Source organism: uncultured Tateyamaria sp. (assembly GCF_947503385.1).
In the GTDB taxonomy this organism is placed as follows: Bacteria; Pseudomonadota; Alphaproteobacteria; order Rhodobacterales; family Rhodobacteraceae; genus Tateyamaria.
In genome coordinates this window covers 171,634-225,855 of sequence record NZ_CANNDO010000006.1, presented here as the reverse complement: position 1 = coordinate 225,855, position 54,222 = coordinate 171,634, and the positions used below count along the sequence as shown (strand labels likewise).

Genomic DNA, 54,222 nt, shown 5'->3' with positions numbered 1-54,222 from the left:
ATACTGTCATCACAACGCTTTTGGGATCCTGTGTGGCGTGCTGCATGTGGGATGATGCAACGGGTATTGGCGGGATGAACCACATGCTCTTGGCGGCGGGGCGCGCGCAGTCCACGGTCGATGCGCTCGCCGATATCAACGAAATTGAAACATTGATCAATGCGTTGACACGGCTGGGGGCAGACCGATCCCGGCTAAAGGCCAAGGCCTTTGGCGGCGCGCGGATGGTGTCGGGGTTGTCAGACATCGGTCAGCAAAACTCGGATTTCACATTGCGCTATCTGGCCCGCGAAGGGATCGAGGTTGTGACCCAGTCGCTGGGCGGTTCACATGCGCGCAATATCCGGTTTTGGCCTGGCTCGGGACGAGTGATGCAACGGGTGAGCAGCACCAAGGTGCGCGAAGTGGAAACGCGTGTGCCGCGCAGGGAAGGCAACGATTTGGAGTTGTTCTAGGGCGCGTGACTTTTTGAAACAGGCGCGAACGAATACCTGGTCTGAGTGCGCGTGCCGGGTTTGGTGAAGCCGTTGATGACCGGGTCGACTGCGCAGTCAATCAGCGCGTTAACCCAAGAGGGGTCGGTGACCCGTACACATGATCGCGCGCGTACCGCGTCCTCGGGTGCGTCTTGCCATCGCTGCGCTGATTAAAACAGGTCCAAATCGCCAGCTTCAATCTGCGGCTTGGTCGCAACCCCATTCAACAGCCCACGCGTCTCAGCCAAGGTGATCCGGTCGATCACTGTGGTCTCGCACACATCATCTTGGCCGACGGATTCAAACAACGTCGCAAGATCGGCAATGCGCTGACGGATATGGTCGATCTTTTGCAATGTGACGAGTGTCTCATGCGCGAGACCCGTATCTGCCTCCGGACTTAACGTCGCGATCAGACGCTCAATTTCGGCAACGTCCGACGAAATCGCGCCCAGATGGCGGGCGAGACTGGCGTAGAATGCCCGTCCACCTGGGTCGAATTGCGAGGTCATCAGAGGGGTCCGACAACCGATTCGATGCACTTGCGCAGCTGCGCGGGTTCAAAGGGTTTTTTTAGATAGTTGTTCATGCCCAGTTTGCGACCGTAGTCGATGATCTGCTGTTCGGCCCGCCCCGTGATCAGGATAAACCCGACGCCTCTGGTTTTTTCCCCGCTTCGCAAGTGATGCAGCAGTTTCAGCCCGTCCATATTGGGCATGTTGTAATCCGATATCACAAGGTGAACTGGCGCTCTGGACAAAGTCGTCAGAGCGTCGGCCCCATCCTCTGCTGTCGACACATGCTGCACGCCGAGGGCATCCAGCGCCTGTGTAATCAGTCCGCGGCTGGTGGACATGTCATCCACCACCATAATCCTGATCTGATCCCTGAGGGCCATTCGAGCGCTCCTAGCTGTGATTGCTGCGGGTCATGCAGCCGGTTTCAAGTGCGTAAGTGGTGGTGCCGATGTTCTTCAATCCAAACTGCGCCGCTTCGCCAATGCGTTCAGAGTGGCCGAGAAACAGAAGGCCTTCGGGCTGCAAGGCACTCGCAAATCGGGGCCACAGCACGTCTTGCGTTTCACTTTTGAAGTAGATCACCACATTTCTGCAAAAGATGGCGTCGAAACGACCGCGCATTGGCCATGGGTGCATCAGGTTCAGTTCCTTGAACGTGATGTGGCGCTTGACCAAGTCGTCCATTTCAAACTGATCGGAATCGGCGACGGGCCGCAGAAACGCGTCGGCCAAAACCTTGGGGACGGCCGAAACTTCTTTTGCATCATATTGCCCCGTCCGGGCAAAACTGACGACGCGCGGATCAATGTCGGTGGCGAGAATGCGGAAATCTGTGTCCGCCAGCGCGGGCAGGGCGTTCAGCAAATGCATCGCAATCGAATAGGGTTCTTGCCCGCGCGAACATCCCGCGGACCAGATGCGCACGCGTTCCCCTTGGGCGACCTTGCGTTCAAGGATTGGCAGCAGCCGGTCGGTCAGCAGGTCAAAGTGGTGTTTTTCGCGAAAGAACTGCGTCACATTCGTCGTCAAGGCAGATATCATATGCCGCAATTCCGGTTGCCCAGTCTCTGAACGGACATGTGAGACATACGACTCGAAACTGGGCAGTCGCAGTGCGCGCAGCCGCGGTTTGAGACGCGATTGCACCATCAGTCGCTTTTCCGGGACCAGTTGCAGCCCGCTTTCATCCTGCGCGATTGCAGCAAGTGCGTCGAACGTGTCTGACGCCAAGGTCGAAGGATCTGACAGCATGGCCATCAGGCAGCATCACTTTGCAGCGATGTGACCAGATGCGACAGATCCAGCACGCGGATCATGCGTTCGTCGATCAAGGTCAGGGATTTGATCACGCCCGGATGCGCCCCGGAGGAGACGTCGGGAGGCGGCTGCATATCCTCGTCGGTCAATGCAATGATGTCCGACACGGCATCCACCAAAAGACCCGCAAGCGTCTCGCCATGCTTGACGACGATGATCACGTTCCGGTCGGTATGTTCCGTCACCGGCAAGCCCAGCCGTTGTCCAAGATCCATCACGGGTAGCACGGTGCCGCGCAGATTTATCACGCCCTTCATGTAGCTCGGCGTGTGGGGCAGGGGGGTGGCCTGCGTCCATCCGCGGATTTCCCGCACGGACATGATGTCGAGCGAATATTCCTGATCGCTCAACTTGAACGTCAGCAATTCAACGGGTTTTGACGCTTCGGCGGTTTCGGTCATTTCAAGCCTCCATACGCAGGGGTGCGGCATGAGAGCCGCTGTGTTTTGGCGTGTGAGCGATGATGTCAGATGGGTCGATGATCAATGCGATCTGACCATCCCCGAGGATGGTTGCGGCTGCAATTCCGGGCGCGCTGCAAAACGCGTCGTCGAGCCCCTTGATCACGACCTGACGTTGATCCTGTATTTCGTCGACGATCAGGGCCGCGCGACTGCCGTCTTCCTGAACGATCAGCAAGGCAACGGAGCCTGCCAAATTGCTGGGTTCGGCGCGGTATCCAAGAGCGCTGCCAAGATCAAACAGTGGCACGAAACCGCCGCGCACCCGCACAACACGGGTGCCGGGCTCGACCTCGTCGACGGTGTCGTCGCGGATGGTCAACGTCTCCGACACAACATTAAGCGGCACGACCAACGTCTCCTGTGCCACATCGACCACCATACCATCGAGTACGGCCAAGGTCAGCGGCAGCGAAATCGAGAACGTGGTTCCCTCGCCGGCTGCAGAGGTGATCGTGATGCGCCCGCCAAGCGACTGTATCGCGGTTTTGACCACATCCATGCCAACGCCGCGACCTGACAGATCGGAAACACAGCTGGCCGTCGAAAAGCCCGGCAGGAACAACAGGTTGTCGATTTCGGTGTCGCTTAACACAGCGTCTTCGGCGACCAACCCCTTGTCGATCGCGATCTGGTGCACTTTGGGGCGGTTGATCCCGGACCCATCATCAGACACTTCGATCACCACACGGCCAGACCGGTGCGCGGCGCTCAACTTTACGGATCCTTCCGGGGACTTGCCTGCCTTGACCCGGTCTTCGGTTGATTCAAGACCGTGATCGACGGCATTTCGGATCATGTGGGTCAGCGGATCAGCCAGCCGTTCAATCACCGTCTTGTCAACTTCGGTGGTTTCGCCATCGGTGATCAGATGAACGTCCTTGTCCACAGCGGCCGAGGCTTCTCTGACGATGCGGGACATACGTTGAAACAGTGGTTTGACCGGCTGTGCGCGGATCATCATCACACTGTCCTGAATGTCGCGCGTCAATCGCTGAAATTCCTCAAGACCATTCATGGCGTCGGAATGGGGCGACAAGCCTTCACTTTCGAGGCTTTGTGCCAGCATGGCTTGGTTGATCACCAATTCGCCCACGAGATTGACCAGCCGTTCGATCCGGTCGAGATCAACGCGGACGACGGTTTTTGCCGCGTTTGCCTGCGCGGGTTGCGATGCAGGTTTCGCGGCTGGCTTGGACACCTCCGTTGGCGCAACCGCTTCTCTTTCGGGCGGCGCGCCTGGGGGGTCGGACACCAGAGGCGGCAGATCCGGCAATGATGTTTGCGGGGCGGTATCCGCGCGCGCGACGGTTATATCACACAGACCTTCCACAAACTCAAAAACGGAGCGGATCTCAGCCTCTTCCACCGTGGTATTCAGGTCAATGCTCCAAGACAAATAGGCACTTTCCGGGGCAAGTTCGGTCAATCCGGGCACTTTGGACGTGTCACAACGGATGTCTGCCTGACCGAGATCCGCCAGCGCCGAAAGGATCGGGAAAACCTCGTTCCCGCTTTCGTACATGTCCGCTTCGGGAGTGAAGGTGATGCGCCAGCGCGGGGGCTCAGGCGGTGTATCCAGAGACGGCAGATCGAGATCAAGGCTGAGCGCCATGGGTTGGAACTCAATCTCGTCCTCAGCAGTGTCTGCCGCGTCGCGCGAAATGTAGCTGTCCAGATCGGACAGGATCGCGTCACTTTGACTGGGCGGGAAATCAACGTCGTCCCGGCAGGCGCGCACAATGTCTGACAGGTGATCGCCCGCGCGGAAGAACAGCTTGGTCAGGTCTGGCGTGACCGGCTGCGCGCCTGCGCGCACACCATCCAGCACGGTTTCAAACCGGTGGGCGAAACGGACCATCGGCTCCAGACCAAAGGCCCCTGCGCCACCTTTGATCGAATGCACGGCACGGAACACCACATTGATCGTCTCTGGATCATCATCGCCATCGTCCAGTCGTTGCAAGCCATCTTGCATCGCTTCGAGCAACTCTTCGCATTCGATGAAGAACGACGCCTTGATCTCTGCCATCGGATCGGGAGATGTCATTGTATTGCTCCCTAACCGGCGACCATGCGCAGGGCTTTGATCAACTTGGCAGGATCAAACGGCTTCACGATCCAGCCGGTGGCACCGGCCTTGCGGGCGCGTTGTTTCAGGTCATTTCCGGATTCCGTTGTCAGCACGAGGATCGGGGTGGTCCGGTGCGGCGCCTGTCCGCGCACGACATCGATAAATGCCAGCCCATCCATTCGTGGCATGTTGATATCCGTGATGATGACGTCCGGGGCGATGCCATCCAGCACTTCGGTCCCATGCACGCCGTCATCGGCAGTGTGTACCGTAAACCCCTCCGGTTCGAGGGCCAGCTTGATCATGTTGCGCATGGTGCGGCTGTCATCGACAGCCAGTACTTCAAGCGTCATTGCGACACCTCCGTCAATTCGGCGAACGTGAGACCCATGGCGGCAAGATGTGTGGCAGCGCGCGCACTGATGTCGGTGCATTCAAGCGTGCCGCCGCTTGCCGACCACGTTTTGGCCGCGCTCACAATGACCTGCACGGCCTGCGCGCCGAAATGTGTCACCGCACCACCGTCGAGGGTTACGTGCCCGTCCGCGGGCTTCTGCATCAATTCGGACGCAAGCGCCGCCGCCGCGGCTGTATCCAGACGGTCAACCAACACAACCCGCTCAGCCATCGCAGCGTCCGCTCACGGTGTGAAATCGTCTGTGCATCTCCATGCCTCCGCATCTTGCTCGAACGTCATGAGCACTAGCGGACGGTGCGTTAAGACCGGGTTACTCCCCATCAATCTCCGGTCAGAATTCCGGATCGGCACGGACCTTCCGTACCGGCCACAAAGAAAAAGCCGCCGCTAGATGTCCAGCGACGGCTTGCTCATACAGGACTGGCTGACACTCAGGCGCGGCGACGGCGGCCTCCGGCACGTCCACCGCGCCCCCGTGCTTCGGTGCCGGGCGCGGCAGGCACACGGTTAAACTTGATCCATGCCGCACCACCATCATCGTTGTTCGTCAGGAAATTCGCCGCGCGAATGGCCTCCATCTCCTTGCCGGCCCGCGGCAGGGTAGACCCCAAGCCAAACAGCTGGACAAAGGTCTCATCATCCATGCCTTCGGGCAGGATCACACCGCTGGCTTCGACCTCGGCGCGCTTTTCCGCGATCTTGGTCGGTCCGACGGGCAGGGCAACCGGGTTCATAATCGCGGAGGTCATCCCGGCACCCATCGCCATGGGCAGGAACGCATTGTTGATGCCGTGCCGGTTGGGCAGACCAAACGAGATGTTCGAAGCACCGCAGGTCGTGTTCACGCCCAGTTCTTCACGCAGACGCCGCACCAGGGTAAACACCTGATGCCCCGCTGTCGCCATCGCACCGATTGGCATGACCAGAGGGTCAACAACAATGTCATGGGCGGGGATGCCAAAATCGGCTGCACGTTCAACGATCTTCTTGGCGACGGCAAAACGCACGTCGGGGTCTTCGGAAATGCCTGTGTCGTCGTTGGAAATCGCAACCACGGGTACGTTGTATTTCTTGACCAGCGGCAGCACCATCTCCAGCCGCTCTTCCTCTCCGGTGACGGAGTTGAGCAGCGGGCGGCCTTCGGCAGCGGCCAGCCCGTTTTCCAGCGCGCCGGGCACCGAACTGTCGATGCAGAGCGGGCAATCGGTCACGGCCTGCACGCGTTCCACCAGTTCTTTCATCAGCGTCGGCTCGACAAAATTGTTGTCCGCATAGCGCGGGTCTTCGGCCATTTTGTTGGAAAACACAGCGCCCGAGTTGATGTCGAGCACATTGGCACCAGCGGCCACTTGCGCGATGGCATCGGCCTCCACGCGCGAGAAATCGCCGCGCTCCAGCTCTTCGTTCAGGACCTTGCGGCCTGTGGGGTTGATGCGCTCGCCAATGACGCAAAAGGGCTGGTCAAAGCCGATGATCGCGGTCTTGGTCTTGGATTCGATGACGGTGCGGGTCATGGGGCGGGCACTCCTCTGGGCCTGTTTCGCCGGACCCTACGCACAGGCAGCGGGGCAGGGCGGCGCACTTGCGACATAGGCGGATGCAGGCGCGACGTCACCCGGGATTGTGCTCATGAAGATGATGAGGATAGGGCGTCAAGGGCGGCTTGGATGTTGTTGCGCAGTTGTGTGGCACTGCCGTGGTCGTATGACATGTGTGCGGGGTCGTAGACGCGCAGGGCGTTTTGAACATGCGCCAGCGCCGCCTCCAGATGCGGACGCGGATCGGGGGCTGAGTCATGGGCCGCGCGCGCCTTTTCCACGTTGGCAAGGTTTCCTTGTATCATCGCCCAGTCCACCGGATGGTCCGCGTCGGTGAAGACGCACAGGGCAGCGCGGTAGCTCTCCACCGCTTCGGCCAGCAGGTCCGCCCCCTCCGGCCCGGCAGTGCGGGTGCTTTGTTCTTGCAGCGCAATGGCGAGGTCGTTCTGCGCCATCGCTGTCAGATGAGGTGTTGGTGCAATGCTGGTGCATTTGCGGGCAAGGCCGATGCCCGCCGTCAAGGCGAACGGTGTCCCATGACGCACGCGGTCATAATGCGCCTGTGCGTATCCGTCCGCATCATTGGCGAGGGTGGCTTGCGTGATGAGCAGGTCGAAGATGCGCGTGTCTTCGGCCACTTGCGCCTCGCGAGCAGCGGCGCGATGGGCGCTTCGGCTTGTAGATCCGGATAGGCTTCGTCGATCTGACCATCCTTGTTTAACGCGTTGATACGTTTGATGAGGGTTTCGGCCGCATCCTCAAAGTGTGAGGGCAGGCGGCCCCGTTCCTGTTCCTGTGCGGCCAGTTCCAACGCAGCCTCCAAGCCGTTGAGCGCGGCTTCGATATCGGTTGGGTTCCCGTCCGCGTATTTGTAGGCCATAGCGACGGCCAAAGTTTTAGACAGTTTGAGTTTTTCGCGCAAGGCTTCGGCTTCTTTCGGCATCGCGCTTGCAGTGGCGTCTTGGGCCGTCGCGTCGTCCCTGTCGGGCAAGTAGTGGCCGGTCAGCCGGTCAATGACGCTTGCGGGCAGGTCGAGCACGCGGGCAAAGCTGTGGATGGTCCATTCAGACAGGTTACGCAGCCCGTTTTTCCAACTAAGAGCAGTACCCTTTGCGGTCTGGGTTCCGGGGCGCCTTGTCCGCAAGGGTCGTCAGGCTTCAGGACCGCGCGTCGCGTTCTGCTTTGATCGCAGCGCCAAAGGCCATGAGGGTAGGGGAGATGGGCTGTTGAATGGTCATGATCCCGACATACCCCCAGACACTCGCAACGCAGGTTACCTTTGCGATGTAACGCGTGACATCCAAGATGTCGCGCCATGTCGCCGCTTCTTTGCGATGGTCGGATCACGTCCCGCGCAGGTCAACCCAATGCAATGAGGATTGATCTATGAAAGACCTGTTTGACGAATTCTGCACCAAAGCTTCGCCCTTCTGGTGCGACCGTGTTGCTTATGCCGGGCTTGTCGCGCTTTACGGTGCGGAATGTCTTGGGCTGGTGGACAAGGACGTTGTCGTGCAGGGAGCGACGGCGCACTGTATCGCGCTCACGACGCAACAACAATGAGAGGGGCGGGCTGAAGCCCGCCCTACGGTAGGTGTCAGGCGGCGGGGACTGCGGCGCTTCCACCGTTTTCGATGGCCCAGTGGGCGTTGGTCTTGATACCGCCCAAGGGGAAAAAGTGGACCTGTTCAATATTGAACTCCGGATGCGCCGCCTTGTGCGCCGCAAGCTCTGAGATCACTTCGGTCGGCTCAAATGGCATCAACAGCTTGGTCACATCCTTGGCGCGGCGTTGCAGCACGCGCAGGGATGGACCCACGCCGCAGGCGATGGCGAATTTGATCATCGTCTGCAGCTTTGCCGGGCCCGCGATGCCGATATGGATGGGCAGAGTGATGCCAGCCTCGCGCAATGCGTCGGCCCAGGCGATAATCGGACCCGCTTCGAACGCGAACTGCGTGGCGATCGCCATGTCCGCGTCCGTCCGTTCGTCGAATTTCTGTTTCCAAACAACAGCCTCTTCGACGTTCTTCATGCCGCCATCCGGGTCGATATCCTTGTTCCCCTCGGGGTGACCCGCCACGTGCAGCCGTTTGAACCCGGCGCGGTCAAACGCGCCGCTTTCCATCAGTTGCATGGAGCTGTGGAACGCACCGTGGGGCTGGTCCACGCCGCCAGCCAGCAACAAGGCCTGATCCACACCGGCCTCGCCCTGATACATGGCGATCCAGTTTTCCAACGTCGCCTGATCCTTGATGATACGGGCCGGGAAATGGGGCATCACATCGAACCCTTCGCCCGCAATGCGCTTGGCAGTGGCGACCATCTCGTCAATTGGCGTGCCTTCGATGTGGGCGATGTAGACGCGCGTGCCAGCGGGCAGAATGCTGCGGAAATCCTCGACCTTTTGGGCGGTGCGCGGCATCACCTCGATGGAGTAGCCTTGCAGGAATGCCTCCACCTCAGGGGACAGGGTTCCCGCGACGGGTCCTTCGGGTTTTTTGAAGTTCAACAATGCCATAGCGGTCACTCCTCAGGCGCTCACGCGCGACCTTCGTTGTCGATCAGCGCCTTGAGCCGCGCCGTGTCATATTCTGCCTCGAGGCGGACAGCCTCTGCTTCGGCCACCGCGGCGGGATCGCCGTCCACAGGGTAGGGGGCCGCCTTGCGCCACTCTGCCAGATAGGCATCGGCATCTTTTGCGCCAACCTTCATCGCGGCGCGGTCAATGGCCTGCTCGAACCGCTCTTCGAGCTGGCGTTTTGCACCGCGACGACCCTTGCCCACGATCACTTGGGCCGGGATATCGCGCCAGAAGACCACGGTGACGTCAGGCATCTGATTCCTCTCTCTCGGTTGGCCCGTCATACTGCAGGCGTGCGCCCTTGCGCGGGCCATTTTCGACAAAGCGTCTCACTACAGCGACGCATGGCGGGTTCGGTGAGTCGCATCGGCAACATTCGTCGCCAATCACTATGCGTCAGACTTGGCCTGCGCAGGGGCCGTGGTAAACCTCGAAATGTTCATAAAAAACATCGGGTCCGTTTCACATGGTCATCCATATCGACGCATTGAACGTGGCTTACATGGCGGTGCCCAAGGCGGCCTGTTCATCGGTCAAAGCGACGCTGGGTGCGCTGGATCCCGACAACCCGATCAGTGATCCCACCGCGTTTTCCATGGACACGCTCCACGATCAATTTCAGACGCGCCGATTTCGCATCCACCGCTGGCAAGGCTACGATCACTGCTTTCGCTTTACGGTCGTGCGCGACCCGCTCAAGCGGCTGCTGGGCGTCTACACCAACCGCGTTGTTGCGTTGCGCGAATTGTTCACCGCGCGCAATTTCCGTCGTGGTCTTGTTGATCTGCCGCCTGACCCGGACCCGGATTTCTTTTTCCAGAACCTTGGTGCCTACATCAAAGGGGCCTCGACGATAAAACATCATGCCTTACCTACATCCGTGTTCACGGGAGAGGATTTTGGATTGTATTCAAAGGTCTATCGCACGTCGGACCTTGCCGATCTTGCCGCTGACCTAAGCGAGATTTCAGGGCAGGATGTCACCATCCCGCACGTCAATTCCAGCGGCACGCCTTTGCGCATCGACGATCTTGCCCGCAAGACGCGGGCCGCTATTGCCCAAAGGCTGGCGGGCGAATATGCGCACCTGTCAGCCTATTTCGACAATCCGTTTGACCAATAAGCCGCCGCGCAAAGCCCTTGCGCCGGGCGGGTGCGCAGCCTATCCTTTTGGTAACCCGATATGAAAGGCGCGAACTATGGCGCCAAAGCGTCCCCAAGGTGCGGGCGCGCTCGAAAAGAGAGGCCCCAGGCGGGGGCCTAGTCCCGTGCCGCGTGCCCCCGGATCGCCCGAGCTTTATGCCGCGCTGGATCTGGGCACGAACAGTTGTCGAATGCTGATTGCCGAGCCGCGAGGCGCGGGCTTTCACGTTGTCGACAGTTTCTCGAAATCTGTGCAGTTGGGCACCGGGCTGGAAAGCTCTGGCAAGCTGTCGCGCGGGTCCATGTCGCGCACCATTCAGGCGTTGCGCATCTGTCAGCAAAAGCTCAAGCGGAACAAGGTCCGGCGAATGCGGCTGGTCGCGACCGAGGCCTGCCGCCGTGCGGTCAACGCGGGCGAGTTTATCGACCGTGTCCACCGCGAGACGGGCCTGCGGCTGGATATCATCGCACCCGAGGAAGAGGCGCGGCTGGCGGTGATCTCCTGCGCGCCGCTGGTCAGTCCCAAGACGGAAAACCTGCTGGTGGTGGACATCGGTGGTGGATCGACCGAACTGGTGTGGCTGGATCTGGCCAAGGTCCCGCGGGCAGAGCGTCCGCGCGCCATTATGCGCCTGCGCGAAGGGCTGGAGCGCGAGGACGGCACCCACGAAGACGCCCGCGTCGTGGACTGGATCAGTGTCCCCCTTGGTGTCGCCACCCTGCGCGAACAGTTCAGCGATGTCGAAGACGACGCGGCCCGTTTCGCCCTGATGAGTTGGTTTTTCGAGGAAAACCTCGCCGATTTCTCGCCCTATCATGCGACCGAACCGACAGAGCGGTTTCAGATCGTGGGCACGTCCGGCACCGTCACGACCGTGGCGGCCTCGCATCTCGGGCTGAAGCGTTATGACCGGACCAAGGTGGACGGTCTGCGCATGACTTCGGATCAGATCGACAGCGTGATCCGGTCCTATCTCACCATGGGCCCCGGGGGGCGCCGCGCGGACCCGCGCATCGGGGCGGACCGGCACGCGCTGATCATGTCGGGGGCGGCTATCTTGCAGGCGCTCATGCGCTGCTGGCCGACCAATCGGCTCTCCGTGGCGGATCGCGGCCTGCGCGAGGGGTTGCTATATGCACAGATGAGCGCGGATGGCGTGCTCGACACTGGCGCGCTGACGTAAAGGGACAGGGCTATGGCCAAGACACCAACGGGCAAGAACACGTCAGGCCGCGGTCAGCGCGAGCTGAAGGTCAAGGTCAAGACGGCGCGGGGGCGCAAGCTGTCCTCGACACGCTGGCTGCAACGCCAGTTGAACGACCCTTACGTCAAACGCGCCACAGCCGAAGGATACCGCGGGCGCGCCGCCTACAAGATCATGGAGTTGGATGACAAGTATCGCTTTTTGGTGCCGGGCGCACGGGTGGTTGACCTTGGGGCAGCGCCGGGAGGCTGGTGTCAGGTTGCGGTCAAACGCGTGAATGCGCTGGCTGAGAAATCGGGCAAGGCCGTGGGCACCATTCTCGGTATCGACCTGCAAGAGATGGAGCCGATTGCGGGCTGCGAATTGCATCAGTTGGACTTCATGGCAGACGATGCGGATCAACAGGTCAAAGACTGGCTGGGCGGCAAGGCGGACGTTGTGATGTCCGATATGGCTGCCGCGTCCTCGGGGCATAAACAGACGGATCACCTGCGTATCATTTCACTCTGCGAGGCGGCGGCGTATTTTGCCTTTGACGTGCTGGACGAGGGCGGCACCTTTGTCGCCAAGGTGCTGGCCGGCGGGGCGGAGGGTGAGCTGCAAAAGCTGCTCAAACAACGCTTTGATAAGGTTGCCAACGTCAAACCACCAGCATCCCGCGCCGACAGTTCGGAAAAGTTTGTGGTGGCCATGGGCTTTCGCGGTGCCCAAAGCGACTGACCTCGTGATGTCAGGCGCTACGGTGCAATGATTTCAGGGCGACCCGTTGAAAGGCGGCCAGCGCATCCGCTGATACATCCTGTGATGTGGTGTAGGACCGACCCGATATCTGGCGACGCTCCGCTAGGTCCTCTTGGCGGATGAATTCGAACAGGCGGGCGCGGGCCGAAATGTGAGACGATAGAAGTGACATGCCGCTGGCTTAGTCGGCAAAACCGGCATGGTTGAGGCCCGGTCAGGGCGCAACTGTGACGATGTCAGACCGACAGGCGTGCTGCGTGAGTGCCCCGTTCGCGGTAGGGGGTCGTGTCGTAATGCGCCCGGTAGCACTTGGAAAAATGCGATGGCGAGGCAAAGCCGCAGGCCAGCGCCACGTTGATGACACTCATATCCGTTTGCATCAGCAGATTGCGCGCCTTTTGCAGGCGCAATTCCATGTAATAGCGCTTGGGCGAGCGGTTGAGATACCGGCGAAACAGCCGCTCTAATTGCCGCGTGGACATGCCCACATCCTTGGCGAGGATCGACGGGCTGATCGGCTCTTCGATGTTCTGTTCCATGATCTGGATCACGAGGCTCAGCTTGGGGTGCCGCACGCCGATGCGTGTGGGCACCGACAGGCGCTGCGTGTCCTGATCGGTGCGGATTGCAGAATAAATCAACTGATCCGCGACGGAATTGGCCAATTCTTCGCCGTGGTCATCCGCAATCAGCTTAAGCATCAGGTCGATAGACGACGTGCCGCCAGCGGTCGTCATCCGCTTTTCATCCACGACAAACACTGATTTCGTCAGCTCAACTTCTTGAAACTCTTCGGAAAAACTGTCCTGATTTTCCCAATGGATCGTCGCCCGTTTGCCATCGAGCAACCCCGCCTTGGCCAGCGAAAATGCGGCTGTGCACAGGCCCGCCATGGTCACGCCCTTGCGCGCCTCGCGGCGCATCCAGCTGAGCAGGCGTTTGGTTGTGGCGGCTTGAACGTCGATCCCTCCACAGATCATCACAACGTCGTCGCGTGTCAGTTCGTCCAGATCACCATCCAGTTTAAACCCCGTACCGGCAGAGCAATAGGCGACATCGCCCCCTTCACCGACCGTGCGCCATTCATACAACTGACGGCCCGCCATACGATTGGCAATACGCAGGCTTTCCACCGCAGCGGAAAAGCACAAAAGCGTGAAATTGTCCAAAAGAACAAAGACATAGCGCTTGGGCTTGTCGACCTCTTCGCGGGTCGGTTGAACCGGTCGCATCGTGGACATCGCGGCAGTCATCCTGAACTGGTGCGAAGGTGTATTCCTTCGGCATTAAAAAACCCTGACCACGGGCCAATGCCCACGTCAAGAGGCGTCATTTGGCATATGGCACTGCGGCACAGGCTTTTGTATAGAGGGTCCGCGATCCTGAGATCGCTAACACCAGCGGAGTGAAAGAGATGAGCGATTGGAATAAATCTGACTGGCGCGCCAAGCCCCGGATCCAGATGCCCGATTATACCGATGCTGCGGCCCTGAACGCGGTTGAGGCGCAGCTGTCCAAATATCCGCCGCTGGTTTTTGCCGGTGAAGCACGTCGGCTCAAGGCGCATCTGGGCGATGCCGCACGCGGCGAGGCGTTCTTGTTGCAGGGGGGCGATTGCGCCGAGGCATTCGACCAGTTCAGCGCCGACAGCATTCGCGACACGTTCAAGGTGATGCTGCAAATGTCGATGGTGCTGACCTATGGTGCCAAGGTGCCGGTGATCAAGCTGGGCCGCATGGCTGGCCAGTTCGCCAAGCCGCGCTCAGCCCCGACCGAGACGGTGGATGGCGTGGAACTGCCCAGCTACCGTGGCGACATCATCAATGATCTGCCCTTTACCGCAGAGGCGCGTATTCCCGACCCGGCCAAGATGCTGCAAGCCTACACGCAGGCCGCCGCAACACTGAACCTGCTGCGCGCGTTTTCCACCGGCGGTTTTGCCGACATGAACCGTGTGCATTCGTGGACGCTTGGGTTCACCGACGGACCCGAGGCCGAAAAGTACCGCGAGATTGCCAGCCGTATTCAAGACACGATCGACTTTATGTCTGCCGCCGGGATCACCGCCGACACCACGCATGAGTTTTCGTCAGTGGAGTTTTACACCAGCCACGAATCCCTGCTGCTGGAATACGAAGAGGCGCTGACACGGATCGACAGCACCACGGGCAAATGGCTGGCGGGGTCCGGTCACATGATCTGGATCGGCGACCGCACGCGGCAGCCCGACGGCGCACATGTCGAATTTGCGCGCGGTGTACAAAACCCGATTGGCCTGAAGTGCGGGCCGTCCATGACGGCTGATGATCTCAAGGTGCTGATGGCCAAGCTGAACCCCGAAAACGAAGCGGGCCGCTTGTCGCTGATCGCGCGCTTTGGTGCGGGCAGCGTCGCGGAACATCTGCCACGCCTGATCAACACCGTGCGCGAAGAGGGGGCGGAGGTTGTCTGGGTCTGCGACGCGATGCACGGCAACACGATCAAATCCTCGACGGGTTACAAGACGCGCCCGTTCGATTCCGTTCTGCGCGAGGTGCGTGAATTCTTTGGCGTGCATCAGGCCGAGGGCACGATCCCCGGCGGTGTGCATTTCGAGATGACCGGACAGGACGTGACAGAATGCACGGGCGGTGTCCGTGCCGTGACCGAAGAGGATCTGAGCGACCGGTATCACACCGCCTGCGATCCCCGCCTGAACGCGTCTCAGTCGCTGGAACTGGCGTTCCTCGTGGCTGAAGAGTTGTCAGACCTGCGTGCCCGCCGCGCGGGCGCACGCGCAGCCGGGTAATCCAAACGAGAAAAACATGCGCTAAACGGCGCATGTTTTTTCATTATTTCAAATGATTAGTCGTCATTCTTAACAAGGCGCAGGTAAGGCACGTCCGCACGCGGCGTGTTCGCCTCGAACGGTGTTTCGGGCGCTGCGAAGCCTTGGGCTGTTTCGGGGCGGGCCATTGTCTTTGATGCGGCGTCCGCAGGCGTCGGGAGCGGTACCGTTGACGGCGCCGTGATCGGGCGGATCTTTGCGCCCACGACATCGAACCGGCGCGGGCTAAGGCCGATATCGCCATGCGACACCATGCAGCCCAGAATGCGGCTGACATCACCCAAATCGCTTTTGAGGGGCAACAGCAACAGACGCGCGTCCATATGCGGGCGTCCGGCGCCGCCTTCGGTCACGAGGCGCAGTTCGCACACGGCGGGCCGCTGGAACACTTCCTCCAGCGCATCTGAAATCTGGCGTCGGCAGGGCGGCGTGATCAGCGACGTGAGCGGCATCCCGCGCACTTCCATACCCATCAGGTCGCTCAGATGGCTGCCAGCGATACGGATACGCGCCATCCCCGGTGCAATCCGTTCCAGAACGAACGTGTATTCCAGCGCCGACTCGATCCCACGCGGATCAATCTCGGACCGCTTGGGCATCAGGCGCATACCACGCAGCCCTTCCCAATAGGCCTCAACCTGGGAAAGGGCGGTATATCCAACGTCTGCACGGAACTCTGTCATAGCAACGATATTGTGGGCATTTGGGTTTGTTTTGTCCATCGTTCGTGTCACTCACCGTTTCGTGTTGCGCAGCACGGCAACACACTCATCAAATCCACGGTTGTGATAGCAAGGATTTTAGAGACCTTGTTGGGAAATCCTAACGATTGGTTAACCCATATGTCCGCAATGCGGCGCGGCGCTTTGGCTTGTCTGCCCGCGCGTATGCGCCTAAAGCAAGAGGCATGACGACCACCTCCCCAGATCCCCGTTTGCGGTCCATGACCGGGTTTGCGGCCCAATCCGGCGCGTTCGAAGCACATCGTTGGGCATGGGAAATGCGCAGCGTCAACGGAAAGGGGCTCGATATCCGGCTGCGTGTGCCGGATTGGATCGACGGGTTGGAGGCGGCTTTGCGCCCGCTGATCGCCGCCCATGCCAAACGCGGCAACGTCACCGTGTCACTGCGCATCGCGCGCGAGGATGCGGCGGTCTCTACCTCTGTCAATATGGCGCAGGCAAGCGCGGCCATTGCTGCTCTGCGCGAGATCGCAGGCGAAGCTGCCGCCCAAGGGCTTGAACTGGCCCCGACACGCGCCAGCGACATCGCAATGATGCGCGGGGTGATGGAACAGAACGCCACGCAGGACGATCCGGCCCCGCTGCGCGCGGCGTTGCTGTCGGACGTCACCGGATTGCTGGACGCCTTTGACGCCATGCGCCTGACCGAAGGCGCCGCACTCAGTGATATCCTTTCGGCACAACTGGCAAAGGTCGACGGTCTGGTAACCGAAGCCGAAGCGTTGGCCGAGGCGCGCAAGGACGAGGTGGCCGCGACGCTGAAACGCAACCTCGCCCGTGTACTGGACAATGCGGACGGGGCCGACCCGGACCGGGTGGCGCAGGAACTGGCCCTGCTGGCCGTCAAGGCCGACATCACCGAAGAACTGGACCGCCTGCGCACCCACGTGGGCGCGGCCCGTGGGCATCTGGACGAGGGTGGCCCGGTGGGCCGCAAGCTCGACTTTCTGATGCAGGAGTTCAACCGCGAGGCCAATACGCTGTGTTCCAAGGCGCAGAATGCTGACCTGACGCGGGTGGGGCTGGCGCTCAAGGCGCTGATCGACCAGATGCGCGAGCAAGTGCAAAACGTGGAATAACCGATGCCAGACACACGCCGCGGCCTTTTGATCATCCTCAGTTCACCCTCTGGCGCGGGCAAAAGCACGCTGGCGCGTCGAATGCGCGACTGGGACCCCAACTTGCGCTTCTCCGTTTCCGCCACAACCCGCGCCCCGCGTCCGGGTGAGGTTGACGGCGAGCATTACAATTTCATCAGCGAGGCGGATTTCAAAGCACACGTCGCCGATGGTGAGATGCTGGAACACGCCCACGTCTTTGGTCATTTTTACGGCTCGCCCAAAGGCCCGGTGGAGGACGCGATCAACGCTGGCTGCGACGTCCTGTTCGATATCGACTGGCAGGGCGCGCAGCAGATCACCAATTCGTCGCTGGGTCAGCACACGCTGTCGATCTTTATCCTGCCGCCCTCCATCGCCGAACTGCGCCGCAGGCTGGAGGCGCGCGCGCAGGACGATGCCGAAACCATCGCGCGCCGGATGCAGAAAAGCTGGGACGAAATCAGCCACTGGGGGGGCTATGATTATGTACTGGTCAACGATGATCTCGACCAGACCGAGGCCAAGCTGAAAACCATCATCACCGCCACGCGCCTGCGCCGGTTGCAACAGCCGCAACTGACCGATCAGGTCCGCGCGTTGCAAACCGAGTTCGAGGGAATGACATGACACTTTATGCATTGGGTGACACGCGCCCGCAAATCGCCGACGACACATGGATTGCACCGGACGCCAACGTGATTGGCGATGTGGTGGTCGAGACGGGCGCAAGCGTCTGGTTCTGCTGCACGTTGCGCGGCGATAATGAGACGATCACCATCGGTGCAGGCTCAAACGTGCAGGAAAACACCGTGATGCACACCGACCCCGGCTTGCCCCTGACAATCGGCGCAGGCTGTACGATCGGGCACAAGGCTATGCTGCACGGCTGCACCATCGGTGACAACAGCCTGATCGGGATGGGCGCCACTGTGCTGAACGGCGCAAAGATCGGCAAAAACTGTCTGATTGGCGCGGGGGCCCTGATCACAGAGGGGAAGGAGATCCCGGACGGCTCTCTGGTCATGGGGGTCCCGGGCAAGGTGGTGCGTGCGCTGGACGAGGCAGCGATTCAGGGTCTGCGCGCCTCGGCGCTGCACTATCAGGACAACATGCGCCGGTTCCGCACGACGCTTGAGCCGGTGCGTCGCTAATGCCTCATTGCGATCTGCAGTACTCTGACGACCTTGAGATTGACGCAGTCGCCATGCTGGCGCGTGTGGAGGCGGTCATCCTGCGCCACGATCCTGGCGCGGGCGAGACCAAAGGGCGCGCCTATCCGGCATCCGTCTTTCACCACACACATCTGAAGGTCACGGTGTCGTTGTTGTCCAAGCCGCATCGCGGAGCTGCCTTTGTGGCCGCCTTGCAGGACGCCTTGCGCACTGATTTGGGCCGCGACCTGCCACGCCCCTGCTGGCTGAGCATCGACATCACCTTTAGCACGCCGAACTACCACACGGAGCTGCTGACATGAGCCGCAATGACAAGGGCACGCTCATCCGCCCCTTTGGCCTGCCGGACAGCGCCTCGCGCCCGGTGGTCACGCCATTGTCTCCGGCGGTGGTCTATGCCTCCGACACGCCGGACATGCTGGACGCGCAATATGATGGCGCGTTGTCGGGCTACACCTATAGCCGCGAAGGGCACCCAAACGCGGATGTCGTCGCTGCCCGTATTGACGCGCTCGAAGGGGCACCTCATCCGGGCATCATCACGTCATCCGGCATGGGGGCGGTTACGGCGGTTCTGCTTGGGCTGACAAAGGCGGGCGATCATGTGATCGGGGGCAACACGCTTTATGGTCGGTCACTGCGCATGATGACCGAAGATTTGCCGCGCCTTGGGATCGAAACCAGCCTTGTGGACCCCGGCAATGTGGATGCCGTGCGCGCGGCACTCCGGCCCGAGACGCGGCTGATCATGGTCGAGGTCGTATCGAACCCGACCCTGCGCGTGGCCGATATTCTGGGCATCGCGGCGCTGGCGCGGGAAAAGGGCGTGCTTCTGGTCATTGACAACACGTTCACCACGCCGCGCGCCTTCAAGGCCTATGACCACGGTGCGGACATCGTGATCCATTCCGTGACCAAACTGCTTTCGGGGCATTCAGACGTCATGCTGGGCTACGTGTCGGCCAAGGATGAGGCGATCAGCGACAGACTGCGGGTGTTTTCGGTGACCGCAGGCACAACCGGCAGCCCGTTCGATTGCTGGCTGGCGGAACGGGGATTGCTGAGCTTTGATTTGCGCTTTGACCGGGCGCAGGCCACTGCGGCGCAGTTGGCAGATCACCTGTCGACGTTGGATGGCGTGACACGCGTCCTTTATCCCGGTCGGCGCGATCACCCTGACCACCATCTGGCCGAGGCGCTGCTTAAGGGCCGGTATTGCACTATGGTCACCTTCGAACTGGACGGCGGGCGGGCCGAGGCCAATGCTTTTGCGCGCGGGGCCCAAGGCCTCAGCTTTGCGCCGACATTGGGCGACGTGGGCACGACGATCTCGCACCCGTTGTCGTCGTCCCACCGCGCCGTCGCACCGGAGGATCAAGCCGCCCTTGGCATGACCGAAGGGGTGTTCCGCGTGTCCGTTGGCCTTGAGGATGCAGAAGCGCTTTGCGCGGTCTTCAGCCAAGCGGTTGCCGCCGCGCGCACCGGCTGACCCATGGCTGATCCGCTGCTTGATCCCATCCTCGCGGCGATCCCGTTGCCCAGCCTCGCCATCAACAGTACGGAACGGATCGTCGCCGCCAATGCCGACGCGCTGACCCTGATCGGCCATCAGGCACGCGGCATGAACTATGTCACGATGCTGCGCCAGCCCATGCTGCTGGATGTGATCGAGGCGACGCTGTCCGACGGCCAGTCCCGCACCGCACGGTATCTGGGCAATGACGGTGCACAGGACACTACATACAAAGTCAGTTGCCGGGCCGTACCCGGCGCAGGTGCCGTCATCGCCACGTTCGAGGATATCACCCATGTCGAACAGGCCAGCCAGATGCGCCGCGATTTTGTCGCCAATGTCAGCCATGAACTGCGGACGCCGCTGACCGCGCTCATGGGGTTCATCGAAACGCTGCGCGGACCCGCACGCGAAGACAAGGCCGCCGCAGAACGGTTTCTGGATATCATGCAGGTCGAGGCGGAGCGGATGAACCGTTTGGTCGGCGACCTGATGTCCCTCAACCGTGTGGAAAGCGACGAACGCGTACGGCCCACAGAAACGGTGGTCCTCAACGATGTGCTGGATTCGACGCTACGCACGCTCAAACAACTGGCCGACGAGGCAAGCGTCACGCTTGAGCCGCAGTTCGGAGACCAACAGGTGCGGTTGTCTGGCGACGCGGATCAGCTCAAGCAGGTTTTCACCAACTTGGTCGAAAACGCGATCAAATATGGCGGGGCAGGGGGGCGCGTGACCCTGCGCATGACATATACTGATCGCGAGCCTGCGTTGCGCGCGCCGGGCGTGCGGGTGCAGGTGGTGGATTATGGGCCGGGCATTGATCCGGTCCACCTGCCGCGCCTGACGGAACGGTTCTATCGCGGGGATGATCACCGCAGTCGGGCCTTGGGTGGAACGGGCCTTGGGCTGGCCATCGTCAAGCATATCATCAACCGGCACCGTGGCCGTCTGCGGGTGGAAAGTGATCTGGGACAGGGCGCGACATTTACGGTGATCCTGCCCGCGCACAGCCTGTCCGAACGCGCCGATTAAGTCCAAACCGCCCAATTGATTCTTCGATTGTCATGGTTTTGTGGCCTTGGAGCGGGAAGGGGGCCGCGTTTTGCGCACGGACGCCAGCAAGCCCGAATAAGGGGAGCGAATTCATTTCAATGACTTACCGGACAAATCTCTGACCTTTTCCATGATCTGAACCACGCCAGCCCATTGTCATACAGCTGTTACAAACCTGTCACAAAAGCTCAGCGTGCGTCGCCTAGACGGTGCATCAAGATCCTCATGGGGGGGATCACTTAAAAATCGTACAGGAGACATTCATGTCCTTTGTGAAACTCACCACATCGGCGTTGGCACTGACAGCAATGGCTGCCACATCCGCTGTGGCGCGTGACCAGGTTCAGGTCGCAGGTTCGTCCACCGTTCTGCCCTACGCATCGATTGTGGCCGAAGCCTTTGGCGAAAACACCGACTTCCCGACACCGGTTGTGGAATCGGGCGGCTCTTCGGCGGGTCTCAAGCGCTTTTGCCAGGGTGTGGGCACCGAACACACGGACATCGCAAACGCGTCTCGCGCCATCCGCGACAAAGAGATCAAGGCATGTGCCGAAAACGGCGTGACCGACATCATCGAAGTGCGCATCGGGTATGACGGCATCGTGTTTGCCAGCCAGATCGACGGCCCCGCCTATACCGCATTTACGCAATCTGACATTTTCAACGCTCTGGCCCCCAAGGTGATGGTGGACGGCGCGCTGGTGGACAACCCGCACACCAAATGGTCCGACTTCAATGCCGACCTGCCTGACGCGGAAATCCTCGCCTTTATCCCCGGCACCAAGCACGGCACACGTGAAGTGTTCGAGGAAAAAGTCGTTGCCGTCGGCTGCGAAGAAACCGGTGCCATGGCCGCGATGATCGAAGCGGGCATGTCCGAGGACGACGCCGAAGACGCCTGTCTCGAAGTGCGCACGGATGGCCGTTCGGTTGACATCGACGGCGACTATACCGAAACGCTGGCCTCCATCGACGCCAACGCAAACGCCATCGGCGTGTTCGGCCTCGCGTTCTATGAGAACAACACCGACAAGCTCAAAGTGGCGACAATGGCGGGTGTGACACCGTCCACCGAAACCATCTCGACCGGCGAATACCCGGTGTCCCGTCCGCTCTACTTCTATGTGAAGAAGGCGCATATCGGCGTGATCCCGGGCCTCAAGGAATTTGCACAGTTCTTCGTTGCAGATGAACTGGCCGGTCCCGACGGTCCTTTGGCCGCGTATGGTCTGGTGTCCGACCCCGAACTGGCCGTGACACAGGCGGCTGTTGCTGACGAAAAGGTCATGGGCGGCGGCAGCTAAGCCCTTCCCATGAAACGATGATACGAAACTGGGCGGCACATCAAAGGGTCGCCCGGTTTTACGTTCCGACCCGCACGCAGAGGCGCGTCGAGAGACCTTGGGGGAAATATGCCGATCTTATGGCTGTTGCTGATCGTTCTGGCCATTTCGGCCGTGGGATACGTTGTCGGACGCAGGCGGGCGCTGGCGAGTGTGGGCCATGACGGGCGTGCGCTGCATTCCTTGCCGGTCTATTACGGGGCCAACGCGTTTTTGAAAGCGATCGTGCCTGCGGCGGGTGTTGTCCTTGTGTGGTTGCTGGCGCAACCGCTCTTTGTTGACAACCGTGTCTCGCAAATGATCCCCGACAGCGAAATCCGCGAAGGATCATCGCGCGGCCTGCTGATGTCCGAGGTGCGCCGCACGGCGGACGGGATTGGCAACGCCGTGCGGGCCGGTGTGCTCGACGATGATCTGGCGCGCGATCCGGGCGCAAATGCCGAAGACATGACAGCCACGCTCAAAGAGGCGGGGCAGGTCGTCACCAGCAACATCACCCAGCCTGTGTTGAACGCAGCACAGGCCTATCGCAGCATGATTGAACGGTCGAACGTGCTGATGACCATTGCTGCCATCGCTGTTGCGATTGCAGGCGGGGCATGGGGTGTCATGCAAAGCAGCGGAACCTTCCGTGCGCGCAATGTGGTGGAGCAGGGCGTGCTGGCCCTGCTGATCGCTGCGGCCTCGGTCGCGATTCTGACCACTATCGGCATCGTTTTGTCGTTGGTCTTTAATACGGTAGAGTTTTTCCGCCTTTATCCCGCATCCGACTTTTTTACCTTGCTCGAATGGGCGCCGAGCTTTTCGGGGCGTGGCGGCGCATCAAGCCTTGGGATTATTCCGCTGCTGTGGGGCACGTTCTATATCTCGCTCGTGGCGCTGCTGGTTGCTGTCCCCGTGGGGCTGTTCGCAGCGATCTATCTGTCGGAATACGCCACACCGCGCGTGCGTGGCATCGCCAAGCCGCTGCTGGAAATCCTCGCGGGCATCCCCACGATTGTTTACGGCCTCTTTGCCCTGCTCACCATTGGCCCGCTTTTGCTGAGCGTGTTTGGCGACAGCACTGGTCTGGGCTGGATGCAAGGCCAGCGCGCCGTTCTGACAGCGGGCATCGCCATGGGCATTATGTTGATCCCCTTTGTCAGTTCTCTCAGCGACGACATTATCAACGCCGTACCGCAAGCAATGCGCGACGGATCATACGGTCTGGGTGCCACCAAATCCGAAACGATCAAGCAGGTTGTGCTGCCCGCAGCCTTGCCGGGCATCGTAGGGGCCATCCTGCTGGCCGCGTCCCGCGCCATCGGCGAGACCATGATCGTGGTGCTGGGGGCAGGGGCCGCCGCGCGCCTGTCGCTTAACCCGTTCGAGGCGATGACCACCGTTACCGCCAAAATCGTGAGCCAGTTGACCGGTGACAGCGACTTTGCCTCGCCCGAGGCGCTTGTGGCGTTTGCCTTGGGCATGACGCTGTTCCTAATGACACTCTGCCTCAATGTCTTCGCCCTCTACATCGTGCGCAAATACAGGGAGCAATATGACTGATGTCTGATGCAGCCATGGACACCTCCGGCGCCGCGCCGCAGCCCACGAAATCCCTGATGACCGAGGATGCGCGTACCAAGAAACGCAATGCCTCCGAACGGCGGTTCCGCTACTACGGCATTGCCGCAATCGGCACGGGCCTCTTTTTCCTGATTGCCCTGCTGACCGCCATCCTGACGGCTGGCATCCCTGCCTTCCGACAGGCGGTGGTCGAAATTCCGTTTACCATGACGCAAGAGCAATATGACGAGGCCGAGGCGGCCATGCTCAAGACGGGCATATATACCGGCTATTTCATCGACGGTCTGTCTGCGGAAATGAAGGAACGCGGCGTTGACATTGAATTTGACAAGGCCGCTGTCGACCGTCTTTTGGGCAAGGTTGGCGGTCAGCTGCGCGCCTATTACCGCGACAACGAAGACCAGTTGGGCCAGCCCATCGGCTTCGAGGTTGCTGCCTCCAGCCGCGTGGACCGCTACCTCAAAGGCACGTTCACGCGCGGTGATCTGGTCGAGGGCAACCGTTTCTTTATGCCCGAGGATTTTGACCTGATCGACGCTATGCGCGATGCAGGGATCGTGAAACAGGTGTTCAACTGGACCTTTATCACAGGGGTGGACACAGGCGTCGACAACCCCGGCGGGGCCGGGATTGGTGCATCAGTGCTGGGGTCGTTCTTTATGATGCTTGTGGTGCTGGTGCTGGCGCTGCCTATCGGCGTTGCCGCGTCCATCTACCTTGAGGAATTCGCACCCAAAAACCGGTTCACGGACCTGATTGAGGTCAACATCTCGAACCTCGCCGCGGTGCCGTCGATTGTGTTTGGTATTCTGGGCCTTGCCGTCTTCATCCAATTTGCGCACCTGCCGCAATCAGCGCCGCTGGTGGGCGGGCTTGTGCTGACCCTGATGACGCTTCCGACGATCATTATCTCGACCCGCGCGTCATTGAAGGCGGTGCCGCCGTCGATCCGCGATGCGGCCCTTGGTGTCGGGGCCTCGAAAATGCAGGCGGTGTTTCACCACGTGCTGCCGCTCGCCGCGCCCGGCATTCTGACGGGTACAATCATCGGTCTGGCGCAGGCTCTGGGTGAAACCGCGCCGCTCTTGCTGATCGGCATGGTGGGGTTTGTCGCGCGCTATCCGGAGGCGCTGATTGACGGGTTTCTGGAACCAAACTCGGCTGTGCCTGCGCAAATCTACAACTGGGCGGCCCGTTCCGACGCCGTGTTTACCGAAAAGGCGTGGGGTGGCATCATCATCCTGCTGCTGTTCCTGATAACGATGAATACCATTGCCGTGATCCTGCGGCGCCGCTTTGAACGCCGCTGGTAGGGGCAAGCCCATGAACGACATGAGAATTGTGGAGAGAGACGTGGAGTCGAGCGAAACCAAGATCGCTGCGCGCAAGGTGCAGGTCTATTACGGCGACAACCACGCCATCAAGGATGTGGATGTGGACATCGCGGACAAAACCGTGACCGCATTCATTGGCCCGTCAGGCTGTGGTAAGTCAACTTTTCTGCGTTGTCTCAACAGGATGAACGACACAATTGACATTTGCCGGGTCGAGGGGGACATCCTGATCGACGGTGAAGACATCTATGACAAGCGCATTGATCCGGTGCAGCTGCGCGCCAAGGTCGGCATGGTGTTTCAGAAACCCAACCCGTTCCCCAAGTCGATCTACGATAACGTGGCCTACGGCCCCAAGATCCACGGTCTGGCCAGGAACAAGGCCGACCTTGACCAGATCGTTGAAAACGCATTGCGGCGCGGTGCCATCTGGGACGAGGTGAAAGACCGGCTTGATGCCCCCGGCACGGGGCTTTCTGGTGGTCAGCAGCAGCGCCTCTGCATTGCGCGTGCCGTCGCGACCGAACCCGAAGTGTTGTTGATGGACGAACCCTGTTCGGCGCTTGATCCTATTGCCACGGCGCAGGTCGAAGAGTTGATTGACGAGTTGAAACAGAACTACTCGGTTGTGATCGTCACGCATTCCATGCAGCAAGCCGCGCGTGTCAGTCAGAAAACCGCGTTCTTCCACCTCGGTAACCTCGTTGAATATGGCGAGACCGGACAAATCTTTACCAACCCGGTGGACCCGCGCACCGAAAGCTACATCACGGGCCGGATCGGGTAGGGGGCAGAGACATGCAAGACCAACACATCGCCTCGGCCTTTGATCGGGACCTTGAGGCCATTCAGGCACAGATTATGAAAATGGGCGGCCTCGTCGAAAACGCGATCATGGAGGCTGCAATCAGCCTCGAGACCCGTGACGAGGAACGCGCCGAAGCTGTGCGGCGCGCCGACAAGACCATTGACGCGCTCGAAGAGCAGATCAACGAAGAGGCCGCGCGCGTCATTGCGCTGCGTGCCCCCACGGCGATCGACCTGCGTTTGGTGCTGTCCATCATGAAGGTGAGCGCCAACCTCGAACGCATTGGAGACTATGCAAAAAATATGGGCAAGCGGACATCCGTTCTGGCCCAGATGGCACCTGTAAACGACAGTGCCGGTGCGCTGCGCCGCATGGCCCGCGAGGTCGAGCGGATGCTCAAGGACGCGCTGGATGCCTATATCGCTCGTGACGCCGAACTGGCGCAGGACGTGATTGACCGGGACGAAGAGGTCGATCAGATGTACAATGCGCTTTTCCGCGAATTCCTGACCTTTATGATGGAAGACCCGCGCAACATCACCGCCTGTATGCATTTGCATTTCATCGCAAAAAACATCGAACGGATGGGCGATCATGTGACGTCCATCGCAGAACAGGTTGTCTACCTGGTGACCGGGTCCATTCCGGATGAAAGCCGCCAAAAGGCGGACAAAACCTCCGTTACCAACATCACGCCGGAGTAGATGCAATGTCCGCCGATCAGCCCCGTGTTCTGGTTGTCGAAGACGAGCCCGCACAACGCGAAGTGCTGGCCTACAATCTCGAAGCCGAAGGGTTCGCCGTCAGCCGTGCGCAAAACGGTGAAGAAGCGTTGTTGCTGGTGGATGAGGATCTGCCGGACATCATTGTCCTTGATTGGATGATGCCGCATCTGAGCGGGATCGAAGTGTGCCGCAGGCTGAAAATACGGCCCGAGACGCGCAATATCCCCGTCATCATGCTTTCCGCGCGCTCCGAAGAAGTCGACAAAGTGCGCGGGCTGGAAACCGGCGCGGATGATTACGTGGTCAAACCATACTCTGTTATCGAATTGATGGCGCGCGTGCGGTCGCAACTGCGGCGCGTGCGCCCATCGACGGTCGGACAGCGGCTGGAGTTTGACGATATTGTCCTTGATGCCGAAAGCCACAAGGTCACGCGCGGACCGGACATCCTCAAACTGGGCCCGACAGAGTTTCGACTGCTGAGCACATTCATGGAAAAACCGGGCCGGGTCTGGAGCCGCGAACAGCTTTTGGATCGTGTCTGGGGCCGCGATATTTATGTCGATACGCGGACCGTTGACGTGCATATTGGACGGCTGCGCAAGGCGTTGACGCAATTCGGTGGTGGCGATCCGGTGCGGACAGTGCGTGGGGCAGGGTACGCGTTGGGCTGATCACTGTTGCGCTTGAAACGCGGCGTCCAGACCGGCCAGTCCACCTTCCATGAACGGTTCGAAATCGTTGTTCAGGAACCGTCGGATGAATGGCCGGGCAAAGAAGGCATTGGGCGCGATATTGTAGCGCCAGACGATCTCGGCGCCGTCGTTTACTGGCCTGACATGAAACTCGCCGTATATGTGATTGATAAAGCGACCAGAACCGGTCTGTACGTCCCAGATTCGATAGGTGAATTCCGTATCTGTGCTGGTCAGAACACGCTCTAATACCGCGCCACCACCGTCCAGGGACACACGCCGGACGCTGCCGGGTTCCCCCCAAGGCTCCTTGAGCACTTCAACGGATTCAATGGCTGGGATTCGGTCCGTCGGTTCCAGATAGTCTGTGATCGGTTTTGCGCGAAAGAACGCCCATGCGGTCCCGGTATCTGTTGGCAGGAACAGCACTTCTTCGTTGGTGAGATATGTGCTTTGCGTTGCAAGCTCAGGGGGTTGCGGTAGATTGGTGAGCTCATTGGCCCATGTGATCTGTGCCAGTCCCAATGCCAAGGCAATTGCGATCAATCCTGTTGGTCGGTTCATGTTCGGCTCCTTATTGTACGAATATCGTAACAAATGGGAGCGCCAGCCGGAATTGCAATGGGTTTCTACGATGCACCTGCTTTGTGCGGCGCACTGTATAAAATATTACATAATGTGGATTATAAGAAATCTCGATAGATTCTCCGGCCATGTCCGTACAGTGGAATCATTGCCCCCACCGGACACCAGCGCCATGCTGCGTAGACCAGAGGAGCGCGCGCAGCATGGATGTATCAGGCAAGACCGTCGCAATAACCGGCGCGGCACAAGGCATCGGCGCAGCTTTGGCGCGCGCGGCCCATCACCATGGCGCCAAATCCGTCGCCTGCCTTGATGTCGACGACACAAAGGCACAGCAAGTCGCACACCGAATCAACGGCCTAGCCGTTAAAGTTGATGTCGGCGACGAGGCTGATCTGACACGCGCCATCGACACAGTCGAGGCGCAGCTGGGACCCATTGACCTGTTCTGTTCAAACGCGGGCGTTCTGACGTCAGGCGGTGTTGCGTTGCCCGATGACACATGGGACCGCATGTGGCGCATCAATGTCATGTCCCATGTCTGGGCCGCGCGCCGCCTTATCCCCGGCATGATCGAACGTGGCGGCGGTCATCTGCTCAACACGGCGTCCGCTGCGGGGGTGCTGAATCAGATCGGCTCGGCACCCTACGGTGTGACCAAACACGCCGCTGTGGGATTGGCGGAATGGTTGGCGATGACCCATGGCGATGACGGGATCGGCGTGTCCTGCCTGTGCCCCCAAGGCGTGCGCACCCCGATGATCAAAGGTCACGAGGACCACGCAGCTGCCGCTGATGGTATCCTTGAGCCCGAGGAGGTGGCCGAAGCCGCCATCCAAGGCATCAAGGACGGCGTTTTCTTGATTCTGCCGCACGAAAAAGTGCGTGATTACATGGCTCTAAAGGCCAATGATTACGAAAGATGGCTGGGTGGGATGCGCAAACTGAACCGCGGATATCACGACTAGGCACCCTGCCCGCGTGGCTCCGCCGGACGCATCAGACCCTCTTGGGCGACGGACGCAATCAGCCGCCCGTCTCGGTCGTAAATCTTGCCACGATTAAACCCGCGTCCGTTGCCGGCCCATGGGCTGTCCATGGTGTACAGATGCCAGTCGCTGAACGCGGCAGGCGCATGGAACCACATCGCGTGATCAAGGCTGGCCGCCATGACTTTGCCGGTGAACCAGGTCTGCCCATGCGGGCGCAGCGCAGTCCCCAGCAGGTTCAGATCAGACGCATAGGCCAGCAGGCAATGCTGCAATTCAGGGGCGATGCCCTGTGCTGCGGCCATGCGAAACCAAAGATGTGACACATCATCCGCTGGCGGCGGTGTAAAGAAATCGCGGGGCGCCACTTCGCGAATGTCGATGGGGCGCGGACGCAGGAATTCTTCGTGATACTTTTCGGGAATATGCTCCACCACGGCGGCCCGTAGTGTGCCCCGGTCCGCCAACCCATCCGGTCCCTCGACCTCGGGCATGGGATGCTGATGCGCCCAGCCGCTTTCCTGCACGTGGAACGATGCGGACATGTTCAGAATTTGCCGCCCGTGCTGGATCGCCACAACGCGCCGTGTTGTGAAACTGCCCCCGTCACGCGCGCGGTCCACCTGATAGACCACCGGCACTTCGGGATCGCCGGGGCGGATGAAATAGGCGTGCAGCGAATGGCATAGCCGGTCTTCGACCGTGCGATAGGCGGCGGCCAGCGCCTGACCGATCACCTGCCCGCCAAAAATACGGGTCGATGTCTCGCCCCCCTGCCCGGTGCCGCGAAACAGGTCCACCTCGAGCCGTTCAACGGCCAGCAGGTCCAGCAATGTCTGATGTGCGTCTGTCATGGCCCTTGCCTGTCACATCAGCGCGCCATGCACCAGCGCCTTGAGTTCTGCACGCGCCGGAGTGGCCGATGATGGGCTGAGCTGGGTGAACAGGACGGCCGATATGTCGTGTACCGGATCAATCCAGAAGAATGTGGACGCCATGCCACCCCAACTGAAATCGCCCACGGACGACGGCACGCGGCTGCGCGCAGGGTCCAGAACCACCGCGCCACCAATGCCGAACCCGACGCCGTCCATGGGCTGTTCGGCAAAGCTGGACGGTCCGAGGCTGGCGATGTCACCGGGCAGATGGTTCGACAGCATAAAGCGGACGGTCGAGGGTGACACCAGCCCCTGCCCGCCTTGTCGCAGGCATTCGGCAAAGCGCATGTAATCGTCAATTGTACCTGTCAGCCCGCCACCGCCGCTGAAACAGGTCGTGCGGCGAAAGGGCGACGCTGCGGCCTCGTCAACCACGCGCAATGTGCCTGGAACGGGTGCTGCGGCGTTCAGGTCCATCGCGTTGCCTGCAAGCGGTGTATACAGCGTCGCAAAACGGTCGAGCAGCGCATCGCTGACGGCAAATCCAGTCTCCGACATGCCCAGCGGACCTAACACACGGTCCTGAAACACTGTGTCCAACGACTGACCTGTGACACTTTCGATCACCCGCCCGATCACGTCGATGCCGACGGAGTATTCCCAGCGCGCGCCCGGCGCAAAGGCCAACGGAAGCGTGGCCAACAGATCGCACTGTGCCGCCAATGTGCCCGCCTGTGGCTTGAACAGCAGGTCGCGCGCCTCCATCTCCCGGCCTAGCACACCGGGGTTGAACGGGTAGCTCAGGCCCGATTGATGCGTCAGCACCTGATGCAATGTCGGCACCGCACAGGGTTCTGTGTCCTCGACGCTCGTGGCACCGGGTCGCAAGGCGCGCGGGTTGCCAAAGGCGGGCAAGACACGGGACACAGGCGCATCCAGATGCACCCTGCCCTCCTCGACCAGCATCATCAGGATCAAAGACGTGATCGGCTTGGTCATCGAATAGATGCGTGCCACCGTATCACGGGCAAAGTGCGCGCCGCTGTCCAGATCACGCACACCGGCGTCGTCATAATACACTTCGCGACTGTGCTGGTAGATGAGAACCGACAATCCGGCAAAGCGGCGCGTGTCCACGCAGCGCGCTGCCCAATCGGTGATGCGGCCCAGCCGCGCGGGATCAAGTGTATTTGCCATATCCGCCACATTACGCCAGTTGATGCGCGTGCCAAGCCCGGCCTCGCGCGACAAACAGATGCGCCATGCTCTGCCCTGTTCAATAAGCGCGGCAGTGATTAAACCCAGCCTCATGACACGCTCGAAAATAGCCCTCGTTTTCTCCGGCCAGCCGCGATCTGCGCATCTGTCTTATGAGTTTTATGCGCGCAATCTGTTGAACGACCATGATGTGGATGTGCTGGGATGCTTTTGGCGGTCAGACACACCTGTTGATTTCGGCGATTGGACGTTCGACACCTTAGAATGGCTTGATCCGGCCCCGTTTGCTGCAGAACACGCGGGAATTCTGGCATATTATTCAAAAACACATAGCGCACATTTTCCCGCTGAGAACGCGCTGTTCATGCTGCAATGCCTGTCTGCATCCTGGGGGCTGGTGCAAAAGCCGTATGATTTTGTGATCCGGGCGCGAACAGACTTTGCGCTGAACCGGTCCTTTGACTTTGGCACCATGGAGCGTGGCAAGATCTATCAACCAAATTCGGAGAAACGCGCGGGTGCGATTTCCGGGAACGACCAGTTCGCCATCGGCTCACCAAAGGTGATGCAGGTCTACATGTCCGCCATAACGTCAGCCCGCGCCTTCGTGGCAAGCGGGGACCACGTGGCAGGCGAACACCTCATTGATTTTCATCTCAAACACAGCGGGTTTTCAGCGGATGATGTCGTAGCTCTTGATATGAACGACCCGTTTCCACCCTCGGGCATCGACGTCATGCCAAATTCATTGCTCCGCGGGGACTACGCGACATGGCGCGGCATCAGCCACGCACGCCAACGCCGCACCCTGCGCGAAAGGCTCCGCCGGGCCGTGGCCAAGCTGTGGTAGCAGGCGTCAGCCGTCCAATGCGCGCAATCCGCTGGACGCAAACAGCGGCACATATGCCCCAAGCTGCATCGCCCGTTCGGGGTTGGACGCATTGCCGTCCAGCGCACGTTTCAGAACCCCCTGAATGATGGCCCCCATACGGAAAAAGCAGAACGCGACGTAGTAGCCGAAATTGTCGATCCGTTCGATGCCCCTGCGCGCGCAATAGGCTTTGAGGAATGCGCCATCCGACGGCAGCCCCAATGATGCCCGGTCCACACCCGCCAGACCACGCCCTTCACGCCCGGGTGGCAACTGCCATTGCATGATGACGGATGCGAGGTCTGCGTATGGGTGGCCGATCGTGCTCAACTCCCAATCCAGAACCGCCAGACAGCGCGTTCCGGTTGCGGCAAAAATCATGTTGTCGATCCGGTAGTCGCCATGCACCAGCGTGCGTTGCCCATCATCCTCGGGCATCTCTGCATCCAGCCGGTCGATCAGCGCATTCATATCCCCAATGTCCTGGGTTTCCGAGGCGCGGTACTGCTTGGTCCAGCGTCCCACCTGCCGGGCCAGATAGTGACCGGGGGGGCCGTAATCGCTAAGGCCAACCGCGTCGATGTCCACTTCGTGCAAAGCGGCCAGAACCCGGTTCATATCATCGATCACGGCACCGCGGTCCGATGGCTCCAGCCCGTCCAGCGTCGGTTCGTTAAAGTTTCGCCCCACGACGTGATCCATCACGTAAAACGCGGACCCGATGACCGATCTGTCCTCGCAAAGCAAATGCATATGCGCAACGGGCACGTCCGTCCCGGCCAGTGCCTTTTGCACGCGGTATTCCCGCTCGACCGCGTGGGCGGATTTCAAAAGCTGGCCGGGCGGCTTGCGCCGCAGCACATAATCACCCGCAGCGGTGTGCAGCCGGAATGTCGGGTTTGATTGCCCTCCCGCGAACTTGGTCGCCGTCACCGGCCCGTCAAAGCCTGGCAACTGGTCACGGAGGTAAGCGCGCACAGCGTCCGTATCCAACATCTGTGCGTCACTCATGGCGTTTCTCCGAATGTGCGGCACAACGCATCCCCGGCAGCGGCGTATTCCTCCGCAATCCGGTCGACCAGAGCGGCCACCGGTGCGCGCGCTTTGACCACGCCAATGCCCTGCCCTGCGCCCCAGATTGTCTTCCACGCCTTGGGTTTGGAGGACCCCGAAGCGAAATCCATCGACGCTGCATCGGCGGTGGGCAGATTGTCCGGGTCCATGCCCGCAGCCTCTACCGAGCCGCGCAGATAGTTACCCCACACGCCAGTAAAGAGCGAAGAATAAACGATATCCTCGGCACCGCTGTCGACGATCATGTCCTTGTACCCCGCATCAGCATTGGCCTCGTCCGTCGCAATAAAGGGTGAGCCGACATAGCCGAAATCAGCCCCCATCGCGCGTGCGGCAAGCAGGGATTGGCCGGTGGCGATTGCCCCCGACAAGGCCAGCGGGCCGTCGAACCAGCTTCGGATCTCCTGAACCAGGGCAAACGGCGATTGCTGGCCAGCGTGTCCCCCCGCTCCGGCCGCGACGGCCACAAGGCCATCCGCGCCCTTGGCAATGGCCTTGCGGGCAAAGGTGTCGTTGATGACGTCATGCAGGACCACACCGCCGCAACTGTGCGCGGCCTCATTCACCTCGACCCGCGCGCCAAGGCTGGTGATCCACAAAGGCACTTTGTGACGCACGCAAATCTCCAGATCCCGTTTCAGCCGCGCGTTGGACCGGTGCACGATTTGGTTCACCGCAAAGGGCGCGGCAGGCCGGTCCGGGTGCGCCTGATTGTGCCGGTCCAGTTCCTCCGTGATCTGCGTCAGCCACGCATCCAGCAAGGGCGGCGCCCCTTCGGGTTCACGCGCATTCAACGCCGGAAATGACCCGATGATACCGGCCTTGCATTGCGCAATGACCAGTTCGGGCACCGAAATGATGAACAGGGGGGCTGCAATCATGGGCAAGCGCAGCCCGCGCAAGGCCTGCGGCAGATGGCTGTCATCTCTCATACGTGCCGTTCCCCTGCTTCTTCTCTTTTCAAATACTCATCTCTGGACATTTCCACCGGGATCACGCTCACAATACCTCGAACAGCCCCGCAGCCCCCATGCCACCGCCCACGCACATTGTGCAAACAACATATTTCGCGCCCCGCCGTTTCCCTTCGATCAATGCATGGCCAACCATCCGCGCGCCGGACATGCCATAGGGGTGACCGATCGAGATGGCGCCCCCGTTCACATTCAAAAGATCATCCGGGATGCCCAGCCTGTCGCGACAATACAGCACCTGCACCGCAAAGGCCTCGTTCAGTTCCCACAGGTCGATGTCATCCATGGTCAGCCCATGCGCCTTGAGCAGTTTTGGTACGGCAAAGACCGGACCGATCCCCATCTCGTCGGGCTCGCAGCCCACTGCCACAACGCCCTTGCAGCGCCCCAGCGGGCTCAGCCCTTTGCGCGCGGCGGTTGCGGCCTCCATGACAACGCAAGCTGACGCGCCGTCGGACAGCTGGGATGCGTTTCCGGCTGTAATGAACTGGCCCTCCGCGATGTGGATTCCGTCGGCAAAGACCGGCTTCAGCCCGGCGAGGCTTTCCAGCGTGGTGCCGGGCCGGTTGCCTTCATCTTCGGTCAGCATGACCATCTGCTGTTCGACCTCACCGGTGTCGGGGTTTTTGGCCATAACGACGGAGGGCATCGGCTCGATTTCATCTGCGAACTTGCCCGCCTGTTGGGCGGCGGCAGTGCGGTCCTGCGACTGAACCGCATACGCGTCCATCGCCTCGCGGGTGATGCCATAGCGCGCGGCCACGGTCTCGGCCGTTTCAAGCATTGACATATAGATCTCGGGCTTGCGGTCCTTGAGCATGGGATCTGCTGCTGCGCGCATCTCGGGCGTCTGCACAAGCGACACGGATTCCACCCCGCCCGCCACCATGATGTCGACACCATCATGGGCCACCTGTTTGCAGGCGGTGGCAATGGCCATCATCCCGCTGGCGCATTGCCGGTCAACGCTCATCCCTGCCGTGGTCACCGGCATCCCGCCCCGCACCGCCGCCTGCCGCGCAATATTGCTCGCCTGATGCCCTTGCTGGAGCGCCGCGCCCAAGATCACATCCTCAACCTCGGCGGGCTCCAGCCCGGCCCTGTCCACCGCATGGGCAATCACATGCGCGGCCAGCGTTTGCGGTGGCATGGCCTGAAACGCGCCGCGATAGGCTTTGCCGATAGGCGTGCGAACGGTGGAGACGATGACGGCGTCGCGCATGAGATATGTCCTTTTTTGGTGGTGCGGGCAGGACTGGGGCGCTGCCCCAGACCCCGGAGTATTTTACAAAAGAAGAAGGGGGATCGGGGGCGGCGTCAACTCTCGAAAGCGGCACGAAAGAGGTTTGGGCCCGACATCACCTGCACGCCGCCAGAGACGGGCAGGACCGCACCAGTAAGATAGGCACCTCCCATGCCACACAGGAACTGCACGCAGCCTGCGATGTCCTCGTCCCGGCCCACGCGGCCCAAGGGCACATCCGCCCCCACCTTGGCGCGGGTGTCCGCGTCGGCGGTCGCAAAGGCGGTCATCTTGCTGACAAAGGGTCCGGGCGCCAGCGCATTGACGGTGACGTGGTGCGGGGCCAGTTCCTTGGCCATGATTTTCGTCAGATGCAAAACGGCCGCCTTCGATGCCGCGTAGCTGTACGCACCGTCACCCAAAGGCGCTTCACCCATCACGGAGCCCACATTCACAACGCGCGCCGGGTCGTCGGATGTGCTGGAGGCGATCAGGGTCGGCAGCAGCGCCTGGGTCAGGTGAAAGAGCGCCGCGACATTCACGTTCATCACCTTTTCCCACGCTGCGTGCGGAAACTGACCCAAGGGCGCGCCCCAGGTGACGCCGGAATTGTTCATCAGGATGTGCAGCGCGTCCGTGCGGCCCTGCACTTCGGTCACCAGTGTCGCGATGCCGTCTTCGGTGCTGAGATCGGCGGCAAAGCCCTCTGCGCTTCCCTGCGCATCCATGGCGTTCAGCGCATCCGCAGCCTCGCTGCAGGCCGCCCCGTTGCGGCTGGCGATGAGCACGCGCGCGCCCGCCGCCACAAGCCCCGTGGCCGCCATCCGCCCTATTCCAGTGGCGCCACCTGTGACCAATGCCACTTTACCCTCAAGTGAAAACAGTGTGTTGGGGTCCATAGTTCATCCTCCCTGATGTGCCTGCTGCCGTCACGTCGCCAAGCGACCCGCTTTACAGCCCTGCCCGCTGGGGCGCAGGATGCAACCAAAGGTGCGGGACGTACACCCCGTTCCCGTGACGTCATGACAAGGGAGGGACGCAATGCACGCCATGCTGAGCACGGACCCCGGCGGGCCGGATACGCTGGAATGGACCGAAGGTCCGACGCCTGAACCCAAATCAGGTGAGGTGCGGATAGCGATTCACGCGGCGGGTGTGAATTTTCCCGACACGCTGATCATTCGCGACCTCTACCAGATCAAACCACCGCGCCCCTTTGCCCCCGGCGGCGAAGTGGCGGGCGTTGTGGAGGCTGTGGGTGCCGGTGTCGACGCACTTGCCATTGGTGATCGGGTGCTGGCCATGACCGGCTTTGGCGGCTTTGCCACCCACCTGTGCGCGCAGGCCAGTGCCTGCGTTCCGCTGCCCGATCACATGCCCTTCGACACCGCCGCCTGTTTTCTGTTCACCTACGGCACGTCCCACTATGCGCTCAAGGACCGTGGTCAGATTGCGCCCGGAGAAACGCTGCTGATCCTTGGGGCAGCGGGCGGTGTCGGCGCTGCGGCGATCGAGCTGGGCAAGGCTGCGGGCGCGCGGGTCATTGCCGCCGTCAGTTCCGAAGACAAAGCCGCGTTCTGCCGCGATCTGGGTGCGGATGAAACTCTGATCTACCCGCGCGAGATGGACCGCGCCGCGCAAAAGACGCTGAGCGCAGAGATCAAGCGGCTGGCAGGCCCGGACGGTGTCAACGTCGCCTATGACGCCGTGGGCGGCGCCTATGCAGAGCCTGTGATACGCTCCATGGCGTGGGGCGGGCGCTATCTGGTTGTCGGATTCCCCGCTGGCATTCCGTCAATCCCGCTGAATCTCGCCCTGCTGAAATCGTGCCAGATCGTGGGCGTGTTCTGGGGGGCGTCCATCTATCGGGACCCTGCGGCACATGCGCAAAATGTGCAGGAACTTTTTGCCCTCTACGCCAAAGGTGCCATCGCCCCCCACATATCCGCGCGCTTCCCCATGCAGGACGCCGCACAGGCGCTTGACCTTGTGGCCGCGCGCAAAGCCATGGGCAAGATTGTCCTGATCGTAGGAGACACCGCATGAACCGCCAGATCGTCGTCACCCACCTGCCCGAAGGCGCGCTGGGGTCTGAACATTTTGAGCTACAGGACGTCGCCCGGCCTGTCCCCGGACCCGGCGAGGCGCTGTTGCGCGTGATTGTGATGAGCATCGATGCGGCCAACCGCAGCTGGTTGCAGGGCGCAACCTACCGCGATGCGGTCAAGGCTGGGGATGCCATGCCGACCTACGCCATATGCGAAGTGGTCGAGAGCCAATCGCCGCGCCTGAGCGCGGGTGATCTGGTCGCCGCTGAGGCGGTCTGGGCCGACCATGTGGTGCGCCCGGCCCACAAGCTCCAGAAGCTGCCCAAGGTTCAGCCCCTGACCCACCTGCTGAGCGTTTACGGTATCGCGGGCAAGACGGCGTTTCACGGGCTGATGCAGATCGGTCAGCCTCTGGCGGGCGAAACCATCGTTGTGTCTGCCGCCGCCGGATCGGTGGGCGGCTATGTGGGACAGATCGGCAAGGCGCTGGGGTGCCGTGTCGTGGGCATTGCGGGCGGGCCTGAGAAATGCGCTCATGTGACGGGCGAACTGGGCTTTGACGCCTGTGTCGACTACCGCGCGGGCGGCGTGTTCAAAGCGCTGCGCGCCGCCTGCCCCGAAGGCGTTGACGTCTATTTCGACAATGTGGGCGGCGGCATTCTTGAGGCGACGCTGAACCTGATGAACGAACGCGGCCGCGTTGTGTGCTGCGGCGCGATCAGCCAGTACGACACCACCACCCCCACCGGTCCGCGCAATCTGCCTGGCGTGGTCGTGGTCAAGCGGCTGCGGATGGAGGGGTTCATCGTCATGGATTTTGCGCGGGATGATGCCAAGGCACAGCGCGCTCTGCAAACTTGGGTCGCCAGCGGCCAGATCAAGGTGACTGAGGATGTGATGGACGGTTTGGAAAGCGCTCCTGCCGCGCTGATCGGTCTGTTGGCCGGTGATAATACCGGCAAGCGCATGGTGCGTGTGGGCCCCGATCCATGACGCCACGCGACGCGGCACTTGCCGATTTGCAGGCGCGCATCGGGACGCGTTTTGGACCGTCCGCATGGATAGAGGTGGATCAGACGATGATCGACCGCTTTGCCGAGGTGACGAAAGACGATCAGTTCATTCATATCGACCCGGAACGCGCAGCGCAGACGCCTCTGGGCGGCACCATTGCACATGGTTTCCTGACACTCAGCCTCGCCAGCCGTTTTGACTATGACTGTTTCGAGGACCTGCCGGGACAAAGCATGGGCATCAACTACGGCTTTGACCGGCTGCGGTTTCTGGCCCCGGTGCGGCCGGGCCAGCGAGTGCGCGGGCAGTTCACCCTCAAACGTGCCGAGGCGCGAGGTGAAGATGGGTTGATGCGCACTGTGACGCTCGAGATCGAGATTGACGGTGCGGATAAACCGGCGCTTGTTGCCGATTGGCACGCTTTGATCCTGTTTTGAACAGGCCTCACGCAATGCTGGACAGACCCTGCCCCCGCCCGCTAACAGACGAGAGACAAAAGGAATTATCACCATGCCTTCGATCCTCGTCCTGAACGGTCCCAACCTGAACCTGCTTGGCCTGCGCGAGCCGGACATCTACGGGGCCACCACATTGGCCGAGGTCGAGGCGGACGTGATCGCTTATGGCGCAGGCAAAGGGGTCAACGTGACCTGCCAACAGTCCAACCAAGAGGGCGCACTGGTCGATGCCATTCACGCAGCACGCGGCACCCATGACGGCATCATCCTGAATGCGGGCGCCTACACGCACACGTCAATTGCACTGCGCGACGCCATCGCGGGCACGCAAGTGCCCACGGTCGAACTGCATCTCAGCAATATCCACGCCCGCGAGAGCTTTCGGCATCACAGCATGATCGCGCCTGTGGCGGTGGGTATGATTTGCGGCTTTGGCGCAGCCGGGTATAGTCTGGCACTGGACGCCATCATTGGTCACTTGGGGGAGACTGGATGAAAAGCTATCTGCACAGGCTGGCGAATTACCAAACGGTTCAGGACCTTTGGGAAGCGCACACAGCCAAAATGGCGGAGTATGGCTTTGACCGGCTCATCTACGGCTTTACCCATTACCGGTCCGGCGTTTCGCTCGGAGATCCCGAAGACTTTGTGATCCTGACCAATCACGATCAGGATTATATGAATGTTTTCATAGGTGAACAGCACTATCTTCATGCGCCTATGGTGAATTGGGCGCTCAACAATGAAGGAGCGGGAAGCTGGAGCGTGCTGGGCGAGATGCGCCAAGCCGAGACACTTACCCCGCAAGAGTTGCGCGTTCTGGCCTTTAATGTCTCGATGGGCGTCAAAGCCGGTTACACGATCAGCTTCAAGGCCATCTCTGCCCGGTCCAAAGGGGCGATTGCCCTGACCGCCCGCGAAGGCATGAGTCAGGAAGAGGTGGATGCCATGTGGGAAGAACATGGCAATGACATCCAGTTGATGAACAATATCGCACATCTCAAGATCCTCACCCTGCCCTACGTGTCGCCCAAACGGGTACTCACCCGGCGTCAGCGCGAAGCGCTGGAATGGGTGGGGGATGGCAAGACGATGCAGGATATTGCAGTGCTTATGGGGCTGACCTCCGCCACGGTTGAAAAGCATCTGCGCCTCGCGCGCGAGGCGTTGGCGGTGGAAACAACTGCGCAAGCGGTGCTCAAGGCGGCCTTTGCCAACCAGATGTTCATTCTTGAGGCGTAAGCCTTTGGTTTCATTTCCAGATCCGGCCTAGCGGCCTCTGATTCCGCAACGCGGATGACCGCAATTGTGTCACCCGACCCGTGTCAGATGGCATTTTTTGTCCAACGGGTAAGGAATCCCGGACTTTCGAAATCCGGCCAAAAAAGCGAACCTGTAACAGTTCCGTGAGTGGTGGCTTTGGCCAGGGAACATAGAGCCCGACCTGCCGTGATTTCGGTGGCTCTCGGGATCTGTTCCGGGTTTTACCCGAACCGGCCTACTTGTGTATTGATCCGCAAGTGGGTCGGACCTAGCGTCCGTCTGTCTCATCCCCGTGGCAAGGACGCCGACTAAGGCGGGATCGCGACCCCAAACGTGATCCCGCCGACCTCACCCAACCAAAAGCATTTGGTCTGTTGCGGCGCGAATGGCTGTGGTCATCTCTGCTTCCAGTGCCGAATGTGTTGTGCCGTCAAGGATCTGCAAGCGGGCGGCAGGCCAAGCCGCGTTCAACATCCATGCCGCACGCAAAGGGCAGGATGGGTCAAACCGGCTGTGAATCATGTGACACGGTATATGTGCAATACGACCGACCTTTTGCAAAAGCGCATCCGGCGCCAGCCACGCCCCATGCGCGAAATAGTGCGTGACCACCCGCGCAAAGCCTAAGCGAAATGCAGGATCGGCGAATCGCGACCCGGGCCTATCAATATCGCCCCCAAAAATGCCCACCTCCCACGCGCACCATGCATCCGCTGCCGCTTGTGCCGTTGCCGGATCGCGCAAAAGCGCGGCGTAAGCAGCAATGCGGTCCGGTGTATGGACAGGGTCCGCGTCCACCGGGACATGGTCTGCAAAATCGGCATAGGCTTCGGGGAAAACATTTCCGATATCTCCGTACAGCCATTGCAAATCGCGTGGCGCTGTTGTCGCAACCCCGGCCAGGATCATCGCGGATACCCGACCGGGGTGCGCCTGCGCATATGCCATGGCGAGGGTCGTGCCCCATGATCCACCAAAGATCACCCAGCGATCCACGGACAGATGATTACGTAATCTTTCAATATCATCAATGAGATGCGCGGTTGTGTTAAACTCAAGCGCTGCCAGATCGTGCCCCGCCCACGGACGGCTGCGCCCACATCCGCGCTGGTCCAGCAATGTCACCCGGTAACGGCTCAGATCGAACAGATCGTAGTGTCCCGGCACGCATCCCGATCCCGGACCACCGTGGAGGACCAGCGCATCGCGCCCCTGCCCGCGCTGCTCGAACCACAGCGTATGCCCGTCCCCGACATCCAGCACCGGCCCAAACCCCTCATCGCCACGAAAAACGGCGTGCCCCGCAAGGCACGCCGTTAGATAGTCGAACAAGGGGAAGATGTCAGCCTTGCGCTGCTTTCGCAACTTCGGCGGCAAAGTCTTCTTTTTCGACCTCGATACCTTCGCCCACTTCGAGACGGGCAAAACCAGTGATGGTGGCACCCGCTTCTTTGGCTGCGGCTTCGACGGTCAGGTCGGGGTTCACCACGAATTGCTGGTTCAATAGGGTCGATTCGGCGACAAACTTCTTCATCCGGCCCACAATCATCTTCTCGATCACCTGCTCGGGCTTGCCGCTTTCACGGGCGATATCCATCTGGACCTGCTTTTCCTTTTCGACCACGGCAGGATCCATGTCCGCCTCGGACAGGGCGGCGGGGTTCACAGCGGCGATATGCATCGCCACCTGCTTGCCAAACGCCTCATCTCCGCCATCCATGGCAACCAGAACGCCGATCTTACCCATGCCTGCGGTCGCCGCGTTGTGGACGTAAGAGACGACCGTACCGCCCGACAGCTTGGCCATGCGGCGCACGGACATATTCTCGCCAATGGTGGCGATCTTGTCGGTCACGACATCAGCGACGGTTTTGCCGCCCATATCGGCAGCCACCAGCGCGTCCACATCATCGACACCCAGTGCGGCTTTGGCGATGCCTGCGACCATCTCTTGGAATTCGGCGTTCTTGCCGACAAAGTCGGTTTCCGAGTTCACCTCGACCGCGACACCAGTGCCACCGTCCACGACGACGGCCACAAGGCCCTCAGCCGCAGTGCGGCCCGACTTCTTGGCGGCCTTGGCCAGACCTTTGGTGCGCAGCCAGTCCACGGCGGCTTCCATGTCGCCATCCGTTTCGGTCAGCGCTTTTTTCGCGTCCATCATGCCTGCGCCCGTGCTGTCGCGCAGTTCTTTCACCAATGCTGCTGTGATTGCCATCTCTCGGCTCTCCTCAAATAGGTGTGGGATGCGGCAGACCACGGCCCGCCGCATATGTCAGAAGTTCGACGGGCTTAGCTCTCTGCTGGCGTCTCGGCAGCCGCCTCAGCAGGGGCCTCTTCGGCAACCGCTTCTTCAACCGGGGCTTCTTCCATTTCACCCAGATCAACGCCTGCCGCACCCAGTTGGGCACTCATGCCGTCCAGAGCCGCGCGCGCAGCCAGATCGCAATAAAGCGAGATGGCGCGGGCCGCGTCGTCATTGCCGGGGATGATGTAATCCACACCATCGGGCGAACAGTTGGTGTCCACCACCGCCACAACCGGGATGCCCAGCTTGTTGGCTTCGGCCACGGCCAGTGCTTCTTTCTTGACGTCGATGACGAACAGAAGGTCAGGACGACCGCCCATTTCGCGAATACCGCCAAGCGAGGCCTGCAACTTGCCCTGGTCACGTTCCATGCCCAGACGCTCTTTCTTGGTCAGACCCTCGAAGCCTTGCGCGGACTGCTCGTCGATCGACTTCAGACGGTTGATCGACTGGGACACGGTCTGCCAGTTGGTCAGCGTGCCACCGAGCCAGCGGTGGTTCATGTAGTATTGCGCGCATTTCTCGGCGGCTTCGGCCACAGGCTGTGCCGCCTGACGCTTGGTGCCCACGAACAGAACGCGGCCGCCTTTGGCAACGGTGTCACGCACCGCTTGCAAGGCCTGATCCAGCATCGGAACCGTTTGTGTCAGGTCCATGATGTGAATGCCATTGCGCGCGCCGTAGATGAACTGCGACATGCGGGGGTTCCAGCGCTGTGTTTGGTGGCCAAAGTGAACGCCAGCTTCAAGCAGCTGACGCATGGAGAACTCGGGAAGAGCCATGTGTCTATCCTTTTTCCGGTTTTCGCCTCGTCCGGGGTATCAGTGCGGATGCACCAACCGGTGGACATCTGGGGATGTCTCCCCCATCTGCCCGCCCCGAACTGCGGATTGAATGGCCGCGCTTTATGGGATTGCGATCCCAATGGCAAGCCCTGCCCGCCCCCGGTATGCCGAAAAAGAGCGCAGGCCCAGCGTGGCCTCTCAAATTCCAACAAAACACCAGTCAGCACAACCGGCTCAGCAACAATTGCGAAGGCCATGAAAGCTCTTGTGAAACGTCTCTGTCCCCCAAAAAAAATCCCGGGGGAGGCACGCCAGCGCCGGGGGCAGAGCCCCCCAATACTGTCGTCGCGCAGCGTCCGCTGGATCAGGTGTGTTCTGACGCCTCCAGCGTATGCCCACCTCGCACCGCCGCCTCGGCCGCTGCCGCCAATGCTTTGCGGTTTGGCGCATCCGCTGCGCGCAACGCCGGATGATAGATCACCTCGACATGTCCCTGCCGCGGCAAGGCAAGCGTGGACAGCAGATGCGCACCAAAACTCATATCGCCCCACCATCCATAGGTGCGCAGATCGGGTGCGCCGGCGGGCGCATGATATACCGCTGTGACCGGTTGCACATGCAACACCTCATGCAAGCCGTCTGCGAAAAACGGCGCAAAGAGGGTTGTCTTGAACGGCAGCACCCGGAGGCCGTCTGTGCTGGTGCCCTCTGGGAAAAACAACAGCCGTTGTCCCGCCATCAGACGTTCTTCGAACAGATGCGCCTGCACCTTGGCCTGACGGGGATCGCGCGCAATGAACAATGTCCCCGTGGCGCGCGCCAATGCACCAATGCCCGGCCAACCCGCCACTTCGGATTTCGACACGAAATATATCCTGTCCGACGCGTTCAGCACAAAGATATCCAGCCAACTGGAATGATTGGCGACGATTGCGCCGCGCGCGTCCATTGGGCGCCCGGTGCGGTGAAATCCCAATCCCATCCAGAGCAGGCTCAATCGACACACGGCTTGCGTGATCCACGGCGTCCACGGGCGGTGCAGTCCAAAGAGCGGGCGTTCGATCAGCCGCAGGGGCAGCAGCACCACAAGGCCCAGCAGAATCGTCAGGAGGATCGGCAGACCCCGTCGGATGATCCGCATCCAACCCAGTACGCCGGGTGGTGTGGCTGACGGTGGTGGCGCGCCGTCCCATGTCACGGTCATTGCGCGGCCCCATAGATACGCTGTTGGCGTGCCGACATCGCCGCCGTGTCCATGATCAGGCACACATCCGTCGTGTTAAACCCGTGGTCCACATAGGCCCCCTGCCCCACAACCCCGCCCAGACGCAGATAGGCCTTGATCAGTGCGGGCACCTGAACCATGGCCACACGGCGGTCAATCCGGTCTTCGGGCACGATATCCATATCGACACCGTGCGGCGCACGGGCCTGCACCCGCAACGGCTCTGGCGCAAGGTGGCGATGGTGAAGCAGCGACAGCGGCGCCGCCAGCGTGTCAACATCCGTGCCATGAAAGGACGCAACTCCGAACAGGATATCAACCGCATTCCGGGCCACGTAATCCGCCAACCCGCCCCAAAGGTGATACATCGCGGCGCCGCCCCGATAATCGGCATGAACGCAGGACCGCCCAAGCTCAAGCAAACGGCGGCCAGTGGCGCGCAGCGGCCCCAGATCGTATTCATCCTCGGAATAGAATTGCCCCGCCGCCTCGGCCTGCTCGGCGCGCAGCATCCGGTAGACACCCACCAGCGTGCCCACCGCATCGTCCCACAGCAACATGTGGTCGAAATGCGCGTCAAACGCGTCGCGCTCAAGACCTGCCGCGTGATCGACAAGCGGACCACCGCCGCCCAATTCACGCACGAACACATCATAGCGCAGCCGAAAGGCCGCTGTCAGATCGTCATCACCGCGCGCCATCGCGACGCGAAATTCGGGCTCGTGTGTCAGGCTCATCGCGGTGCTCTATCGGTGAGCGCGCGCGAAAGGTAAAGATATTTGCGATGTTCCCGGCATGGTTGCAAATCGTTAACTATTCGGAAAGGATGTTCAGGCATCGAATATGGGAACAAGAGCAATGCGCGTGCCATCGATCACAATTTTTCCGGTGTCCGGGAAATTTACGGTCACTTTTCCCGCGATGTTGCTTTGCACCTGCCCCACGCCCCACTCCGCGTGATCAGGGTGTCGGACCAACATGCCGGGAGCGAGAATGGCGTTCAAATCTTCCATGAAACCTTTGTCCGTTGGAGCGCCGCATGGGCCAGAATAACGTGAATCTCGCGGCATTGATCGGCAGCCGCATTTGCCATGACCTGATATCGCCAATTGGCGCGATCAACAACGGACTGGAACTGCTCAACATGGCGGGCAGCAGTGACGGCCCCGAGATGGAACTGATTTCCGAAAGCGTGGAAAATGCGAGCGCGCGCATCCGCTTTTTCCGCATGGCGTATGGGGCGGCAAGTGCGCAACCCGTCGGCCGGGCCGAAGTTGTGTCGATCCTGCAGGACAACACGCGCGGCAGCCGCCTGACCATGGCCTATGGTCCGCTCGACGCGCAGCCCCGTTGGGCCGTTCGTCTGGTGTTTCTGGCGCTGCAATGTATGGAAACCGCGATGCCATATGGCGGACGGATCGAAGTGTCGCTGACGGACAGTACATGGACCATCACGGGCCATGCCGACAAGTTCAGCGTGGATCCAGCCCTGTGGGAAACGCTGAGCACGGGCATTGTGGACGATCTGGCACCGGCGCATGTGCAGTTCGGGTTGCTGCACCACCACACCCGCGACATCGACCGCAAGATCCGCGTCACCCACGATGAAAACGGCGCGCTGTCGCTGTCGTTCTAACTGCGCACAGTCCCGTCGCCGGTCACCAGATATTTGAAACTGGTCAGTTGTGCTGCGCCCACGGGTCCGCGTGCGTGCATCTTGCCGGTCGCGATGCCAATTTCCGCACCCATCCCAAACTCGCCCCCATCGGCAAATTGGGTCGAAGCGTTGTGCATCAGGATCGCGCTGTCGAGCTCTCGAAAGAACTTGGCGACCGCATCGGAATCTTCGGTCAGAATGCAATCCGTGTGGTTCGATCCGTACGTACGGATATGCGCAATCGCCGCATCAATGTCAGGAACGATGCGCGCGGCAATATCCATATCAAGGTATTCGCGCCCCCAATCCGCATCTGACGCCGCGAGTACGCCATCAATACTCTGCAACGCCACATCGGCGTGGACCCGCACACCCGCATCCATCAACGCGCGCACCACGCCCTGCCCGATGGTTGATGCCACATCGGCATGGATCAGCAGGCATTCGGCCGCGCCGCAAATGCCCGTGCGGCGTGTCTTGGCGTTGAGCACGACTTTGAGCGTTTTTTCAGGGTCCGCGTCCTTGTCGACATAGATGTGCACAATACCCTCCAAATGGGCAAAGACGGGCACGCGCGCTTCGCGCTGGACCAAGCCCACCAACCCCTTGCCGCCGCGCGGTACAATCACGTCAATCGTATCGGTCATGGTCAGCATCTCGCTGACGGCGGCGCGGTCGCGCGTCGGCACCAATTGGATTGCGTCTTCGGGCAGGTTGGCATCGCGCAGACCGGCTTGGAGCGCGGCATGAATGGCCTGCGATGAATTGAACCCTTCGGAACCGCCGCGCAGGATCACGGCATTGCCCGCCTTGAGACACAAGGCACCTGCATCCGCCGTCACGTTTGGACGGCTTTCGTAGATCACGCCCACGACCCCCAAAGGTGTACGCACGCGTTTGATGTTCAGGCCGGATGGCTGATCCCACGCGGCGAGCACTTCGCCCACAGGATCGGCCTGCTCGGCCACGGCGCGCAACCCGTCGACCATGCCGCGAATGCGGTCTTCATCAAGGCGCAGCCGGTCCATCATCGCGTCCGACAATCCCTTGTCGGCGCCAAAGGCCATATCCTTGTCATTGGCTGCGATGATCGCGGTGCGGTTGGCCCAGACATGTTCGGCTGCACCGATCAGGGCCGCGTGCTTGCGTTCGGCACTGGCACAGGCCAGCACGGCGGCGGCCGCCTTGGCGCGCGCACCGATGTCGGCCATGACGGCGGGGATGTTGTCGAGATCTTTCATGCGGAGCGTCCTTTGCAGGCGGTGCGCCGGAGGATTTTATGCCTTCGGCGATGGTATTTTTAGTCAGAAGAAGATCAAAGCGCCATATCATCCCGGTGGATCAGCGCGGCCCTGCCGGGATAGCCCAGCAGCGTTTCGATTTCAGCACTGTGGTGGCCTTTGATTTTATGGGCCTCTTCGGCGGTGTACCGTGTCAGGCCAAGACCCAGTTGATGGCCGTCACCATCAATCAATGCCACCGGTTCGCCGCGCCCAAAGGTGCCGGAGACCGCATGAACACCGGCGGGCAACAGACTGTTTCCACAAGACAAAGCCTTGATTGCGCCAGCATCGAGAGTCAATGTACCCTGCGGTTTCATCGCGGCGATCCAGCGTTTGCGGGCCGAGGCCGGGTCGAGCGTTGCGGTGAACCATGTGGCGTTGGCCCCGTTGGCCAGCGCGTGCAGTGGACGCGTCGCAGCGCCGTGGCAAATGGCCATGGCGCAACCCGCCGCTGTGGCGGTCTTGGCCGCCATCAGCTTGGTTTTCATCCCGCCTTTGGACAGGCCCGAACCGGCGTCGCCCGCCTGATCCTCGATCTCGGGTGTGATCTGGTCGATGATGTCGTAGCGGTGTGCGGATGGATCATCTGCGGGGTTGGCGCTGTAAAATCCGTCCACGTCCGACAGCAGCACAAGTTGATCGGCGCCGATGGTCGCCGCGATTTGGGCCGCCAACCGGTCATTGTCACCAAAGCGGATTTCGTCGGTCGCCACAGTGTCGTTTTCATTGACGATGGGCACGGCGCGCAGGCTGAGCAACTGTTCCAGCGTGGCCCGCGAGTTGAGATACCGGCGGCGGTCGCGGCTGTCCTCAAGCGTCATAAGCACCTGTGCAGTTGTGATCCCGTGGGGTGCCAGCGCCTCTTCGTAGGCGCGGGCGAGGCGGATTTGACCCACGGCTGCGGCGGCTTGCGACTGTTCCAGTGCCAGATCGCTCGCAGGCAGGTTCAGAACGCCACGACCCAAGGCGATGGAGCCGGAAGACACCAGCACAACCTGACACCCCTGCCCGGTGAGCCATGCCACATCCTCGGCCAGCCCGGCCAACCAATCCTGCCGCAGCGCGCCGGTGTGGCGGTCGACCAGCAAGGCCGACCCGATCTTGACCACGAGCCGCCGGGCATCGGTCAGGGACGCCACGGTTCAGCCTCTTCTGCGGGACGGTGGCGCAGGCGGTCGTCGTCGATCTGGTTGCGCACGGTGCGCAGCACCTCTGTCACACCTTCGCGCGCGACAGAAGACATCATCATTACGGGTCCGCCGCTTGCTGTTTCCAATTTAGAACGGGCGCTTGCACGCTCTTCTTCATCCAGTGCGTCGATCTTGTTGAGCACCGTCACGCGTGGCTTGTCGGCCAGATCGCCGCCGTAGGCCTCAAGCTCTCCGATGATGGTGGCGTAATCCTCTGCCACCGTGTCGGAGGTGCCGTCCAGCAGATGCAACAGCACCGCACAACGTTCCACATGGCCAAGGAACAGATCGCCCAAGCCGCGCCCTTCGGACGCACCTTCGATCAGGCCGGGGATGTCGGCCACGACAAATTCCGTGTTGTCGACGCCCACAACGCCCAGATTGGGGTGCAGCGTGGTGAAAGGATAATCCGCAATCTTGGGCCGTGCATTGGAGGTGGTGGCCAGGAATGTCGACTTGCCCGCATTGGGCAGGCCCAGCAGACCCACGTCGGCAATCAGCTTGAGCCGCAGCCACAGCGTGCGCTCCACCCCCTCCTGCCCCGGATTGGACCGGCGCGGGGCCTGATTGGTGGCGGATTTGAAATGCAGGTTGCCCCAGCCGCCATTGCCGCCGCGCGCCAGTTCGACCGTGTCGCCCACATTGACCAGATCGGCGATCACCGTTTCCTGATCCTCGTCGAGGATCTCGGTCCCCGCAGGCACGCGCAGCACGATGTCATCGCCATCCTTGCCGGTGCGCTGACGGCCCATGCCGGGCTGGCCGTTCTTGGCGAAAAAGTGCTGCTGGTAGCGGAAATCAATCAGGGTGTTGAGCCCGTCCACCGCCTCTGCGATGACCGACCCGCCCTTACCACCATCACCGCCGTCGGGGCCGCCATATTCGATGTACTTTTCACGGCGGAACGAGATACACCCGTTTCCGCCCGCGCCGGAGCGGATGTAGACTTTGGTCAGGTCAAGAAACTTCATGGACGGCGTCCTAACGTGGGGGCACCGCCCCCGCAATCACAGTTTACGGCTATAGGTCCACGTGGGCACATTGGCATCCCGCGCGACCGAGTAGTTTTCGGCGTCGCCAAGGTACTTGAACCCGCAATGGGTCAGGACACGGGCCGAGGCCGGGTTGTCCTGAAAGACACTGGCGAACATGGTGTCGTTCTGCATTGGATTGGTCTGCACCAGCGCCTCGACCGCGTCGGAGGCCAGACCCGTGTTCCAGAAATGGGGCGCGACCCAGTAGACCACTTCGGACTGGTTCCGATCCAGACGGCTGAGCGAGATCAGCCCCATCACTTCGGCCCGGTCTGATTTCAGCCCGTCCATTATCCACACGTCCTCTTCGCGGTCGTCGGCCATGGCGCGGGACACAAAGGCTTCGGTGCTGCCCGGCGGGATCGGGTGTGGGATCGACGTGGTCATGCGCGCGACACGCAGATCACTCGTATACATTTCGATCAGGCCCATGTCGGACTTGCGCACGGGGCGCAGATCGAACCGCTCCGTCTCGATCACCGTTTGTGCCACGATCTTTTCCATCTCCATTGCTATGTCCCTCCTCCGAACAAAACAAACAGGACCGATGCGACCGTCAGGGCCGCAAGGGTATACATCAGATAGGGTTCGCTGCGCGTCCCCGCGAGGGTGCGCGCGATGCGGTCTCCGGCAAGTGTCCAAATCGGGTGCAAAAGCACCTGACAGGCGAGCAATATGCCGCCAATGGTTGCCGTCGCGATAAGAGGGTCTGTGCCCGGCGCCACAAATCCGGTGAACCCTGCGACGATCATGGCCCATGCCTTGGGATTGAGCGGGTGTACGATCAGCCCTGCGGCAAAGCCCGGCGCGCGTGCCTCGGCTTTGGTGTTCAGGCGCAGATTGGCCACTTTCCAAGCGAGCCAGATAATGTAGGCCGCTGACACCCATTTGAGTGTTTCGAAGATCCACGGCGCGCGGTCGGCCAGTTCCATCAAGCCAAAGCCCACAGGCCAGATCACGAATTGCTTGCCCAAAGCGACACCGGCCACAAAGGGCAACGCGGTGCGAAATCCGAACCGCGCCCCGGTGGCCAGCAACGCCATGTTGGCCGGTCCCGGCGTGCCCACCTGACTGGCCGCGAACACGGCAAAGGACAGGGCCGCGACGCTCATGACAGCCGCGCCAGATCGCGGTCGAGCAGGCCCATGATCAGGTCATCATGCCAGTCCGAACCGATGATGGCGGATTCGCGTTCGCGCCCCTCTACGACAAAACCCACCTTTTCATATGCCGCAATGGCGCGGGTGTTGAAGTCCAGCACGCGACATCCCAGCCGGTGCAGGCCCATGTCGTCAAACGCGTGTGCCGCCAACAGTTGCATGGCTTCGGTGCCAAGGCCCTTGCCCAAGGCCGCCGGGTCCAGAATGCCAATGGCAATCTGGGCGCGCTTGTCCACCGGGTTCACACTGTGCAGGCGGATCGCACCAATCAGTGCGCCATGCGCCTCGATCACCCACGCGTGCATCTCTGCCCGCTGAGCGTCGACCCAAGCCTGTGCCGCGTCGCGGGTGATGTCGCGCACCTGTGCAGGATCGCCGCCGAACATGCGGACAATGTCGGGTGTGTTGCCAAGGGCAAACCGCCCATCGACATCGCCATCGGCCACATCGCGCAAGGTGACGCGGGGGCCCTGTAGGATCGGTTTGGATGCTGTGTTCATGTCTGCGCCTCCCACATATCTTGGGTCAGAACCATGCGTTGCAACACATGCCGGTCGCCGGTTGCAGGGCATTTGGCCTGCTCCTGCGACGTGCGGACAAAGCCGAGCTTTTCCAGCACGCGGCGCGACGCGACGTTTTCAGCGAAATGGCCGCTGTCCAATTCTGAATGGCCCAAGCCAAAGTGGCGGGCGACCATGGCCCGCGCCGCCTCGGACGCATATCCACGGCCCCAATGGTTCTGGCCCAGCCAATAACCCAACTGCGCCTGCGTGCCGATGCACCCCACGACCTGATCGCCCACACAAATGACAAAGGTGTTGCTGCCGCCCACCGCGACGCGACCGACAAAGTCCTGCGCATCCTGCAATGTGTACGGGTGCGGCACGCGCGTCAGCCAGCGCGAGACCTCCAGATCGCCCACCAATGCCGCAATCGTCGCCGCATCCTGCATCCGGGGATGGCGCAGGGTCAGGCGTTCGGTTGTCATGTGGTCTGTCATCAGACCGTCCTCGCTTTTTGCGGGAAATGGCGGAAACGAAAAAGGGACCGGCGTTTCCGCCGATCCCTGATTTTGTCAAAACCCTCTGGGTACGGCTTATTCTGCAGCCTCCGCTGCCGGGAGCACGGAAATAAATGTGCGACCCTTGAGGCCTTTGTGGAAGGTTACGGCGCCATCGACTGTTGCAAAGATTGTGTGATCTTTGCCCATACCAACGCCTTCGCCGGGCCAGAACTTGGTCCCGCGCTGACGCACGATGATATTGCCGGGAATGGCCGCTTGGCCACCGTAGAGTTTCACGCCAAGACGGCGGCCCGCGGAGTCGCGACCGTTCCGGGATGAACCGCCTGCTTTTTTATGTGCCATGCGTCTCTCTCCTTAGCCTTGTGTCTTTTCTTTGGCCTGTTCGATCCAGCCTTCACGCTCGATCCGGCCTTTGAAAGACAGTATCTCGTCCATAGCAGCCACATCCTCGGGCGTCCATGCTGCGATCTGCGCAAAGGTGGTCACGCCAGCTTCGTGCAGTTTCTTCTCAAGCGCGGGGCCAACGCCCGACAGTTGCTTGAGATCGTCCGCGCCCGCGTCCGCCTTGGCGGCTTTCTTGGGGGCGGCTTTCTTTTCTTCGGCCTTCGGGGCGTCGGCTTTGGGTGCCTCTGCCTTTTTGGCTTTCTTCGGAGCGGCGGCAGGGGTTGCAGCGGCAACGCCAAAACCTGCGCCGTTTTCGGCAGCCATCACACCGGATTTACCTGCGCCCTTGGCGAGGATGTCGGTGATCCGCACCAGCGTCAGTTGCTGGCGGTGGCCCTTGGTGCGCTTGGAGCTGTGCTTCCGGCGGCGCTTGACGAAGTTGATCGTCTTTGGGCCTTTGATCTGTTCGATGACTTCGGCCTGAACGCCTGCGTCCTCGACCACGGGGCTGCCGACCTGCGGCGCATCGCCACCGATCATGAGCACATGGTTGAATTGGACGGTATCACCTGCATTTGCGGCCAGTTTTTCAACGCGGAGCGTGTCGCCCGATTGAACTTTGTACTGTTTGCCGCCGGTTTTAAGAACCGCGAACATATTTCGTTCCTTTGTCTGCCGCGTCCTGTGGCCCCGGGGTCCCCCGGCGTTTCGGCATCAGCCGCCTCGAACAGCGTGCCCCGCAGGGGGCAGAGTTGAATCAAAAACCGCCAGCGCATAGCACTGGCAGGGATGCGGGCTTATCCGCGCATCATCACAGCAAGTCAAGGGGCCTAGAGATCATTCTGCGGTAGCATCCGCCCGACCAACTGACCCAAGCCATGGGACAAGGTCACATAGCTTTGTTCAAAGGCCTGCGACAGCGCGGCATCCACCCCCTGCCCGACATCCGTTTCCCAGAATGCGGCATAGGTGTCGAGGTCGTCCTCCTGCAACGCTGACGCCACCAGCATGTAATAGCCTGTGATCCACGCACGGGTGTCCTCGGCCACGATACCGCGCTGGCCTTCTATCTCGGGGGTGTCGATCCCCGGTGCGGCGACCGACAGTCCGTCATAGAACGCAAACCGTGCCGCGATTGCGATGTCTGTGTTCACCTCCACCAGATCGCGCACCGAGATCAGGCGCAGAACGTCAGCGCTTGCCGTATCGCTGGCCGCCTTTGCCGCCTCCTCCAGCACGTCATCGACCATCGCCCTGCGCGCTTCGACCTCGATGGCGACGATCCGCTGACCCTGATCGCTGTCAAAGAAGACAACCGCCTGACGTGCGTCCTGCGGGTCCAGCCGTTCGCCAAATTGCGCGCGCAGTTCGGTTTCCAGCCGCGCCGGATCGTATAGCCGCTGTGCCGTCTCGACGAACACATCGCCGCCCTGTCCATCAAGAAATCCGGCATTCAGATCGGGGATCGTCTGTTGCCCATCCTTGGCAAAGGCCGCAATCAGTCCCGGAATGCCCATCGCATCGAACAACTGGTCACTGGCGCTGTCCGCCTGCGCGGCCAATGCTGTCAGCCAAAGTGCAGTTGCGAGAGCCGCCGCGCGCATCCCCTACAACTCCTGACTGGGTTGCAGGTCCTGCATTTCGATGGCCAGCGCTTCGAACCGATTGGCCATAATCTCGTATTGGACCGCGTTCATCAGGTCATAGACTTCGCGCATCTTGGGGTGTTCCAGCGCTTTGGCGTATTCAAGCACCTCTTGGTCCGAAAACGACTGGTAGGTATAGGCCGCCCCGGTCATTGCACCCTCGGCGATGCTCTCTTCGAGTATTTCCTTGTCGTTGCTCAGCAATTCGCGCAGGTCGCCCTCTTCCAGTTGCAATTCGATCACGCCCGCCCCCGCGGCGGCCATGAGAAAACGCACCTGCACCTCCTGAATGGCGCGCACGGCAACACCGGCGGAATCCGATGCGGCGTTCATCCGCGCCAGATAATCGAGCCGCGGGCTCTTGATGCTGGTCAGGCCTGCGATGATCGCGGCGCCGCTTTCATCCTTTACTTCACCCTCTTCCTTGAGATGCGAGGCGTTTTCCGCCACAACCAGCCGCTTGCCAAGATCAGTGGCATAGAAGTCGGCGGCATGGGTCAGCAGGTCGTCACTCAGCGTCTTTTCAAGGATATCGAGTGCCAGATCATGCATCA

General features: G+C 61.0%; 64 protein-coding genes (2 of these 64 cut by a window edge). 26 read left to right on the top strand and 38 right to left on the bottom strand.

Annotated features, from left to right (window positions below; genetic code table 11):
• Positions 1-455, top strand: the 3' portion of a protein-coding gene (locus tag Q1A85_RS18380) for a chemotaxis protein CheD (RefSeq protein WP_299692932.1). It extends 58 nt beyond the left edge of the window; only the last 455 of its 513 coding nucleotides appear in the window; the start codon falls outside the window, past its left edge; the stop codon is at positions 453-455.
• A gap of 191 nt (positions 456-646) precedes the next feature.
• Here Q1A85_RS18380 and Q1A85_RS18375 read toward each other — a convergent pair whose 3' ends face one another.
• The 9 genes from Q1A85_RS18375 to Q1A85_RS18335 form a co-directional block, all read right to left on the bottom strand.
• Complete coding sequence (locus tag Q1A85_RS18375) at positions 647-988, bottom strand: hypothetical protein (protein WP_299692929.1); 342 nt, start codon at positions 986-988, stop codon at positions 647-649.
• Positions 988-1,374, bottom strand: a complete 387-nt coding sequence (locus Q1A85_RS18370; protein ID WP_299692926.1) for a response regulator — start codon at positions 1,372-1,374, stop codon at positions 988-990. The genes Q1A85_RS18375 and Q1A85_RS18370 overlap by 1 nt, the downstream gene beginning before the upstream one ends.
• A 10-nt stretch (positions 1,375-1,384) precedes the next feature.
• A complete protein-coding gene (locus Q1A85_RS18365; RefSeq protein WP_299692923.1) occupies positions 1,385-2,251 on the bottom strand; it encodes a protein-glutamate O-methyltransferase in 867 nt (288 codons plus the stop codon).
• Positions 2,251-2,712 (bottom strand): chemotaxis protein CheW, encoded by a 462-nt coding sequence (locus Q1A85_RS18360; RefSeq protein WP_299692920.1) that lies wholly within the window; start codon positions 2,710-2,712, stop codon positions 2,251-2,253. The genes Q1A85_RS18365 and Q1A85_RS18360 overlap by 1 nt, the downstream gene beginning before the upstream one ends.
• Before the next feature lies 1 nt (position 2,713).
• Positions 2,714-4,822 (bottom strand): chemotaxis protein CheA, encoded by a 2,109-nt coding sequence (locus Q1A85_RS18355; protein WP_299692917.1) that lies wholly within the window; start codon positions 4,820-4,822, stop codon positions 2,714-2,716.
• An 11-nt stretch (positions 4,823-4,833) separates the two neighbouring features.
• Entirely contained in the window at positions 4,834-5,199 is a 366-nt protein-coding gene (locus tag Q1A85_RS18350) for a response regulator (protein ID WP_299692914.1), read from the bottom strand.
• Positions 5,196-5,474: an STAS domain-containing protein gene (locus Q1A85_RS18345; protein ID WP_299692912.1), complete on the bottom strand. Its 279-nt coding sequence runs from the start codon at positions 5,472-5,474 to the stop codon at positions 5,196-5,198. Before Q1A85_RS18345 ends, Q1A85_RS18350 begins: the two co-directional genes overlap by 4 nt.
• A 221-nt stretch (positions 5,475-5,695) precedes the next feature.
• Entirely contained in the window at positions 5,696-6,778 is a 1,083-nt protein-coding gene (locus Q1A85_RS18340) for a methyltetrahydrofolate cobalamin methyltransferase (RefSeq protein ID WP_299692909.1), read from the bottom strand.
• Positions 6,779-6,891: 113 nt separating this feature from the next.
• A complete protein-coding gene (locus tag Q1A85_RS18335) occupies positions 6,892-7,440 on the bottom strand; it encodes a hypothetical protein (RefSeq protein WP_299692906.1) in 549 nt (182 codons plus the stop codon).
• A 748-nt stretch (positions 7,441-8,188) separates the two neighbouring features.
• Here Q1A85_RS18335 and Q1A85_RS18330 point away from each other — a divergent pair.
• Entirely contained in the window at positions 8,189-8,365 is a 177-nt protein-coding gene (locus Q1A85_RS18330; protein WP_299692903.1) for a hypothetical protein, read from the top strand.
• A gap of 34 nt (positions 8,366-8,399) precedes the next feature.
• Here Q1A85_RS18330 and Q1A85_RS18325 read toward each other — a convergent pair whose 3' ends face one another.
• Positions 8,400-9,323 (bottom strand): methylenetetrahydrofolate reductase, encoded by a 924-nt coding sequence (locus tag Q1A85_RS18325; protein WP_299692900.1) that lies wholly within the window; start codon positions 9,321-9,323, stop codon positions 8,400-8,402.
• Between the two features lie 20 nt (positions 9,324-9,343).
• The gene (locus Q1A85_RS18320; protein WP_299692897.1) at positions 9,344-9,640 is read right to left on the bottom strand and encodes a virulence factor; all 297 of its coding nucleotides are present in this window, start codon (positions 9,638-9,640) and stop codon (positions 9,344-9,346) included.
• 212 nt (positions 9,641-9,852) lie between these two features.
• Here Q1A85_RS18320 and Q1A85_RS18315 point away from each other — a divergent pair, with 212 nt between their 5' ends.
• The 3 genes from Q1A85_RS18315 to Q1A85_RS18305 all read left to right on the top strand — a co-directional run bounded on the left by Q1A85_RS18315 (position 9,853) and on the right by Q1A85_RS18305 (position 12,454).
• Entirely contained in the window at positions 9,853-10,509 is a 657-nt protein-coding gene (locus Q1A85_RS18315; protein WP_299692894.1) for a sulfotransferase family 2 domain-containing protein, read from the top strand.
• Between the two features lie 76 nt (positions 10,510-10,585).
• The gene (locus tag Q1A85_RS18310; RefSeq protein WP_299692891.1) at positions 10,586-11,713 is read left to right on the top strand and encodes a Ppx/GppA phosphatase family protein; all 1,128 of its coding nucleotides are present in this window, start codon (positions 10,586-10,588) and stop codon (positions 11,711-11,713) included.
• A 12-nt stretch (positions 11,714-11,725) separates the two neighbouring features.
• On the top strand, positions 11,726-12,454 hold the full coding sequence (locus Q1A85_RS18305; protein WP_299692888.1) for an RlmE family RNA methyltransferase: 729 nt from the start codon (positions 11,726-11,728) through the stop codon (positions 12,452-12,454).
• Between the two features lie 10 nt (positions 12,455-12,464).
• Here Q1A85_RS18305 and Q1A85_RS18300 read toward each other — a convergent pair whose 3' ends face one another.
• Positions 12,465-12,647: a hypothetical protein gene (locus Q1A85_RS18300; protein ID WP_299692886.1), complete on the bottom strand. Its 183-nt coding sequence runs from the start codon at positions 12,645-12,647 to the stop codon at positions 12,465-12,467.
• Positions 12,648-12,711: 64 nt separating this feature from the next.
• Positions 12,712-13,716, bottom strand: a complete 1,005-nt coding sequence (locus Q1A85_RS18295) for a GlxA family transcriptional regulator (protein ID WP_299692884.1) — start codon at positions 13,714-13,716, stop codon at positions 12,712-12,714.
• A 173-nt stretch (positions 13,717-13,889) separates the two neighbouring features.
• Here Q1A85_RS18295 and Q1A85_RS18290 point away from each other — a divergent pair, with 173 nt between their 5' ends.
• On the top strand, positions 13,890-15,263 hold the full coding sequence (locus Q1A85_RS18290; RefSeq protein ID WP_299692881.1) for a class II 3-deoxy-7-phosphoheptulonate synthase: 1,374 nt from the start codon (positions 13,890-13,892) through the stop codon (positions 15,261-15,263).
• Between the two features lie 56 nt (positions 15,264-15,319).
• On the opposite strand, the gene Q1A85_RS18285 is transcribed toward Q1A85_RS18290, so the two are convergent.
• The gene (locus Q1A85_RS18285) at positions 15,320-15,985 is read right to left on the bottom strand and encodes a PAS domain-containing protein (protein ID WP_299692878.1); all 666 of its coding nucleotides are present in this window, start codon (positions 15,983-15,985) and stop codon (positions 15,320-15,322) included.
• A 224-nt stretch (positions 15,986-16,209) separates the two neighbouring features.
• Here Q1A85_RS18285 and Q1A85_RS18280 point away from each other — a divergent pair, with 224 nt between their 5' ends.
• The 12 genes from Q1A85_RS18280 (at position 16,210) to phoB (ending at position 27,336) form a co-directional block, all read left to right on the top strand.
• Positions 16,210-17,124 carry a YicC/YloC family endoribonuclease gene (locus Q1A85_RS18280; protein ID WP_299692875.1) on the top strand — a complete coding sequence of 305 codons (915 nt, stop codon included), beginning with the start codon at positions 16,210-16,212 and terminating at the stop codon, positions 17,122-17,124.
• Positions 17,125-17,127: 3 nt separating this feature from the next.
• Entirely contained in the window at positions 17,128-17,772 is a 645-nt protein-coding gene (gene gmk, locus Q1A85_RS18275; RefSeq protein WP_299692872.1) for a guanylate kinase, read from the top strand.
• Positions 17,769-18,296: a gamma carbonic anhydrase family protein gene (locus Q1A85_RS18270; protein WP_299692869.1), complete on the top strand. Its 528-nt coding sequence runs from the start codon at positions 17,769-17,771 to the stop codon at positions 18,294-18,296. The genes gmk and Q1A85_RS18270 overlap by 4 nt, the downstream gene beginning before the upstream one ends.
• Before the next feature lie 53 nt (positions 18,297-18,349).
• A complete protein-coding gene (locus tag Q1A85_RS18265) occupies positions 18,350-18,619 on the top strand; it encodes a hypothetical protein (RefSeq protein WP_299692867.1) in 270 nt (89 codons plus the stop codon).
• On the top strand, positions 18,616-19,806 hold the full coding sequence (locus Q1A85_RS18260; protein WP_299692864.1) for an aminotransferase class I/II-fold pyridoxal phosphate-dependent enzyme: 1,191 nt from the start codon (positions 18,616-18,618) through the stop codon (positions 19,804-19,806). The genes Q1A85_RS18265 and Q1A85_RS18260 overlap by 4 nt, the downstream gene beginning before the upstream one ends.
• Before the next feature lie 3 nt (positions 19,807-19,809).
• Positions 19,810-20,865, top strand: a complete 1,056-nt coding sequence (locus Q1A85_RS18255; RefSeq protein WP_299692861.1) for an ATP-binding protein — start codon at positions 19,810-19,812, stop codon at positions 20,863-20,865.
• A gap of 284 nt (positions 20,866-21,149) precedes the next feature.
• Positions 21,150-22,190 carry a substrate-binding domain-containing protein gene (locus Q1A85_RS18250; RefSeq protein ID WP_299692858.1) on the top strand — a complete coding sequence of 347 codons (1,041 nt, stop codon included), beginning with the start codon at positions 21,150-21,152 and terminating at the stop codon, positions 22,188-22,190.
• Between the two features lie 108 nt (positions 22,191-22,298).
• Entirely contained in the window at positions 22,299-23,774 is a 1,476-nt protein-coding gene (pstC, locus tag Q1A85_RS18245) for a phosphate ABC transporter permease subunit PstC (RefSeq protein ID WP_299692855.1), read from the top strand.
• On the top strand, positions 23,774-25,108 hold the full coding sequence (pstA, locus tag Q1A85_RS18240; RefSeq protein ID WP_299692853.1) for a phosphate ABC transporter permease PstA: 1,335 nt from the start codon (positions 23,774-23,776) through the stop codon (positions 25,106-25,108). Before pstC ends, pstA begins: the two co-directional genes overlap by 1 nt.
• 10 nt (positions 25,109-25,118) lie before the next feature.
• Positions 25,119-25,916, top strand: a complete 798-nt coding sequence (gene pstB / locus Q1A85_RS18235; RefSeq protein WP_299692850.1) for a phosphate ABC transporter ATP-binding protein PstB — start codon at positions 25,119-25,121, stop codon at positions 25,914-25,916.
• A gap of 11 nt (positions 25,917-25,927) precedes the next feature.
• The gene (phoU, locus tag Q1A85_RS18230) at positions 25,928-26,641 is read left to right on the top strand and encodes a phosphate signaling complex protein PhoU (RefSeq protein WP_299692847.1); all 714 of its coding nucleotides are present in this window, start codon (positions 25,928-25,930) and stop codon (positions 26,639-26,641) included.
• Between the two features lie 5 nt (positions 26,642-26,646).
• A complete protein-coding gene (gene phoB / locus Q1A85_RS18225; RefSeq protein WP_299692843.1) occupies positions 26,647-27,336 on the top strand; it encodes a phosphate regulon transcriptional regulator PhoB in 690 nt (229 codons plus the stop codon).
• Here the strand turns inward: phoB and Q1A85_RS18220 are convergent, their stop codons facing one another.
• Positions 27,337-27,921 (bottom strand): SRPBCC family protein, encoded by a 585-nt coding sequence (locus tag Q1A85_RS18220; protein ID WP_299692840.1) that lies wholly within the window; start codon positions 27,919-27,921, stop codon positions 27,337-27,339. It abuts the gene before it with no gap.
• A 224-nt stretch (positions 27,922-28,145) separates the two neighbouring features.
• Here Q1A85_RS18220 and Q1A85_RS18215 point away from each other — a divergent pair, with 224 nt between their 5' ends.
• Positions 28,146-28,910: an SDR family oxidoreductase gene (locus tag Q1A85_RS18215; RefSeq protein ID WP_299692838.1), complete on the top strand. Its 765-nt coding sequence runs from the start codon at positions 28,146-28,148 to the stop codon at positions 28,908-28,910.
• Here Q1A85_RS18215 and Q1A85_RS18210 read toward each other — a convergent pair.
• Both Q1A85_RS18210 and Q1A85_RS18205 read right to left on the bottom strand, forming a co-directional pair.
• On the bottom strand, positions 28,907-29,785 hold the full coding sequence (locus tag Q1A85_RS18210) for an acyl-CoA thioesterase II (RefSeq protein ID WP_299692835.1): 879 nt from the start codon (positions 29,783-29,785) through the stop codon (positions 28,907-28,909). The two genes, Q1A85_RS18215 and Q1A85_RS18210, sit on opposite strands and share 4 nt — an antisense overlap.
• A 12-nt stretch (positions 29,786-29,797) precedes the next feature.
• Positions 29,798-31,006, bottom strand: coding sequence for a serine hydrolase domain-containing protein (locus Q1A85_RS18205; protein ID WP_299692832.1), 1,209 nt, complete (start codon positions 31,004-31,006; stop codon positions 29,798-29,800).
• A gap of 112 nt (positions 31,007-31,118) precedes the next feature.
• Here Q1A85_RS18205 and Q1A85_RS18200 point away from each other — a divergent pair, with 112 nt between their 5' ends.
• A complete protein-coding gene (locus Q1A85_RS18200) occupies positions 31,119-31,877 on the top strand; it encodes a hypothetical protein (RefSeq protein ID WP_299692829.1) in 759 nt (252 codons plus the stop codon).
• A gap of 6 nt (positions 31,878-31,883) precedes the next feature.
• Here the strand turns inward: Q1A85_RS18200 and Q1A85_RS18195 are convergent, their stop codons facing one another.
• The 4 genes from Q1A85_RS18195 to Q1A85_RS18180 all read right to left on the bottom strand — a co-directional run bounded on the left by Q1A85_RS18195 (position 31,884) and on the right by Q1A85_RS18180 (position 36,088).
• Positions 31,884-32,909, bottom strand: a complete 1,026-nt coding sequence (locus tag Q1A85_RS18195) for a phosphotransferase family protein (protein ID WP_299692826.1) — start codon at positions 32,907-32,909, stop codon at positions 31,884-31,886.
• Positions 32,906-33,904 carry a nitronate monooxygenase family protein gene (locus Q1A85_RS18190; protein WP_299692824.1) on the bottom strand — a complete coding sequence of 333 codons (999 nt, stop codon included), beginning with the start codon at positions 33,902-33,904 and terminating at the stop codon, positions 32,906-32,908. The genes Q1A85_RS18195 and Q1A85_RS18190 overlap by 4 nt, the downstream gene beginning before the upstream one ends.
• Before the next feature lie 67 nt (positions 33,905-33,971).
• Complete coding sequence (locus Q1A85_RS18185; protein ID WP_299692821.1) at positions 33,972-35,168, bottom strand: acetyl-CoA C-acyltransferase; 1,197 nt, start codon at positions 35,166-35,168, stop codon at positions 33,972-33,974.
• Positions 35,169-35,263: 95 nt separating this feature from the next.
• Positions 35,264-36,088 carry an SDR family NAD(P)-dependent oxidoreductase gene (locus tag Q1A85_RS18180; protein ID WP_299692818.1) on the bottom strand — a complete coding sequence of 275 codons (825 nt, stop codon included), beginning with the start codon at positions 36,086-36,088 and terminating at the stop codon, positions 35,264-35,266.
• Between the two features lie 142 nt (positions 36,089-36,230).
• On the opposite strand from Q1A85_RS18180, the gene Q1A85_RS18175 reads away from it, so the two are divergent.
• The 5 genes from Q1A85_RS18175 (at position 36,231) to Q1A85_RS18155 (ending at position 39,951) form a co-directional block, all read left to right on the top strand.
• Positions 36,231-37,235, top strand: coding sequence for an NADPH:quinone oxidoreductase family protein (locus Q1A85_RS18175; protein WP_299692815.1), 1,005 nt, complete (start codon positions 36,231-36,233; stop codon positions 37,233-37,235).
• Positions 37,232-38,230: an NADP-dependent oxidoreductase gene (locus tag Q1A85_RS18170; protein WP_299692812.1), complete on the top strand. Its 999-nt coding sequence runs from the start codon at positions 37,232-37,234 to the stop codon at positions 38,228-38,230. The genes Q1A85_RS18175 and Q1A85_RS18170 overlap by 4 nt, the downstream gene beginning before the upstream one ends.
• Positions 38,227-38,688, top strand: a complete 462-nt coding sequence (locus tag Q1A85_RS18165; RefSeq protein WP_299692809.1) for a MaoC family dehydratase — start codon at positions 38,227-38,229, stop codon at positions 38,686-38,688. Before Q1A85_RS18170 ends, Q1A85_RS18165 begins: the two co-directional genes overlap by 4 nt.
• 73 nt (positions 38,689-38,761) lie before the next feature.
• Positions 38,762-39,205: a type II 3-dehydroquinate dehydratase gene (aroQ, locus tag Q1A85_RS18160; protein WP_299692808.1), complete on the top strand. Its 444-nt coding sequence runs from the start codon at positions 38,762-38,764 to the stop codon at positions 39,203-39,205.
• Positions 39,202-39,951 carry a LuxR family transcriptional regulator gene (locus Q1A85_RS18155; protein ID WP_299692806.1) on the top strand — a complete coding sequence of 250 codons (750 nt, stop codon included), beginning with the start codon at positions 39,202-39,204 and terminating at the stop codon, positions 39,949-39,951. Before aroQ ends, Q1A85_RS18155 begins: the two co-directional genes overlap by 4 nt.
• Before the next feature lie 369 nt (positions 39,952-40,320).
• Here the strand turns inward: Q1A85_RS18155 and Q1A85_RS18150 are convergent, their stop codons facing one another.
• From Q1A85_RS18150 to Q1A85_RS18125, 6 genes are all read right to left on the bottom strand, one after another.
• Complete coding sequence (locus Q1A85_RS18150) at positions 40,321-41,304, bottom strand: alpha/beta fold hydrolase (protein WP_299692804.1); 984 nt, start codon at positions 41,302-41,304, stop codon at positions 40,321-40,323.
• A 10-nt stretch (positions 41,305-41,314) separates the two neighbouring features.
• Positions 41,315-42,190: a translation elongation factor Ts gene (tsf, locus tag Q1A85_RS18145; RefSeq protein ID WP_299692802.1), complete on the bottom strand. Its 876-nt coding sequence runs from the start codon at positions 42,188-42,190 to the stop codon at positions 41,315-41,317.
• 74 nt (positions 42,191-42,264) lie between these two features.
• Positions 42,265-43,062 carry a 30S ribosomal protein S2 gene (gene rpsB / locus Q1A85_RS18140; protein ID WP_299692800.1) on the bottom strand — a complete coding sequence of 266 codons (798 nt, stop codon included), beginning with the start codon at positions 43,060-43,062 and terminating at the stop codon, positions 42,265-42,267.
• Positions 43,063-43,429: 367 nt separating this feature from the next.
• A complete protein-coding gene (locus Q1A85_RS18135) occupies positions 43,430-44,269 on the bottom strand; it encodes a lysophospholipid acyltransferase family protein (RefSeq protein WP_299692796.1) in 840 nt (279 codons plus the stop codon).
• Entirely contained in the window at positions 44,266-45,027 is a 762-nt protein-coding gene (locus Q1A85_RS18130) for a GNAT family N-acyltransferase (protein ID WP_299692794.1), read from the bottom strand. Before Q1A85_RS18130 ends, Q1A85_RS18135 begins: the two co-directional genes overlap by 4 nt.
• A gap of 93 nt (positions 45,028-45,120) precedes the next feature.
• Positions 45,121-45,303, bottom strand: coding sequence for a DUF3553 domain-containing protein (locus Q1A85_RS18125; RefSeq protein WP_299692791.1), 183 nt, complete (start codon positions 45,301-45,303; stop codon positions 45,121-45,123).
• A 26-nt stretch (positions 45,304-45,329) separates the two neighbouring features.
• Here Q1A85_RS18125 and Q1A85_RS18120 point away from each other — a divergent pair, with 26 nt between their 5' ends.
• Positions 45,330-45,926 (top strand): histidine phosphotransferase family protein, encoded by a 597-nt coding sequence (locus tag Q1A85_RS18120; protein WP_299692788.1) that lies wholly within the window; start codon positions 45,330-45,332, stop codon positions 45,924-45,926.
• Here the strand turns inward: Q1A85_RS18120 and Q1A85_RS18115 are convergent.
• From Q1A85_RS18115 to Q1A85_RS18065, 11 genes are all read right to left on the bottom strand, one after another.
• The gene (locus tag Q1A85_RS18115) at positions 45,923-47,188 is read right to left on the bottom strand and encodes a glutamate-5-semialdehyde dehydrogenase (protein ID WP_299692785.1); all 1,266 of its coding nucleotides are present in this window, start codon (positions 47,186-47,188) and stop codon (positions 45,923-45,925) included. The two genes, Q1A85_RS18120 and Q1A85_RS18115, sit on opposite strands and share 4 nt — an antisense overlap.
• A gap of 74 nt (positions 47,189-47,262) precedes the next feature.
• On the bottom strand, positions 47,263-48,369 hold the full coding sequence (gene proB / locus Q1A85_RS18110; protein WP_299692782.1) for a glutamate 5-kinase: 1,107 nt from the start codon (positions 48,367-48,369) through the stop codon (positions 47,263-47,265).
• Positions 48,357-49,391 (bottom strand): GTPase ObgE, encoded by a 1,035-nt coding sequence (gene obgE / locus Q1A85_RS18105; protein ID WP_299692779.1) that lies wholly within the window; start codon positions 49,389-49,391, stop codon positions 48,357-48,359. The genes proB and obgE overlap by 13 nt, the downstream gene beginning before the upstream one ends.
• A gap of 36 nt (positions 49,392-49,427) precedes the next feature.
• Positions 49,428-49,964, bottom strand: coding sequence for a GNAT family protein (locus Q1A85_RS18100; protein WP_299692776.1), 537 nt, complete (start codon positions 49,962-49,964; stop codon positions 49,428-49,430).
• A 2-nt stretch (positions 49,965-49,966) separates the two neighbouring features.
• A complete protein-coding gene (locus Q1A85_RS18095; RefSeq protein WP_299692773.1) occupies positions 49,967-50,566 on the bottom strand; it encodes a LysE family translocator in 600 nt (199 codons plus the stop codon).
• Positions 50,563-51,114: a GNAT family protein gene (locus Q1A85_RS18090; protein WP_299692770.1), complete on the bottom strand. Its 552-nt coding sequence runs from the start codon at positions 51,112-51,114 to the stop codon at positions 50,563-50,565. The genes Q1A85_RS18095 and Q1A85_RS18090 overlap by 4 nt, the downstream gene beginning before the upstream one ends.
• Complete coding sequence (locus tag Q1A85_RS18085; protein ID WP_299692767.1) at positions 51,111-51,614, bottom strand: GNAT family N-acetyltransferase; 504 nt, start codon at positions 51,612-51,614, stop codon at positions 51,111-51,113. Before Q1A85_RS18085 ends, Q1A85_RS18090 begins: the two co-directional genes overlap by 4 nt.
• Positions 51,615-51,710: 96 nt before the next feature.
• Positions 51,711-51,980: a 50S ribosomal protein L27 gene (gene rpmA, locus Q1A85_RS18080; RefSeq protein ID WP_189370744.1), complete on the bottom strand. Its 270-nt coding sequence runs from the start codon at positions 51,978-51,980 to the stop codon at positions 51,711-51,713.
• Between the two features lie 12 nt (positions 51,981-51,992).
• Positions 51,993-52,679, bottom strand: coding sequence for a 50S ribosomal protein L21 (locus Q1A85_RS18075; RefSeq protein ID WP_299692764.1), 687 nt, complete (start codon positions 52,677-52,679; stop codon positions 51,993-51,995).
• A 173-nt stretch (positions 52,680-52,852) separates the two neighbouring features.
• Positions 52,853-53,626: a DUF2059 domain-containing protein gene (locus Q1A85_RS18070; RefSeq protein WP_299692761.1), complete on the bottom strand. Its 774-nt coding sequence runs from the start codon at positions 53,624-53,626 to the stop codon at positions 52,853-52,855.
• Positions 53,627-53,629: 3 nt separating this feature from the next.
• Positions 53,630-54,222, bottom strand: partial view of a DUF2059 domain-containing protein gene (locus tag Q1A85_RS18065; protein WP_299692758.1) — the 3' portion only. It continues 250 nt past the right edge of the window; only the last 593 of its 843 coding nucleotides appear in the window; its start codon lies off the right edge, out of view — the gene reads right to left on this strand; its stop codon occupies positions 53,630-53,632.

Excerpts from the sequence above, each read along its gene's own strand:
- Q1A85_RS18220 (WP_299692840.1), bottom strand. The coding sequence starts at position 27,921 with ATGAACCGACCAACAGGATTGATCGCAATTGCCTTGGCATTGGGACTG.
- Q1A85_RS18330 (WP_299692903.1), top strand. The coding sequence starts at position 8,189 with ATGAAAGACCTGTTTGACGAATTCTGCACCAAAGCTTCGCCCTTCTGG.
- Q1A85_RS18285 (WP_299692878.1), bottom strand. The coding sequence starts at position 15,985 with ATGACAGAGTTCCGTGCAGACGTTGGATATACCGCCCTTTCCCAGGTT.
- Q1A85_RS18310 (WP_299692891.1), top strand. The coding sequence starts at position 10,586 with ATGGCGCCAAAGCGTCCCCAAGGTGCGGGCGCGCTCGAAAAGAGAGGC.
- Q1A85_RS18095 (WP_299692773.1), bottom strand. The coding sequence starts at position 50,566 with ATGAGCGTCGCGGCCCTGTCCTTTGCCGTGTTCGCGGCCAGTCAGGTG.
- rpmA (WP_189370744.1), bottom strand. The coding sequence starts at position 51,980 with ATGGCACATAAAAAAGCAGGCGGTTCATCCCGGAACGGTCGCGACTCC.
- Q1A85_RS18125 (WP_299692791.1), bottom strand. The coding sequence starts at position 45,303 with ATGGAAGATTTGAACGCCATTCTCGCTCCCGGCATGTTGGTCCGACAC.
- Q1A85_RS18295 (WP_299692884.1), bottom strand. The coding sequence starts at position 13,716 with ATGTCCACGATGCGACCGGTTCAACCGACCCGCGAAGAGGTCGACAAG.
- Q1A85_RS18300 (WP_299692886.1), bottom strand. The coding sequence starts at position 12,647 with ATGTCACTTCTATCGTCTCACATTTCGGCCCGCGCCCGCCTGTTCGAA.
- Q1A85_RS18250 (WP_299692858.1), top strand. The coding sequence starts at position 21,150 with ATGTCCTTTGTGAAACTCACCACATCGGCGTTGGCACTGACAGCAATG.
- Q1A85_RS18180 (WP_299692818.1), bottom strand. The coding sequence starts at position 36,088 with ATGGACCCCAACACACTGTTTTCACTTGAGGGTAAAGTGGCATTGGTC.
- Q1A85_RS18320 (WP_299692897.1), bottom strand. The coding sequence starts at position 9,640 with ATGCCTGACGTCACCGTGGTCTTCTGGCGCGATATCCCGGCCCAAGTG.
- pstA (WP_299692853.1), top strand. The coding sequence starts at position 23,774 with ATGTCTGATGCAGCCATGGACACCTCCGGCGCCGCGCCGCAGCCCACG.
- Q1A85_RS18070 (WP_299692761.1), bottom strand. The coding sequence starts at position 53,626 with ATGCGCGCGGCGGCTCTCGCAACTGCACTTTGGCTGACAGCATTGGCC.
- phoB (WP_299692843.1), top strand. The coding sequence starts at position 26,647 with ATGTCCGCCGATCAGCCCCGTGTTCTGGTTGTCGAAGACGAGCCCGCA.
- Q1A85_RS18100 (WP_299692776.1), bottom strand. The coding sequence starts at position 49,964 with ATGGAGATGGAAAAGATCGTGGCACAAACGGTGATCGAGACGGAGCGG.
- Q1A85_RS18370 (WP_299692926.1), bottom strand. The coding sequence starts at position 1,374 with ATGGCCCTCAGGGATCAGATCAGGATTATGGTGGTGGATGACATGTCC.
- Q1A85_RS18315 (WP_299692894.1), top strand. The coding sequence starts at position 9,853 with ATGGTCATCCATATCGACGCATTGAACGTGGCTTACATGGCGGTGCCC.
- Q1A85_RS18190 (WP_299692824.1), bottom strand. The coding sequence starts at position 33,904 with ATGAGAGATGACAGCCATCTGCCGCAGGCCTTGCGCGGGCTGCGCTTG.
- Q1A85_RS18210 (WP_299692835.1), bottom strand. The coding sequence starts at position 29,785 with ATGACAGACGCACATCAGACATTGCTGGACCTGCTGGCCGTTGAACGG.
- tsf (WP_299692802.1), bottom strand. The coding sequence starts at position 42,190 with ATGGCAATCACAGCAGCATTGGTGAAAGAACTGCGCGACAGCACGGGC.
- Q1A85_RS18355 (WP_299692917.1), bottom strand. The coding sequence starts at position 4,822 with ATGACATCTCCCGATCCGATGGCAGAGATCAAGGCGTCGTTCTTCATC.
- Q1A85_RS18265 (WP_299692867.1), top strand. The coding sequence starts at position 18,350 with ATGCTGGCGCGTGTGGAGGCGGTCATCCTGCGCCACGATCCTGGCGCG.
- Q1A85_RS18115 (WP_299692785.1), bottom strand. The coding sequence starts at position 47,188 with ATGAAAGATCTCGACAACATCCCCGCCGTCATGGCCGACATCGGTGCG.
- Q1A85_RS18185 (WP_299692821.1), bottom strand. The coding sequence starts at position 35,168 with ATGCGCGACGCCGTCATCGTCTCCACCGTTCGCACGCCTATCGGCAAA.
- pstC (WP_299692855.1), top strand. The coding sequence starts at position 22,299 with ATGCCGATCTTATGGCTGTTGCTGATCGTTCTGGCCATTTCGGCCGTG.
- pstB (WP_299692850.1), top strand. The coding sequence starts at position 25,119 with ATGAACGACATGAGAATTGTGGAGAGAGACGTGGAGTCGAGCGAAACC.
- Q1A85_RS18165 (WP_299692809.1), top strand. The coding sequence starts at position 38,227 with ATGACGCCACGCGACGCGGCACTTGCCGATTTGCAGGCGCGCATCGGG.
- Q1A85_RS18175 (WP_299692815.1), top strand. The coding sequence starts at position 36,231 with ATGCACGCCATGCTGAGCACGGACCCCGGCGGGCCGGATACGCTGGAA.
- Q1A85_RS18345 (WP_299692912.1), bottom strand. The coding sequence starts at position 5,474 with ATGGCTGAGCGGGTTGTGTTGGTTGACCGTCTGGATACAGCCGCGGCG.
- Q1A85_RS18195 (WP_299692826.1), bottom strand. The coding sequence starts at position 32,909 with ATGAGTGACGCACAGATGTTGGATACGGACGCTGTGCGCGCTTACCTC.
- Q1A85_RS18215 (WP_299692838.1), top strand. The coding sequence starts at position 28,146 with ATGGATGTATCAGGCAAGACCGTCGCAATAACCGGCGCGGCACAAGGC.
- aroQ (WP_299692808.1), top strand. The coding sequence starts at position 38,762 with ATGCCTTCGATCCTCGTCCTGAACGGTCCCAACCTGAACCTGCTTGGC.
- Q1A85_RS18170 (WP_299692812.1), top strand. The coding sequence starts at position 37,232 with ATGAACCGCCAGATCGTCGTCACCCACCTGCCCGAAGGCGCGCTGGGG.
- Q1A85_RS18360 (WP_299692920.1), bottom strand. The coding sequence starts at position 2,712 with ATGACCGAAACCGCCGAAGCGTCAAAACCCGTTGAATTGCTGACGTTC.
- Q1A85_RS18135 (WP_299692796.1), bottom strand. The coding sequence starts at position 44,269 with ATGACCGTGACATGGGACGGCGCGCCACCACCGTCAGCCACACCACCC.
- Q1A85_RS18155 (WP_299692806.1), top strand. The coding sequence starts at position 39,202 with ATGAAAAGCTATCTGCACAGGCTGGCGAATTACCAAACGGTTCAGGAC.
- Q1A85_RS18325 (WP_299692900.1), bottom strand. The coding sequence starts at position 9,323 with ATGGCATTGTTGAACTTCAAAAAACCCGAAGGACCCGTCGCGGGAACC.
- Q1A85_RS18130 (WP_299692794.1), bottom strand. The coding sequence starts at position 45,027 with ATGAGCCTGACACACGAGCCCGAATTTCGCGTCGCGATGGCGCGCGGT.
- Q1A85_RS18085 (WP_299692767.1), bottom strand. The coding sequence starts at position 51,614 with ATGACAGACCACATGACAACCGAACGCCTGACCCTGCGCCATCCCCGG.
- Q1A85_RS18090 (WP_299692770.1), bottom strand. The coding sequence starts at position 51,114 with ATGAACACAGCATCCAAACCGATCCTACAGGGCCCCCGCGTCACCTTG.
- obgE (WP_299692779.1), bottom strand. The coding sequence starts at position 49,391 with ATGAAGTTTCTTGACCTGACCAAAGTCTACATCCGCTCCGGCGCGGGC.
- Q1A85_RS18120 (WP_299692788.1), top strand. The coding sequence starts at position 45,330 with ATGGGCCAGAATAACGTGAATCTCGCGGCATTGATCGGCAGCCGCATT.
- phoU (WP_299692847.1), top strand. The coding sequence starts at position 25,928 with ATGCAAGACCAACACATCGCCTCGGCCTTTGATCGGGACCTTGAGGCC.
- Q1A85_RS18075 (WP_299692764.1), bottom strand. The coding sequence starts at position 52,679 with ATGTTCGCGGTTCTTAAAACCGGCGGCAAACAGTACAAAGTTCAATCG.
- Q1A85_RS18350 (WP_299692914.1), bottom strand. The coding sequence starts at position 5,199 with ATGACGCTTGAAGTACTGGCTGTCGATGACAGCCGCACCATGCGCAAC.
- Q1A85_RS18305 (WP_299692888.1), top strand. The coding sequence starts at position 11,726 with ATGGCCAAGACACCAACGGGCAAGAACACGTCAGGCCGCGGTCAGCGC.
- Q1A85_RS18375 (WP_299692929.1), bottom strand. The coding sequence starts at position 988 with ATGACCTCGCAATTCGACCCAGGTGGACGGGCATTCTACGCCAGTCTC.
- Q1A85_RS18200 (WP_299692829.1), top strand. The coding sequence starts at position 31,119 with ATGACACGCTCGAAAATAGCCCTCGTTTTCTCCGGCCAGCCGCGATCT.
- Q1A85_RS18255 (WP_299692861.1), top strand. The coding sequence starts at position 19,810 with ATGGCTGATCCGCTGCTTGATCCCATCCTCGCGGCGATCCCGTTGCCC.
- Q1A85_RS18290 (WP_299692881.1), top strand. The coding sequence starts at position 13,890 with ATGAGCGATTGGAATAAATCTGACTGGCGCGCCAAGCCCCGGATCCAG.
- Q1A85_RS18340 (WP_299692909.1), bottom strand. The coding sequence starts at position 6,778 with ATGACCCGCACCGTCATCGAATCCAAGACCAAGACCGCGATCATCGGC.
- Q1A85_RS18365 (WP_299692923.1), bottom strand. The coding sequence starts at position 2,251 with ATGGCCATGCTGTCAGATCCTTCGACCTTGGCGTCAGACACGTTCGAC.
- rpsB (WP_299692800.1), bottom strand. The coding sequence starts at position 43,062 with ATGGCTCTTCCCGAGTTCTCCATGCGTCAGCTGCTTGAAGCTGGCGTT.
- Q1A85_RS18205 (WP_299692832.1), bottom strand. The coding sequence starts at position 31,006 with ATGGCAAATACACTTGATCCCGCGCGGCTGGGCCGCATCACCGATTGG.
- gmk (WP_299692872.1), top strand. The coding sequence starts at position 17,128 with ATGCCAGACACACGCCGCGGCCTTTTGATCATCCTCAGTTCACCCTCT.
- Q1A85_RS18280 (WP_299692875.1), top strand. The coding sequence starts at position 16,210 with ATGACGACCACCTCCCCAGATCCCCGTTTGCGGTCCATGACCGGGTTT.
- Q1A85_RS18270 (WP_299692869.1), top strand. The coding sequence starts at position 17,769 with ATGACACTTTATGCATTGGGTGACACGCGCCCGCAAATCGCCGACGAC.
- Q1A85_RS18260 (WP_299692864.1), top strand. The coding sequence starts at position 18,616 with ATGAGCCGCAATGACAAGGGCACGCTCATCCGCCCCTTTGGCCTGCCG.